We start from the raw sequence: 56,225 nt of genomic DNA on the forward strand, positions 1-56,225 counted from the left end.
TTTAAACTAAACTTTTTGGACAGCCTCTTTTTATATATTAGTTAAATAGAATTAGCTTAGTTCTTTGGGAAACTTTGGATTCGTATTATCACTGTTGTTATGACAAACGATAAGAAAGCAGGTAAAAACCACTCTATTTTATAACTACTTAAGGGCAACAATGTTCTGAATTTAATAATCCATTCTATATTCTGCAAATCGCCGATGATAAAAAGTCCTGATAATACAGCGGTGAGTGTCACTCCTACTATATAAGGAGTATTGCTTTTTACTTGTTTACCAAAGAAAAGTACAAACAGCGTAAGCGCGATGGTGATAGGATATGAAAAATCTAACAAATAACCGGCGTAATGTATGATTTCTTCAACACTTTGAATAGAAAGGACAAAGGATACTATACTACAAATCCATACCCCCCATTTATAAGGAATACGCCCTTTGCTGATATTCTCGAAAATCTCACCCATAGCCGATACAATAGCAATCGCTGAGGTTAGACAAGCAAAAGCTACTGCTACTGAGATAACAATTCCTCCATTGCTACCCAATACATTGTAAGCTATGTGTTTTAGTATATCTATATAACTAACGCCTTCTTCTGAAGGGGAAAGATTAGAGGTTGCACCTAAATATAATAGTCCTCCGTAGATAAACACCAAACAGCCTGCGGATATTATCCCTGAGAGTATGGTAACCTGCTTTTTATCAGCCTCTCTTTGGTACCCTTCACGAACTATAGATGAAATAATTAAGCCTGAGAAAATAACCCCCGCCAGCACATCTAAAGTTAAATACCCTTTCGAAAAACCAAAAGCAAAGGCTTCTCTAAAGGTATAACCATTATCAGCCAACTCTTTAGGGGCATTGAGAGTACCCACAACTATCAAAATTGTAAGCGAAAGAATCAAAAAAGGTGTAAGGATTTTACCTATGATATCCACTATTTTAGCTTTTGAAATAGAAAGCAATAAGGTAATACCAAAGTAGAACACACCAAAGGTAATCTTGTCTATTTGAGGGAAGAAAGGTTGTACAGCTACTTCATAAGTAGTAGAACCCGTTCGTGGCACACAAATGAGAGGCCCTAGCGTAACGATGATAATGAAAACAAGCGCATTGACGAATAATGGGGGAAAACGCTTGCCTAAATCGGTGAAGGTGAGCCCTATGGAGGCTACCATTACCACCGCCAAGAACGATAGCAGTATGTCCGATACAAAGAAACCTGCAAAAGCCACACCACTTAAAGCTCCTATTTTTAATCCTATATAGGGAGGGATAACTAAATTGCCCGCCCCAAAAAACATCGCAAATAGAGCAAAACCAGCTGTTACAACAGTGATAAATTTCTTTTTATCCATAATCATTAGGTTTAATAGTTTATATCGCCACAAAGATACAACTTTCTTTTATTAAAAGAAAATTTTTCTTTATTTTTTCTTTGTTTTCTTTTTTTTTAGCAGTTAATACTACCTATTTGGATATTCATATCTCTTGAAGGAGAAAGAGCTTCCTAAAACCTAATATGGGGATATTTCATAGTAAATGCCTCTACTTTTTGTTGCAACTGGGCTAAAAACTGTTGGTGACTCTCAGTATCGGGATGAAAGGGACGGTGTAATAAGCCTTTCTGGATACTATCTACTTGTTTCATATCTGCTTGAGTGGCAGTTTCTATATAGGTAGCAACCAAACGCTCCCAAATATAATTGATAGCCATTTCCGATGGATGCACCATATCATTGGCGTAGAAACGATAGTCGCGCAATTCGTCTAATAGCAATTCGTAAGCAGGAAAATAAAGGCTCTTGTTGTTGGTGATAAGAGGGTATAGAGCTGAGAAGAGTTGTGATTTACTCACCTGATTTTCAAAGAAGCCGTCTTTGATATGGCGTACAGGAGAAATAGTAAAAATCACATTTATTGAGGGGTTGAGCTGTGTGAGTAGTGTAATAATATGATTGAGACTCTCGGTGATTTCTTCTATTGAGAGCAAGCGTTTAGAAAAGTGTTGAGAGGGCAATTTGTGACAATTTGCTACGATAGTATTGGTGCTGTTGTAGATATATACCCAAGCTGTCCCCAAGGTGATAAAACAAAAGCTCGCCTCTTGCAAGGCTTGTTGCAATTGTATTTGCTGGCTGTTAGCCAAGTGTATTGCCTCTTTGAGTGAGGGGCGGCTCATATCCGAATGAAAGTAGAAACTATGCCACAATTCATCGTGAAGGAAGAAATCTTCAGCGGTATAAGGAGTGTGTGCAATGGTATGTTGCAGAATATACTCAATAGCCTGTGGATGAAAGAGCACTCCAAACGGATTTACTGTAATAGAAAATTTGTAATAAGCGAACTTTTGTGCCATATTCACAGCAAAACACGAGCCTAAACTCACTATAGAGCTATAGTAAGTAATGCTTTTTGTTGCTTTAGAGATAGGCACAATTGTTCTAAAATCCATAGTTATAGTATTAGGAATTACTTTTTTCTAAATTCAACAAAAACTCCTTTCGGCTAAGACCACCTGCATAACCTATGAGCGTACCATTACTGCCAATCACACGGTGGCAAGGTACGATAATAGAGAGGCGATTTTTACTATTGGCATTGGCTACTGCACGAACGCCTTTGGGATTTCCTACAGCAATTGCTTGTTCTTTATAAGTGCGTGTCTCACCATACGGAATGGTTTGCAATACCTTCCACACTTCTTCCTGAAAGGGTGTGCCTACTAAGGTAATGGGTAACGTAAACTCTTTGCGCTCTTTAGCAAAATATTCTTTGAGTTGCTTTTCGAGTTCTAAAAGCAAGGCGTTTTCTTGCTCCATATCTTTAGCTTCCAAGCGCAAAAGTACTTCAGCTTGATCTCGATACCAAGTTGTTTGGTCAAGAAAATCTAATACACAAATAGCTTCATCAGTTGCCATTGCTATCATCACTCCTATTGGGGTGATGATTTTCTTCTTGTATAATTTCAGTATCTTTTTCTTCATTGGTAGCTTCGTTATTAGCATTGTATTCAGTTTCTTCTAAATCTTTAGATTTTTTTCCTAAGCCTATTTTAGGATGTTCTTGAGTTCCTGTTATTTTTATAGGAATACCTATGATTCCCAAAGGAGGTAAACCTAAACGCATTTTAAAGTTCAGTTTTCCGTCGAAACTGGTTTGTCCTTCAATACGTGGGCGGAATCCTGATACCTTAAACTTAAATCGCTCTACAGTGATGAGGTTGTTTTTAATCTCACTTTTGATGTCGATAGTAGAAAGTTTAGAATCTCTTAGTGCATCTGTACCTGTTTTATCACTAATCACATTGAAAAGTTTAAAACCTTTCATTTGTACATCTTTCACCGAAAGTACGCCTCCTCCTTTAAGTGAGGGGTAGATAGGTAACATCTCATCGTTGAGTTTTCCAGCTACTTTATAATCTAAAGAAACAATACCGTGTGCATCTTTAGCCATTGAAGCCATTTCTCTAAAGAGTTTGACCTCTTTATAAGCGCGTTGCACATCAAAGTTTTCAGCTTTGATATCAAAGTTAAAATGAGCGCGTTTAGGGGTTTCATCGCCGTATTTAGCATTGATTTGAGCGGTAACTCCTATAACGTTGAAGTTTACATTTTTCAGGGCTAAAGTACCTCTTTTTAGTTGCGTACTTCCTTTGAGGTTGAGAATGTCAAGCCCTTGAAAAACTACCTTTTTCAGGTTAGCATTTAGGTTAAAGTCAAAAGGTTTAGGTACTATCACTACCCCTTTTTCAGAAGTAACAGTAGGTGTTGGGGTTGTAGTAGTTTCATCTTTTGTTTCTTCTGGTGAGGAAGCAGGGGAAGCATACATAAACTCATCAACATCAATATAGTTAGAGACTACTGAAAAATTACCTCTCAGTATCTGATTTTTAGAGAACAAAAAGTTGATGACATTACTCATTCGTCCGTTCATCAAAAAATCGGATTTACCATAAGTAGCACGGAAATTAGTAAAGCGCATATCATCTTGCTGGAACCTGAAAAGTCCTTGCTGAATAATAAATGGTTTTGGTAAATATTCTGATATTGTTTTGATATTGCGAAGTTCAATGCTACCCTTGTTTTGCAATAAGTGATAACGCCCATTGGTGGCATCACTCTGTGTACCTTTTAGCGATACATCGGCATTGGCATAACCTTCTAATTCCAAGCCTTTTTGTGAGAATACTTTATAAATCTTAGCAATGTTGAGTTCACCTTTTGCTTGGATATCATAGTGAATATCGTCAAAATTTTCCATTGCTAAATTCACTGTAAAAGGCTTATTTTCAAAAAGAAAATTGAGAGGGTTGAGTTGTAACGCTAGTGTTTTCATACTGCCATCAGTATTCTCCACTTTGCCTTTAAAATGTATGTTGGTGATAGGATTGGGGTAATAAGGTGTTTTTACATAACCTTCCGAAAATTCTAAATTACCTTTGGTAATAGGGAATAGCTTTTGTTCTGGGGCATACGTTCCTTTAGATTTTATATCGGCTAAAAGTATTCCTTTTACCTCTAAATCTTTCATATCCAATAAGTGCATTACGTTTGCTACGTTGATGTTTGCACGCACTTTAGCATCAATCACTGGGGGATTGATACCGTTTAAATTCAAGATACCCGAAAAATATTCTTTGCCAATTGTAAAATAGATAGAATCGAGTTTAACCCCTACTTTATTCACATCTAAAGAGGGCAGACTCGTCTCTATGTTTAGGAAGAGATGTTCGGCTGGTGCAGGCACACCTTCATAGCCTACATAGCCGTCTCTCACTTTCATTTTAAAGAAAATATCGGGACTCAGGTTTTGTGAAGCAATATATTTTCCTTTCATTGAAAAGAAAATGTCAGTTTTTCCTTTAAGGGTAGCTTTCTTATGCCATTGGGTAAACTGAGGGGGCAAAGCTGTAAAGAAATCGTTGAGATTGCTATCTTTAGAATTGATTTCGAAATTGAGGTCATAACCATTGCTCAAGAAGTCTAACTTTCCTTTGAAGTCTACGGGTAATTGGTTTATTTTCAAATCGTTTTGCTGAAATATAAATGATAATGAATGCGTGTTGATTTGAGTGATAAGCTCTGCATTTACGTGTTTGTCCTTTAGATAAGTTTCACCACCAAAGATAAAATCTAATGATTGTATTTGGGCTTTGGTGCGCAAATCAAAAATAGATTCTTCTAAACCTCCTTTTCCAAAGTAGTTAAAGCCGTTGGCTTGAATGTAAATACCAGTAGATTTATCGTCATAAATCAATCGAGTATCTTTTAATTCAATGCGTTGTAAATCTACGCGAGCGTCATCATCTCCTTCGTCAGTAGTTTCTTCTGATGATTTGTACACATTATAACTCGCTCCTCCTTGTTTGTCTACTTGGATATGAACAAAAGCATTTTTAAGATAAATCTCCTCTATATCAATTTTTTTAGAGAAGAGCAATTCCTTCACATCTATCCCTAAAGAGAGTCGTTTTACCGATACTAAAGTGTCGTTCTCAAAGGGAGCTGACCCTTTGAGGAGTACATCGTCTAAGTTAAGGGTAAGAGAGGGAAAATGGGTAAAGAAAGTGAGATTTGCCTTAGAGAAGTTCAGTTCACCGTTGAGGTTGTCGTTGGCTAGTTTCTTTATTTTTTCGGTAACATACTCGGGGTAGAGCATTGGGAAAACAATTACAAAGGCTAATAGTAATCCCACTACTATTCCTAAGTATTTCAGCGTTTTAAGTAGATATTTCTTCATTTAGTCGATAAAGCTTCGTATTGCTAATTCATAACTTTTTATTCCCAACCCTACAATCACACCTTTGGCTACTGCTGATAAATAAGAATGATGACGGAAAGTTTCTCGGGCAAAAGTATTGGAGATATGTACCTCTATTACAGGAGTTTTAACAGCTTTGATAGCATCAGCTAAAGCGATAGAAGTGTGGGTATAAGCGCCAGCATTGAGCACTATTCCTTCAAAAGTAAAGCCTATTTCGTGAATTTTATCAATAAGAGCTCCCTCGTGATTGCTTTGGAAGTAGAGCAATTCACATTGAGGGAACTTAGTTTGTAACTCGGCTAATATCGCTTCAAAAGTTTGAGAGCCGTAAATTTCAGGTTCACGAGTTCCTAACAAGTTGAGGTTAGGCCCATTGATAATCATTATTTTTTTCATAAACACATCCTACTCTTCTATTTTGATGCGCCCTATACCTTTTACACTTTTCTTAAATACAGGCGGATTACCTTTTACAGTGATGCCACCTGCGCCTGCTATAGAAGCGTCTACATCTTCAGTTACGTGAGCTGAAATGTTTCCAGCGCCCGCTATACGCAAAGTAGCTTTTTTAGCGATGAGATTTTTAAGGTCTATATCGCCCGCTCCTTTTACTACGGCATTGAGTCGTTCGGCTGTACCTGTTATATCTACATCGCCTGCTCCAGCTACCTGTACATCAAGAGCGGTAGCCTCTACAGTAGCATCGAGGTCGCCACTGCCTTCTATTTTGAGCTGTAACTCACCTACTTTTAGTTTTCCTTGTGTAGAAACATCAACAGCACCTTTTGTTACTATCTTTTTCAAAGAAGTATTAATGGGTACATATACTGTTAATGAAGTTTTTAGTTTGTATTTATTGTCTATACTCACGTAGAGTACCTTATTTGATACACTTGTTTTCAAATACGGAAGTACCTCTTTTTGTCCTTTAATTTTTAAAGCACCACCTTCGCCTTCTGTGAGCACAAGATGATAAGCTCCCGATACTTCGACTGACTCATAAGCAGCTACTTTTCGGTCTTCAGTTTTGATTTCTTTTTCGCCATTAGTATTTTTTTGGCAATACACTACTCCTACTAATAGAGCAGTCATCATAAAAGTCATAATTTTTTTCATAATACATTTAATATTTGTTCTACTTTGTTTAATATCATTTCTACTGAAATGGTTTCTATGGCTTTTTCATAGCCTTTTGGGTATTTTTTTCCATAAACTGAAGTAGGAATGAGCGGATATAGTGTTCTATCGGCTAAAAGGGCATTCTCTTTAGGTTGATCATACGGATAAAAGCCTGCGTAAGGGTGTGTAACTCCCCAAAGAGTAATAGTTGGAATTCCATACATTGCTGATAGGTGCGCATTACCACTGTCCATTCCTATCATTATATCCAAATGAGAAATGAGTTCTAATTCTTGTTTGAACGAGAGCCTACCTACCATATTTTCGGTATTAGGCAACTGAATTTGAGCTACTTTTTGCTCTTCTTCTTTGCCACCTCCAAAGATGTAAATCATACTATTAGGGTAGCGCTGAGAGAGTTTTTCAATCACCTCACACATTTTGTCAAAAGGGTATTGTTTGCTTATAAAGGATGCAAAAGGTGCGACCCCTATGTGCAACTCACTTCCATTTAGCAAATTTTCTACAGGTTCGCTCAGTGGGGTAGGAGGGAGCAAATAGTCGTCGCTCAAATCAATAGGGAAACCTAGGGCATCGAATACATCGGCGTATCGCTGGTACGAAGGTTTTAACGGTTCAAAAACTTTAAATTTATAGCGTGTAAGAGCGTACTTTTCTCTCCTGCCTTTGTTAATCTGTTTAAAAGGTATTTTAGAGCCTTTAAAAAAAAGTTTAAGGATATTAGTGCGTAATACATTATGAATATCAGCCACTCCCTGAATTCCTTTTGCTTTTAGCTCTTTATAGAGCCTATACAAACCCATTAAGCCACTGTGTTTACCGTTGAGTTCAGGGCTAAAAACCTCTACATTAGGTAGATGAGAAAACATTGGAGCAAATAACGGACGTGTGAGGTAGGTAATTTTTACGTCAGGATATTGCTCAGAAAAGGCCGTTACAACAGGTACACTGATGGCTACATCACCCATTGCCGACATTCTAAATACAGCGATATGTTCCATTTTGTTTTGGTATGAATGTTTTTATTATTATCTTTGGCAGCTGAAAAGCTACCATCTCTAACTAAAATCAGTGCAAATGTAGTAAATAATTTTTAATATCAACTAAATATGAGGCATTTATTTTTACTTTTTTTTCTCACGCAGTTTATTTTCGCTCAAAATAGCACGGTTTTTACCTTCGATAAAAGTCTTCGTATAGACTTTAACTTACTCTCTGATGCCCAAAAAACAGAAGTAATTTTTGGTCAGCTAAAGAAAGAACCATATTGGGGAGGTTCACATTCACACCTCATTGCTCCTAATTTGGGGAATTTTCGTCTGCAAGTGTTTGATGGTACTCAATTAGTATTTTCAAAGGGGTTTAATTCTTTAGCTAATGAATGGGCTACTCTTGAAGAAGCAAAAGCTGAAAAACGCCTTTTTGCTCACGCAATGCAATTGCCTTTTCCTACTAAAAAACTCCTTTTGCATCTCGATAAACGCGATAAACAAGGAGTATTTCACACTATTGCTACTAAAGAATTATCTCCAGATGATTATTTTATTATTGAAGAAACACAACCCAGCTACCCTATAAAGCAATTGCTCAACAATGGCAATGCAGCTAAAAAAGTGGATATTGTGATTTTAGCAGAAGGTTATACAGTTACTGAAACTGAAAAATTCTACGCCGATGCACAACGTATGACGGACTATATGTTCACAATTCCCCCTTTTGATAAACTCAAAAAAGATTTTAATGTCTATGCCATTGCAGTGCCCTCTAAAGAAAGTGGTACCGATGTACTAGGAAAACATATTTATAAAAATACAGCATTTAACGCGTCTTTCTATACGTTTAATCAAGAGCGTTATCTTACTACTAATAGTATGCAAGCCATTGCTGATGCTGCCTCAGCTGTGCCTTATGACCAAATTTATGTATTGGTAAATACATCTACTTATGGAGGTGGAGCTTTTTATAATCACCTCAATTTAGCCTCAGCTGATAATGAACTCTCCGAAAAAGTGTACATACACGAATTTGGACACGGTTTTGTGGGCTTAGCTGATGAATATTACTACGATTGGGATCCTACTTTTCAAGAAACTTATGACCCTAAGATAGAGCCTTGGGAAGAAAACATCACTACCTTAGTGAATTTTGAGAGCAAGTGGAAAGATATGGTAAAAAAAGGAACTCCTATTCCTACTCCTCGTATCTCGAAATACAAAAATACCCTCGGTGCTTTTGAAGGCGGAGGGTATACTAGTAAAGGGGTTTATAGTCCTATGCAAGATTGCCGAATGAAATCTAACGATCCGAAGGGTTTTTGCCCTGTATGTGAACGTGCGATTCGCAAAACAGTTGATTTTTACACTAAATAGGATGTTAGCAGCTTGATAAGAAAGCTTCAACTATAGAAGCTGAAATACGTCCTGCTTCCTCTACAAACTCGTTATAGGAAATAGCGTTGCCCTCGCCTGCCTTATCAGATATAGCGCGTAACATCACAAAAGGGATATTTAGCATATAGCAAGTTTGTGCAATGGCAGCAGCTTCCATCTCTACAGCTTTAGCTTTAGGAAAGTTAAGTGAAATTTCATCAAAACGTTTAGGGTCTGAGATAAATGAATCACCACTTACTACTTGTCCGTAATGTAAAATGTACTGATGAGCAGAGGCTACAGATCTTAGTTTTTCATTCCACTGGGCATCAGCTTTGAAAGCAGGAGGCATTTGCGCTTGTTGTCCTATTTCGTAACCGAAAGCTGTTACATCTACATCGTGGTGACGCACTTCGGTAGCTAAGATTAAATCGTGTACAGAAGTATTGTCCAATCCTCCAGCGGTTCCCGTATTGATGATAAGTGAAGGGTGGTAATGCTCTATAAGCAAGGTAGTACCTACTGCGGCACTTACTTTTCCTATCCCTGATAGTAAAATCACTACCTCTTTACCGCAGAGTTTTCCCTCATAAAATACAAAGCGCCCTATTTTTGTTTCTTTACAATTTTCAATGGAAGCTTTTAAGGTGTTGATTTCAAGCTCCATTGCACCAATAATTCCAATCATATCAATTAATAATTAGCAATTTAGAAGGGGACTGTTTGAGTTGTCAAGCAGTCCCCTTCATTTCTATTTTACTTTCAATTAATTTTGTGCTACAGCTACAATAAGAGGTTCTATGTTCTGAGTTTTGTAAGTTTTAACCTCATTGTTTTGATCACTATATACTAATAAAGCTTTAAGTTCAGGGTGTTTAGCTAAGAACTCTTTGCTTTTTTCAAGTCCTATGATCATAAACATAGTAGAGTAAGCATCTGATTCTACAGCTGTTTTAGCAATTACAGTGGCACTGAGCATTTCTCCTGTCATTGGGTGACCAGTAAAAGGATTGATAATGTGCACAAAGCGTTTGCCATTTCCATCAATCCATACTCTACGATAGTTCTCATCAGTAGAAATTGATTCATTATTAAGGTTTAGAATTACTTCTTGGTAATTATTATTTAGTTCGTAAGGATCTTCAGCTTCTACTTTCCAAGGAGTATTGTTCACAATATCCCTACCAAGCACAATGCCTTCACTATCTACTTTTACATAGAAATTCTCAATGCCTTTAGATTTCAAGAAATCCGAAATTACATCAACGGTATAACCTCTTAGTACAGAAGTTAAGTCTAACTGGATAGCTGGACTTTGTTTTTTTACATAATCGTCATTGCTAATGTGAACTTTTTCAAAACCTACATATTTTTTCAAACTGTCGATTTGTTGTTCTGTAGGTAATTTAGAAATAGGTTGGATGGGTTCTTTACCAAACCCCCAAGCCTTCACAAGAATTCCTATAGTTGGATCATAAAATCCTCCACTTTCTTTCCATACTTTCTGTGCAGTGGCAAAAGCATTCTTAAAGTGATCGTTTACTTTAGTAGTTTCAATCCCTTGATTGATTTTTGATACAATAGATTCAGGATTGTAAGAAGAAATAGAGAGATCTACTACTTTTACAAGAGAATCGATACTGTGCTTCAAGTCAGTACTATCGGTAGAGATGTATTTCACGCGATAAGCTACACTACCACCTTTCCCTTCTACTTCATAAAGTTTTGGGGTTTTCTTTGTGTTATCACAAGAAAATAAGAGCAAAGCCCCCAAGCATAATGTTAAAATTTTTCTGTTCATATTTGCATATATTTAAAAATTGATATTTTAGTCTATTAAATTTTATTGTTTCTTTTCTAATTTTTCAAAAGGTTGGGTTTTAAAAGTAAGTTCTTGATTCTTATCGTTGCTATATACTAAAAGTACAGCTAAATTAGGGTGTTTTGCTAAGAAAGCTTTGCTTTTTTCCATTCCCATTACCATAAACATTGTGGCATAACCATCGGCGTACATAGTGGAAGGAGCTACTACAGTAGCACTGAGTACATCACTTTGGGAAGCACGCCCTGTAATGGGGTTGATGGAGTGTACATATTTGCGTCCGTTGCTATCCATCCATACTTTGCGATAATTACCAGAAGTTGCAAGCCCTTGATTTTTAAATTGTATAGTAGTGATTAGCTCTCTTTCATCTAAGGGTTTGATAGGGTTTTCAACACCTATTGTCCATTCTTTATTTTCTAAAGTATTTTTTCCTTTTAAGAACATCTCACCTGCTATTTCTACAATATAGTTTTCAATACCTTTGGAATTAAGAAAGGCAGCTACGACATCGGAGGTATAGCCTTGGGCGATGGCATTGAAATCAAACAATATTTCAGGGTACTCCTTTTTGATATGATTATTATCAGTAAGTTGTACTTTATTAAAGCCTACATACTTTTTAAGTTCTGTTATCTTTTCATCGGTAGGGAGATCTTTATCGGCTATTTTTTGTTTGCCAAATCCCCAAGCATTTACTAATACTCCTACAGTAGGGTCGAACAAACCTTCACTTTCTTGCCATATTTGTTTAGAAGCTTCAAAAACTTTTCTAAAGTGCTCGTCTACTACCACAGTGGTATCTCCGTTGTTGACTTTAGAAATATCAGAATCTGGCTTGTAGGTAGACATAGATTGGTCTATCACCTGTAAAATAGAATCGATAGCGGGCTGTAAGTTTTCATTACTACTACTTATATATTTAATATGATAAGTAGAACCTTGTGCTTCACCTTCTATAAAGTGTAATTTTTCAGTTTGGCAACCTACAAAAAGTAGGGGGATACTCAATAATAAATATTTCATTTTTTTATAAATGCAGGGCAAAGATACAGCTATTTTTTAAATCTGCAAGTATTTTTGCAATTATTTTTTTATATTTTTCTTAACATTTTTAACAACTCTTTAGCAACAAGGGAGTTAAGTGTTGTTATTTTTCTCTCTATTACCTCTTTTTACACAGAGGAATGATTTCATTTGCTACAATGCGGTAGCGTTCAATTTCTTCAGTGGATAATTTAGAAGCATAGTGTATTTCTTCTACCTCAAAACCTATGCCACGGAGTTTGTTAAAATAATCCATTCCGTATATTCTCACGTGGTCGTACTGACCAAAGATACGTGTACGCTCTTCGGGGTCGGTGATACTGTTGTCTTCAAAAGTAACTGCTCGGTTATAGTCTTGTGGTACTTGAAAAATGCCCCAACCACCTTTTTTCATCACGCGATAGAGTTCTCGCATTGCTTGGGTATCATCGGGGATGTGTTCTAACACGTGATTGCAAAATATCACGTCAAAGTTTTCATCTTCGAAAGGGAGGGCACATAAGTCGGCTTTTACATCAGCTAAAGGCGAATAGAGGTCGGTTGTGAGGTAATCGAGGTTAGCTTGCTTTTTAAATCGTTTATAGAAGGCTTGCTCGGGAGCTACGTGTAGTACTTTTAAGGGTTTGGAAAAGAAGTCTGTTTCGCGAGTGAGATAGAGCCATAACAACCTATGGCGTTCTAATGATAGGGTAGAGGGGGAGAGCACATTGGGGCGTGCTTTGCCATAGCCATAGGGTAAGAATTTTCTAAAAGTATATCCGTCAATGGGGTCTTGATATTTTTTACCTCGTAGATAGAAAGATAAAAAGGGGCGCACCCAATAGCTCAATTTGATGAGCCAAGGTCGGGGTACTTTGTTTAATATAGTGGTAATAATTGCCATTAGAAGCTATTTTTTAGTGGAATAGGGTTAGCCCTACACCTTTCATTTCATCAGAATAAACGGGGTAGAGAGCCATTTGTATGGATGATTTTTCTTTACGTTTGAGCAGTTTCGAAGTATAAGGGAAGAGCCAATAAGCTGCTTTTGCACTAAGGATACCTATCCCTGCTCCTCCTAATACATCACCTATCCAGTGGCGGTTGTTGTATAAGCGGAAGGTTGCCACCGTAGTAGCAAAGACATAGCCACTGATACCTACCCACACATTTTCATCTTTATATTCTTGCCATAGGATTTCCATTCCTGTGAAAGCAGTTGCTGTATGCCCTGAAGGGAAGGAGTTGAAAGCACTACTATCAGGGCGTTGTATTTTGGCAGTGTATTTCACTCCGTTTACCAAAGCCCCCATTATAGCATAGGCGGTAGCTCCTATAATCAATCGTTCTTTGACGGTGTGTTTAGCTTTTACGCCTAAGTTGCTAAAAGCAAAAACACTTACAATGGGAGCGTATTGTATATAGTCGTCAATACGTAACTTATGGCCGCCAGAATAATTATAAACGTGGCGCTGTACATAGCGATTTATGTAGGTAGCATTAGAAATTACTCCTAAGGTAATGAGAGAAGCAGGTAAAATTACTTGTTTGAGTTGTGGTTTCTCCGCATCACTGCGCAAAGTGTCGGCTACGATTCCTTGCTCATCCATTACTGATAAACTATCTGTCTGAGCTTTTATAGAGTGAATGAGCAGACAAACAAAAGCTATTGTCAGAAATAATATTTTCATTTTAGGTGTATCAGTAGTTAGTTTATAGAGAAATAGATTAGCAATGCAGTTCCGATTATGATGCGGTAGATGCCCCATACTTTGAAGCCGAATTTTGTGAGGATATGGATAAAGAATTTTACAGCTATCATAGCCACTACAAAAGCTATTACATTACCTATAATAAACAGCCAAAAACTCTCATCGGTTTTCATTATCAACTCGTAACCTTTTTCTTCGGCATTCCCCCATTTCTTCAAGAAAATAGAATATACAGTTACGGCAAGCATTGTAGGGACGGCTAAAAAGAAGGAGAACTCGGCAGCAGCTTTACGTGTGAGTCCTTGGGTCATCCCACCTATGATAGAGGCTGCCGAACGCGAGGTGCCTGGCATCATTGCTAAACATTGCCAAAAGCCAATGGTTATAGCTTTCTTTACACTGATTTGCTTCTCATCGTGAATGGTAGGGTTTTTAAACCAGTTGTCTACAAACAATAACATTATTCCTCCTATGATAAGTGTAATAGCAATGGCTTTTTGGTTACCTAAAACGGCTTCTATTTTGTCGTCGAAGAGTTTGCCAAGTATAAGAGCAGGCACTACGGCACAAGCTAATTTGAAATAGAATTGCCATTGAGTAAAGTTGAAGAACTTACGCCAATATAGCACTACAATTGAGAGAATAGCACCAAATTGTATAGATACCTGAAACATTTTCAAATATTCGTCATCGGGGATACCCATAAGAGATGCTGTAAAGCCCATATGTGCTGTAGATGAGATAGGAAGATACTCGGTGAGACCTTCGATAATGGCAATTATAATTGCTTGTAGTGTGTTCATTATTAGTTATTTTTTACTATTTTATAGAGTTTATCAGATAGTCGCACTCTGAAATTAGTTTTTATAGTGCAAGAATCGCCTTTTTTAGCACGTTCGGCAGGGACATCATTGACCATCATACTGGTAAGCTCAAGCTCTTGCACACCAGTAGAGGGGCCTGTGATGAGGATTTTGTCGCCTATTTTTATATCAAAGGCTTCAATAGCAAATTCAGCGATACCCGTTTTAGGGAAGTAGTGCTTGCCTTGCCCGATATACACTTTTTTTTGGGTAGCGTTAGAACCAGGGTTTTCGCTCCATTCACCCAATTTTTGTCCTAAGTAATAACCTCCCCAGAAGCCACGATTATATACAGTTTTTAGAGTCTCTATCCATCCTTCAAACTTATCTTTAGAATAAGTACCTGCGTAATAGGCATCAATAGCTTCACGATAGGTGCGAATTACAGTAGCTACATATTCTGGGGCGCGTCCACGCCCCTCAATTTTCAATACTTTTGCGCCAGTATCAATTACTTGGTCGAGAAAGTCGATAGTACAGAGGTCTTTAGGTGACATCATATATTCGTTGTCAAGTTCTATTTCAAAACCGCTTTCTTGGTCGATTACGGTGTATTTTTTACGACAATTTTGTTTGCAAGCACCTCTATTAGCTGAAGAATTGTGAGAGTGCAAACTCAAATAACACTTGCCTGATACTGCCATACAAAGTGCCCCGTGCCCAAATATTTCTATTTCTACTAGATTGCCTGAAGGACCTTTGATTTGCTCTTTTTCTATTTGCTCACATATTTTTTTTATTTGTCGCAAACTGAGCTCACGACTCATCACCATCGTATCGGCAAACATAGCGTAGAAACGCACGGTTTCGATATTGGTGATATTGATTTGAGTAGAGATATGCACTTCCATTCCTATTTGGCGGGCGTAGGCTATTACAGCCTGATCCATTGCAATCACAGCAGTAAGCCCTGCTTTTTTTGCTGCATCAAGTAGTGTTTTGATAATAGAAAGATCGTGGTCGTAGATGATAGTGTTGAGGGTGAGGTAGGTGCGGATGCCTTTAGGAGCACAACGGCGAGCAATTTCGTCAAGGTCGGCAATGGTGAAGTTAATGCTTGCTCTTGCACGCATATTGAGTTGGTCTACCCCGAAGTATACTGAGTCGGCACCGTTATCTATTGCTGCTTGTAGTGACTCGAAGTTTCCAGCGGGAGCCATTAGTTCAATTTTTCCTGTATTTGTCATTATTTATAGTGATTGAGGGCGCAAAGGTATGAATAATTTGTCAATTAGCCAATTACAACCCTATAACAACACCTATATTGGGTATAAAACCAGTGCTAAAAATGCTTTTGTCTTTTTTATAGAGCACATTGTAGCTTGCGCCTATTTGCACATACACATTGCCTCCTAAGTTCTGCATATATCCTCCCCCGATATAAAGAGCGTCCTCTTCGGTATTATATTTCATATTGGTAGTTTTGTGTTTTTGAGAGATGAAATAATGCTGATAGCTAGTGCTTATATAGGCTACCCTTCCTATATAGTATGATAAAGCAGGACCTACTGACACTGAAAGGCTACGAAAATACTCACTGTGTTGTAGTGAACCATTTACAATAGCGGCTAATTCTAAATCGTCGGTGATTTTATACCCCACACGTGGTGATATATCTACCCCTAAGCCATAAGAATAGCTAAAGCCTATATTTCCTCCAAAAGTCCAAGGATTAGGGCGGCTGTTTTGATAAGCAGGATCTAAAATGTTTGGGCTTTGAGCCATTGCCAAAGTTGCTACTGAAAAAAGTACTAAAGTTAACAAAAAGTGTTTCATATAGATTATAATTAATTAAGTTTAGAAATTAGGAGAATTTCATCGATTTAGTAGGTGATATTTTGGTAATCACATAGGTAGGGATGAGCAACATTAGTAAGCACAACAACAAGACCCCTATGTTGAGCAATATTACCCATAAGGGAATGAAAGCAATAGGTACTTCGCTTACATAATAGGTTGCTGGGTCTAACTTGATAATACTGTAACGCTGCTGTAACCACAATAGTAAGAAACCTAAAATATTACCCCATAATAAACCTAAACCTATGATATAGGTAGCATTATATAAAAAAATCTTGCGAATACTGCGGTCAGAAGCTCCTAAACTTTTCAGAGTTCCTATCATTGGGGTTTTCTCTAAAATGAGCACGAGAATAGCTGTAATCATATTAAATCCACCTACAACTATCATTATCCCGATGATGAGGTAAATATTAAAATCGAACATACTGAGCCACTCAAAAATAAAAGGAAATCTTTGAATAATTGTTTGTGAATCGAGGAAAGTACCAATTTTGCCGTATACCTGTTTGCCTACTGCCTCAATACGATCAAAATCTTTGATAAAAAGTTCAAAATTGCCTATCTCATCAGCTTTCCATTTGTTGATTTTTTGAATATGACGAATATCAGTGAAGATATACGATGCGTCAAACTCTTGAAAACCACTGTTGTATAAACCTACAATTTTAAAATTGCGTTGGTTAGGAGCTTGAGCAGCTTCGTCTTTTAAGAAGATAGCTTGGCAGTGGTCGCCGAGTTTAAGATGCAGTCTGTTAGCTAAATAGGTGGACATCAGTATCTCATCGGTCAGTTCTTCACTTGATACATTAGGAGTGCGCCCTTCGGTAATAAAATCGCGAATAAGTGACCAATTGTAATCTTGCCCTACACCTTTAGCGAGAATGGATTCGTAAGTATTCTCGGTACGGATAATTCCTCCTTTGGTTGCTACTGCTTGAATATGAGTAACTTCGGGCACTGCTGAAAAATTAGGGTAAAAATCCTGTTGTATGCTAATAGGTTTGGTAGTAACTTGTGAAGCAATTACTGCCGTAATCGAAAATTTGTATGTGACCGTGGAAAACTACTAATTTTTCTCTAATCTTTTGTTGCAAACCAATACCCGTAGCAATAGCGATGAGCATCATCACCATTCCTACAGCAATAGCAGCTATTGCCATTTTGATAATTGGAGAAGAAATTGTACCTTTGTCCCCTTTTGAGAAAATAACTCTTTTTGCTATGAAATATTCAACATTCAAAACAATAATGCCTTTTAGAAGTGCCAAAATTACACTTTTTTTCTTATGTACGTTCATTTCGTGCAAAAATAATGGACAATCGCAAGACTACTCTTCTGTGCAAAAAGCTGAAAAACAGACAAAAGAAGTAGTTGTAGGCGCAAACCGAATGTATCTTTATATTAAGGATTTGCGTGCAAAAAATATAGCTGTAGTCACTAACCAAACAGGAATTGTGAAGACTGAAAAAGGTAATTATGTACATTTAATAGATACCCTATTAAAGAAAAAAATAGACATCAGTAAGGTTTTTGCTCCCGAACACGGATTTAGAGGAGAAGCTGATGCGGGTGAAATGGTAAAAGATGGCAAAGATTCTAAAACGGGCTTACCTATCATTTCACTCTATGGTAAAAATAAAAAGCCTACCCCTGAACAACTGAAAGAGGTAGACCTCGTACTCTTCGATTTACAAGATGTAGGTGTGCGTTTCTATACTTATATTTCTACTTTACACTATGTAATGGAGGCTTGTGCCGAGCAGCATATTCCTATAATAGTGTTAGATCGCCCTAATCCTAATGCACATTATATTGATGGGCCAGTACTGAAACCACAATTTAAGAGTTTTATTGGGATGCACCCTGTGCCTGTGGTCTACGGAATGACTATTGGTGAATACGCTCAGATGATTAATGGTGAAAAGTGGTTGCACGAAGGTGTTACTGCTGATTTAAAGGTGATTCCGTTAGCGAACTATACTCACCAAACACCCTATAGACTACCAGTAAAACCATCGCCCAATCTGCCTAATGATATGTCGATAAACTTATACCCCAGTTTGTGTTTTTTTGAAGGAACTAATGTGAGTATGGGGCGTGGTACTTCTCAGCAGTTTCAAATTTATGGTTCACCTTATTTTGCGAAAAGTACATTTAGTTTTACACCCCACCCTAATGCAGGAGATAAAAATCCAAAGTTTAATGGGAAATTGTGTTATGGTGAAGATTTGAGCAAAACACCTCGCTTAAACCAACTCAATCTTTCTTGGCTTAAAAAAGCTTTTGAACAAAGTAAGGGGGTAAAAATGCCTTTCTTCACATCCTCTTTCAATAGAATAGCAGGTACCGATGCTCTCAAAAAACAAATTATAGAAGGTAAAACTGAAGCTGAAATACGCCAAACCTGGCAAAAAGAGTTAGGAAAATTTAAAGAAGTAAGAAAAAAATACCTGCTATATTAAAAAAAACAAGATAGGGTTTAAGGTGATACTTGTTAATCCTTAAAACCTATCTTCTAATTAACTAATATATTCGTAAGTCTAAAAACGTACGCCTACACCCAGTTGAATTTGTTGGGTAGTGGCTTTCTCTTTAAGGGTATTGCTAATATCAGAAAAGCCCCATACATAACGACCGTAAGCAAAGAGCGGACCTAAATTTACTTCGGCACCAGCAACTAACGAGAAGTCGGTATCTTTGAAAAGTTTTTTACCATTTTCCCAAGTGCTATCATCTTTATTAGCAAGAAAACTAAATTGCGGACCTGCGTGCAATGAAATCAACCCACTAGGATTGTATTTAAAGAGTAAAGGTACGCCTACATAGTTCAAAGTCTTTTCTTTATCAAACTTTTCATCCCACACTGATTGATAACTATCACGGAACTTTGTATTAGTTTGGCTAAATAGAATCTCGCCTTGTAGCCCCCATTTGTCATTGAAGTCATATTCTACAAAGCCGCCCAATTGGTATCCCAATTTGAAGCCTTTACTTATAGGCAACACCATCCAATTTTCCTAAGTTAGCACCTGCTTTAGCTCCTAAGTGAAACTCTTGGGCATAAGCAGTAGTGGTGAGTAGCATTATAGCAATAAAAGCTGTTAATTTAGTGATTGTTTTTTTCATACGCTTAATTATTGTTTAATGTTTCGCTGTGATTATCCCAAATAGCGTGCCAAAAAATAAAATAGCAAATTAGCAAATTTGGAAATTAATAAATTATATACTACTTTTGTGGCTTGAAAATATTAAAGTTACCACACCAATGATTATACACCATTTAGGCGAAGAGCCCTCTGTATTAAACCGATTTATCGCCCAGTTGCGCGACGTAAATATCCAAAAAGACCGTATGCGTTTTCGTAAAAATTTAGAACGTATAGGCGAAGTATTGTGTTATGAAATGAGTAAATTTCTACATTACAAAACTGAGGTAATTACTACCCCATTAGGTGAAAAAAAAGTACAATTACCCAAAGATGAGATTGTAATTTGCTCTATTTTGCGTGCCGGTTTGGCATTGCATCAAGGCTTGATGAACTATTTTGACAATGCAGATAATGCTTTTATATCGGCTTATCGCAAACACACTTCCGAAACCGATTTTGATATAATGGTAGAATATCTTGCCTCTCCTTCTTTAGATGGTAAAATACTTTTCTTAGCCGACCCGATGCTGGCTACAGGTCGTTCGTTTGCCAATGTGTTCAACGCTTTGAAGCCTTTAGGAACTCCTAAAGAAATACACTTATTTGCTGTAATTGGGGCACAACAAGGGATAGAATATTTAGAAGATAAATTTCCTGAAACCACTCACTTGTGGATTGCTACTATCGACCCACTCCTCAACGATCACGGTTATATAGTGCCTGGCTTAGGTGATGCAGGCGATTTAGCTTTTGGTAATAAAATGGAGTAAGAGTATTGTAGCAGGCAGAGATAATAGTATCCATAGTACAGTTTCCTTTAGCCACCATAGTCGTATTTTTTCGATATACAATGCAAAAAGTATGGCTATGGGGGCAAAAATATAAATCACTTCTTTTGATAAAAATGCTACAAGCAAACCTACCCATAAAAATTGTACTACCACTATTGAGCTAATGCTGTGATAAGTACTTCTGAAATAATACACTACTATTGATACTAAAAATAACAATCCTAAACTCATTAAAGCAATTGTTGTGGCAATAGGGTAGGAGGGAAGTTGTAATAATCGCATTATATCGGTAGTTACTAAGTTGTAATAACTATCAAAAGAAAAAGGTATTTGTAATATTATAAGTATAGCCCCTCCTAATAAAGCAATTACTAAAAGAGCTAAGAGGGGGATAAACCAATAACGGCGCTTCTCAGCCCCATAGAACAATAGCGAAGTCCATACATTTAGTATGAATACCAATGCCCAAGGATATAGCAAACTCGCACAGATAATGAGTGGGGAGGTATCCAATAACTTTTGAGGAATCCCCTCTCCAGTTTTTAAGGTAAGTACTCTCCACAGAGCTATGATGATCAGTAAGTTAGCTCCTACTAATTTTATATTGTCAAAAAGAGTAGGAAAGAGCACTATTAAAATACTGAAGAAGGCGATAGAATAACTGTTTTTAGTTTCGGTGAGTTCATTCCATCTATCTATTTGGTGCAGTAATATTAAGGAAAATAGAAGTAGTGTAAGGTTGATAGACAAAAATAAAAGATGTGCCCCAACCTCTAAAGGCTGTTGTAATATCTGAAATTGATATAGCCCATCGCCTATCAAAAGTGCTAATAGTACTATGATAAAGGTGATGGGCTTTGTATTTTCAAAGTATTTTGAGAGCATTTAGTTATTGCGGATTTTTAACGAATATTTACCAGAGGTTCCCGATACAGTAACATTGTAGTTGAGTAGAGGATAAGGTTTAGCAATATTTCCTAAAACAAAAGGATTACCTGTAGTTAGACTGTAAACTGTATGGCAACAAGAGCATCTTACATAAGTATAATCGTGGAGTTCATAATTAGCTTCTTCAGTAGGGGTTTTAACGCTGTATAACCTGCTGTAGCAGCCGTCTAAAGAGTGATTAGGACAAGCAGCTTCCCAAGCTAAATAACGTCCTTCACCATAACAAGTAACAAAAATGCCTCTGAGCCCTTGTTGAGAAATAAAAGCACTATTACCAATACTTTGGAGTCGATATCTTAGCATATCAAGTTCTGTAACATCAAGATTAATAGGCACCTCACCCAAGTAAGGATTGCGTGCACGTCGTTCTTTTTCACAACCCCACAATCCTATAAAAAGTATTATAATAATTATAAATTTTCTCATCATCTGTAACCTATTACTTAATTTATTTGTTATTTAAAACCTATATCCCACCCCTACAGAAAGTGTCCTATTTTTGAAATTGTAATCAGGACTGATACCTGTGCGAGTGAGACTAGTTTCGTCTGACTCAAAAATACTGGTGAGCCCTTGTACCCAGCGTGCTTCAAAAAACCACCCAGAGTCGGTCATATAACCAATGCCTACAGTCATTGCTCCATCGATAATGTCTAATGCATCGTCTTTTACACGTGTTACAGGGTCGGTACCTGCATCAAAGTAAAAGTTAGGTTTGTCGATACGATATTCTAACTGAGGTCCTATGTGCAAGTTGATACCTTTTCCTACATTGAAGCGCGCCATCACAGGTAAAGAGATATAATCTAAACTCAGTTTAGCTTTGCCATAAGTATTGGAGGTGATATTTGCTCCACGTCGGTTGTAAATACCTTCTACTTGTAGAGAGAACAAATTAGAGAGCGGGAACTCTAATGTAATTCCTGCAAAATAACCGTGATAAGGTTTAAAGCTAGCACTGTCACTCACGTTGCCTTTTAGGGTAGCGTAGTTGTACCCAGCTTTGAGTCCTATATATTGAGCTTCTATACTATAAGAAGCTAATAAACATATTGATAATAATACTATTTTCTTCATTGTTATTATATTTTTTTAGTAGTTATAATCTTTACAGGACAAGCCTTTTGAGCTTTTTCACAATCTTCAAAAATGCTATCGTCATAACTTTTGAGTGTAAAAAAACCTTTTTTCTCGGTAGAGCGTAATAGTACACTTTTGCCGTCCTTTTTAGACATTTGGAACTGCTCTGGTGCCATCTCTACACAATAGTTACATCCTATGCACTTTTCGCGCTGTAGAGTTACAATCACCATAGCCTTATGCATTTTTTTTTGTATTTTCTTCTTCGTTAGGTTTTACTAAAATGGCATATATTTCAATAGCAAAGCCTAATAGCACCAAAGCAGGGGCTAAGTGAATGCGTCTGAAATTAAAAATCGATGTATCAAATACTGCGGGGTTGTCGCTTCCGCCACCGCTCATCAGTATAAAACCAATAGCGATTACCGCTAATCCTATTCCCATTATGAGATAGTTTTTCTTTCCGAATATAGAAGTTGAATGATGTTTCATATCTGTTGTTTATTTAATAGTAGAGATCGTTTGTGTTTAAGTTTAAGAATCGTTGAGTAGCAAAATAAGTGCTCAACCAACTGATGAGAATTCCCATAGCGAAAATTCCTATAAAAACGATACATAATATCGTGTTGTCTAATAATATAGAAAACTCAGGGTATGATTTTACAATTGCTAAGAGTGCCCCGTAGAATAGCAGTATAGCGAGAAAAGCGCTCAAAATACCCAAGCGTACATTAGTGCGGATAAACGGGCGACGTATAAAACTACGGGTGGCACCTACCAATTGCATTGTTTTGATAATAAAACGTTTAGAGTAGATAGATAGGCGAATAGAAGCATTGATGAGTAGTACCGATACAAAGGTGAAGAGTGCGCTAAATACTAAAGTAATAAGTCCTATTCTATTTACGTTCTCGTGAATGAGAGCGACGAGGGATTGATCGTATACTACTTCCGATACAAAAGAGTTTTGTTCTAATTCACGTTTTATTTCAGCCATTTTATCGGGTTCAGCATAATCGGCTTTTAAGCTCAAGTCGATAACATTTTGTAAGGGGTTTGTACCAATGAAGCTCACAAAATCTTCGCCTATGTCCTTGCTAAAGGTTTCAGCAGCTTCATCTTTGGAGATAAATCGCAATGATTTTACAAATGAAGCTACTGAGAGTGTTTTTTGTAATTGAGCGATATCGGCACTTTTAGCTTCGTCTTTAATGAGGATAGTAACAGTTACTTGTTCTTTGAAGTGATTGGCTAACTTTTTAGTACTGAACACTAAAAAACCAAAGAATCCCAATAGGAAGAGTACTAAGGTAATGCTCACTATTACCGAAAAATAGGAAGTGAGTAATCGTCGTTTGTTAAAAGAATCAATAGACCGAGCCATTCTTGTTTTTTCTATTTATAAACTAAAAATCAGGCAAAAGTATAATATTTTTTTGAAATAGCAAAAAAAAACTAATTTGCTAGTTTTCTAATTTTTAAAATTTACTAATTATTTTGTATCTTTGCCTTAAATTTCTGCTCTATGAATCTAAAAAATATACTTATAATTGCTTTTTTAGGGCTTTTTGCTTTACCTTCATTGGCTCAAACCCTTACTGTAACAGGGAGAGTAGTAGATGAAGAGCACATCCCTATGTTTGGAGCTTCGGTGTGGGTAAAAGGCACTAAACGTGGAGCTATAGCCGATTTTGATGGGAATTTTAGTATAGAAGTGTCTGTAGGTGAAGTGTTAGAATTTTCTTTTTTAGGTTATGAAAAGATAGAACGCACTATCAAAGAAGATACTAAAAAAATTAATATTACTCTCAAAGAGGAAGAGACTGAAACGCTTTGTGATATTCCAGGGGCTCCACGATTGATGTTTCCAGCGGCACCTGGTGTTCGCGAATATTGGGAAAACTTGCCTTATCAAGGACAAAATATATATTCAAGAGATTATCGAGAGCTACCTACGGTTCAATTGACTGATGTTTTGGAAGGACGCGCCTTGAGTTTCAACGCAAGTACAAGTACAATCCGAGGAGGGAAGGTGCTTTATGTAGTTGATGGTATTCCTATAAGCCAAAATGCTGATGATATTGCGTATCTAACCCCACAAAATATACAACAAATAGAAGTGTTGCCTGGTGCCTCGGCAGCTGCCTTGTACGGAGGTGAGGCATCTAATGGAGCTGTGGTAATTACTACTAAAATAAGAAAAAACTGGGAAGCAAAACGTAATTTTTCATCGGCTACGGGCGTTTATAGCAACGGAAAAACAATTGCACAAAATGCAATTAGTTTATATATGGGTAATAATGATGAGCATCAAACCTATCTATCAGCTACTTCCTTGCAATCAGGGCGAGAAAATCAATTTTCACCTTATGAACGCTATCAACTCTTTGCTCGCCATAATAGTTATATTGGTAGAACGGGGTTGAATTTAGATCTTTCAGGGGGGTATTCTCACCAAAATCAACAAACATTAGTAGCTCCTGAAAATTTCTATGCTTTTTCAGGAGCACTAACTTATAGAAATTGGAGTGATTTTAATGTAGGGACTCATTTTAGGTTAGACAATCGTTCTTTGCCTTCTGAAAAACTTTCTTATTATACCGATGTGTTGCTCAATTATCTATGCTATTTAGATTATGGTTTTTTACTCCATTCTCATTTAGGAACTTCTTATGAAAGAGATAAAACAGCTGTTTTTGGGCTTACTTCTTTAGAATATGATGAGAAAGCCTATCTATATTTTTCGGCAAGGCGTGATTTTCCTACAGTAAGCTCAGCGAACGCCTTGTATTGGCGACCTACGATAGGAGCTTCAGTGTTACCACATCACATCTTTAAAAAATTACAAAAGAAGAGAAATAAAAAACTCACTAATAGCAAATTGCGTGGGGCCTACACTTGGGGAGCAGATACTTCTTACGAAATAGGTTTTGAAACCGAATGGTGGGGTAGTTTCTTTTGTGATGCTACCCTATATTGCACTTCATTAGAAGATACTTCCTTACTCAACAATCGCTTACAAACTGAAGGAGCAGAAATGAGAATAGGAGGGGTATACTACTACAAACAATATACTTGGCGCAACAAGTTCATCACTTCATTTAACGAAAAAGAAATAGGAACATCTTGGCGTTTGGGGTGGCAAACCTATATGAGTGATAATAATTGGCAACTTATAGCTCTGCTCACTTCCGACACTACACAATTACACTTACAAGAACTTTCGCTTAGTTACAATTTAAGAGGTTTGCTTGATGTTGCCTATTTTCTCAATGTGTCGCTCTACCATTCTGCTCCTCCTTCTACACCCAAAAACACAGGTTTGATGCTCAAAATTCATTTTTAAACGTTAAAAAAATATAAAAATTTTGTATTTTTAACTAAGAAGTATTATTTTTGCGGGGTATATTTATAAATATATCGCTATGAAACAGAAAATACAACTTCTTTTAACCTTGTTGCTCCTAACTTCAGGAGCCCTCCAAGCTCAAATGAAAACTATTACAGGGGAAGTTTTCGATGAGAACAATGAGCCTCTACCATCAGTTGAAGTAATTATTAAAAACACAAATTCATCAAAAAATTCTAAAAGTGTTTCTACAGATATCGATGGTAAGTTTGAACTCAAAGCTAGAGTAGGTGATATACTTGAGTTTAGTTTTTTAGGCTATGAAACCCAAAGAAGAAAAGTAGAGGGTAAAAATAAAACTATCAATTTTAGGGTGGTTTTAAAAGAGGAAAAAATAGGCCTTTGTATCCTCCCTTTTATTACTATTCCTCCAAAAACTATGGCTTTGGGGATCCAAAAAGTCCCATATCGTTTAACCTATCTACAACAAGCTGTATCAAGCAAAGACCTCACTCAAGTCAAGCAAGCAAATTTTGTAAATAGCCTTGATGGTAGGGTTGCGGGTTTGCATATCCAGCGCAGTGCGACGGGTATCGGTGGGGCTACTAAAGCTACTATGCGCGGGGCTCGCTCGCTTTTTGGCGATAACAATGTGCTTTATGTGGTGGATGGAATGCCTATAGCCAACCAAGCTGAAAGAGGGTTTGGGGGCAATGGCAGAGATACCAGCGAAGGTATATCCGACCTTAATCCTGAGGACATTGCAGAGGTCGTAGTACTACAAGGGGCACAAGCCACTGCCCTCTATGGAGCATCGGCTGCTAATGGGGTACTGCTTATTCGCACTAAGAAGGCTAATGACAATCAACTCAATATTAACTTGTCTTCCTCAGTAGAATTTGTAAATAAACTAACAAAACCTGAGTTCCAAGAAACCTATGGCAATGAGTTAGGACAATACACTTCTCTCTCTACTCGAGCCTTACCTAAGGGTACTAATTTCAATATCAACGATTTTTATAGAACAGGTCACATATACCAAAATTCACTAAATGTTTCAGGTGGATTTAATTTTGAAGGTGGCAATAATAAAACGTATGCTTCAGTAGCATCTTTGCAGTCAGGAGGGATAGTGCCTAATAGCGTATACAACCGTTATAATGCTTATTTGCAAAATAGCACTTCTCTGTTAAAGAAGAAGTTGAACATAGATCTTTCAGGTAACTATATCCGTCAGTATGAGCGCAATCAGGTTGCTTCGGGCATCGCTTTCAACCCTATAGTAGGTTTATATCTATATCCAAGAGGTGAACAATTTGCTCAAGAACGTTATTTTGAGCGTTATGATGCTGTAGCAGGTTATGATAAACAGTATTGGATAGCGGGATCAGGGACTCCTGATACTCCTGCTAATTTAGGAGAAAATATCCAAAATCCTTATTGGATTGCCTATCGCAATTTGCGTCCTGCTACTAAAAATCGCTATATGTTTTCAGCTAAAGCAAACTACAAAATTATGGATAATTTAGAAGTGGCAGCTCGTTTTCGTATGGATAATACTTCTTCTACTATGGACGACAAGCGTTATGCTACCACACTTCCTGCTTATGCGGCTGCCAACGGTTACTATGCTCATTGGAAAGAAACCTTTAAACAACAATATGCCGATGTTATCGTTCATTATAATAAAACGGTTTTAGGTTTGTATTTAGACGCTCATATAGGAGCTTCTTATGAAGGGTATGACACTCAAGTAGATGGTTATAGAGGAAATCTGACAAATGTAAACAATTTCACTCAAAGCAATATTGCAGCTCCTACGGCGATTTTTCACCCGTTATGGGGAAAAAGAAGCAATACTGCTTTCTTTGCAATGGCTGAAATAGATTGGAAAAATAAATTATACCTCACTCTCTCAGGTCGCGCTGATAAACCATCCGATTTTCCTTACACAAGCGAAAGTACAGTCTTCAGTCCGTCAATAGGATTAGCAATACCGTTATATAATTTTGTAAATATAAATAAAGATATATTGAAAGATGCCAAATTGCGTGGAGGTTACAGCCAAGTAGCCGCCCCTATGAGCTATGCGGGGTTAGGCGTTGCCGAAACTTCTCGTGCTTGGATAGGTGATTCGTATACTTTACCTAACTACCCTGCTGATTTACAATTAGAACGTACCACCTCTTACGAAGTAGGTTTAGATACCCGATGGTTTAACAATCTTTCATTGAATGCTACATTCTATCACACCCGTACTAACAATCAATTAGTTCCCATTTTGTGGCAACAAGCGGGAGAGGTACAAAATCAAGGAGTAGAAGTAGCACTTGGATACACTTATAACAGAGCATTGAAAGGTGAAACTCAAATCATTGCTTCTACTAATAAAAATAAGATACTGAGCCTACCTCGTGAGATTACCAATGGTATGTACACCTTGCGTGAAGGAGGTGAAATAGGCGATATATACGATGCTAATGGCAATAAATTAGGCTCTACAAACCCTGATTGGCTCTTAGGCTGGAAAGGAAAATTGAGCTATAAGAATTTTGATTTAAATTTCTTGTTCAAAGCGCGTTTAGGTGGAATAGTTCTTTCAGAAACGGAACGTTATTTTGATCGTTATGGGGTTTCTAAAGCCTCTGCAGCTAATCGTGGTGCTAACTATGTTCTTTTTGTAGCTAATAGAACTGCTACCGATTATCAGTATTCGGCTACTAATATTCGCTTGCAAGAAGCTGCTCTTACCTATCATTTTAGAGAAGGTTTTATTGTGAAAGGGTTGAAAGATCTCAGTGTGTCGTTAGTAGGTAGCAACCTGCTAATGCTCTATAACAAAGCACCATTCGACCCCGAAATAGTGCCTTCAGTAGGTACTTATGGCAGCGGTTATGATAAATTTATGTTGCCTTCCGTAAGAAGTTACGGATTAAATGTAAAAATGCAATTCTAAAATTCTATAATGATGAAAAAAATATTTTTAATACTCAGCTTGCTCTCAATAGTAGCTTGTAAAGATGAAACTACCGAAAAAATTGCTCATCCTAATATTGACCAAAAGGTTTATTTTGTAGGCAATAAATCGCAAGAGGTATTTGTGCAAGAATACCAAGAAAACAACTTAGAAAACGTAAAAGCTCAACTCATCTATCCGGCTGAGAAAAACCTATTTGCAGATCTCCTTACAGGGGATGCGCAATATCTCGCTGATTATAATGAACGCTATGGCGTAAATTATAAATTGTTGCCTGCTGATAAATACAAAGTTGATGAAATTATTGTCTTTGGCAAAGGTGAAAGAGAAACTCCTATAACAATTACCATAAAGAATCTCATTTTTAACAATGATGAAGTGTATGCTCTCCCATTGCAAATTGTGAATAGAAAAAGCATACAAGCAATTGATGGGCAAGAACATTTGCTGTTGGTGATTCGTCCTAACATATATAGGAAAGTGTTCAAAATGGGCACAACTTCGGTAACTTCCTACCGAAATTCTTTCTTCAAGTAATGTTTTTGAGCAGTGGAGTTTTGAAACTACAGTGTATGTGGAAAGTCTTACTGGTGAAGTACCTATCATAGGGCTCAATAAAAATACAGCAAATCCATTAGAAATAGCGTTTAAAAACGGACAATTACAAGTGCGACTCAATACCGTTACCGCTCTCGAAATTCCTACAACAGCTTTCGCTCCTCAAGTAAACAAATGGTATGCTCTATCGTTTACTTATGATGGCAACACTTTACGTGCTTTTGTAAATGGCAAAACTGTCGCTACCCAATTGTTACAAGGAGGAGCTGTACAACTTAGAAATCTCTATATAGCAGGTAGTAACCAGCGCTTGAGAGAGTTACGCTTTTGGCGAAGAGCTCTTACTCAACAAGAACTTAAAGCTAACCTATGGCATACTTTACCTACTAACAAAGATTTACAACTTTATTTGCCTCTCAACGGCAAAAAAATAGATTTTAATACCAAAGAGGTAACCGACGACGAAACAGGGCTCTGGGATTGGTCGTCTTATGGAATGCCTATAATCAGCCTGCCCTCAGGAGCTTCTTTTGATAGTGCTACTGGCAATGGTTATAGATTTCCACCAGAAAATTGACAATGAAACTGAACAAACATCACCTCTTACTTTTGCTTTTTCTATTAGGAGCAACTTTACACGCCCAAGTGAAAAATATCACTGGGCGTGTGATAGATGCAAAAGAAAGAAATCCAATTTCTTTTGTTCCAATAGTTGTAAAAACTTCTCCTCCTACAGAACCTCCACAAGTGGTGATGACAGATTTAGACGGTAAATTTCAGCTCCAAGCAAAAGAAGGTGATGTACTTGAAATTGCCTTTATGGGATATGAAAAACAATACAAAAAAATAGAAGGTAAAGCTAAGAAAAAACACTTTAAAATTGTTTTAGAAGAAGAAAGTGTGGGAACAGTTTGTTATGGACCTATGAGCATACTTTTCTACACTTCATTAGAACGAAGGAAAGAGGAAGAAACATTTACTTACCCGCAACAATCTATAGGAGGTCAAGAACTCACTGAAGTAAAACAGATGAATTTTCTCAATAGTCTTGAAGGTAGGATTGCAGGGGTACTACTACAACGCGATGCTTTAGAGATAAGAGGAGGTAACAAAGTGCGTTATATAGTAGATGGAGTACCTATAGACAATCCTTCCGATCTCAACCCTGAGGATATAAGGAGTCTTACTGTTTTGCCAGGTACTCAAGCTGCGGCTATTTATGGAGCATCAGCAGCTAATGGAGTAGTACTTATTCGCACTAAAAAATCTATAAGTAAGAAACTGAATGTCAATTTCTCTTCATCAGCCGAGTTGTTAAAACCACTTTCTTCAGAAGATATTTATAGAACGGGATATGTATACCAAAATGCAGTGAGTTTTTCAGGAGGACAAAACTTTAAGAAAGGAGCAAAAAATAGAATATATGCTTCTTTAGCTTCTTTAGAATCAACAAGTATTGTGCCTAACGACTCCTATAATCGCTATAATAGCTATTTACACAATGCAACTTCTTTGTTGAATGATAAATTGAACATAGATCTTTCAGCTAATTATATCCATCAGTATGAGCGCACTCCAAGCGGTTATCACAATCAATACACTGAAATGAAAGACCGCTATATGTTTTTAGCTAAGGCAAATTATGTAGTAGGTAGAGGTTTATCCTTCACTGGGCATTTTCGTATGGATAACAATCTTATTACAGCACACTCCACTTATAAACAACAATACGCTGATATCATCTTAGACTATCATAAAAAAATCTTACCTAAATTCAATTTAGAAACACATTTAGGAGCGTTGTACGATGAGAGTAACACCCAAGCTGCTTTTGCAATTACCGAAGTAGATTGGCAATCTAAAGTGCTTCTTACTCTTTCAGGACGTACTGAAAAATATTTAAATCATATTTATGACAATAATAAACTCCTATTCACTCCCTCAGTAAGTATAGCAATGCTCTTACATCAATTTTTAGATATGAATGAAAGAACATTAGGTTATGCTAAATTGCGTGCTGGTTATACCCCAATAACAGACCCTTACGATTGGCAGTCAGAACGCTCTATGTGTTATGAGATAGGTTTAGATAGCAAATGGTTGTTTGATTGTCTCTCTGCTGGGGTTACTTTTTATCGCAATCAAATCAATAAACAAGGTGTAGAACTTGTTTTAGGCTACATTAGCGAAAAACCCAATCCTTACCCTAAAACTCCAGGATTCTATTGGGAGACCCAACTTGTTGCAGCTACCTATCCTCATACACAATTAGGTTGGCGCGGAAAAATGAACTATAATGATTTTGATTTAAATTTCTTGTTTAAAACCCGCTCAGGTAAGAAAGTGTGCTTGCAAGAAGCCGCCCTTACTTATCATTTTAAGGGAAAATTTGAGATGAAAGGCTTGAATGACCTTAGTATGTCGTTAATAGCTACTTATGATATTGATAGCCCAAAATATACCTCACTACCACTTGTAAGAAGCTATGGTTTGAGCGTAAGAATGCAATTCTGAAAATTTGTTAATTTGCTAATTCAAATTTTACTCCTCTGAGTTCTTCAATCTGTTGTAACAAGTGATGAATGATTTCCAACCCTGCCATATTCACTTCAAGGTCGTAATGCCAATTTGTAAAGCGTTCAAAATCCGAAAGTTGGTCATAATGAAGGTAAGTAGTGTTGTTGATGACCTCCGTTTGTATGAGCCCGCTGGAGGCTAAATCGTCGAAAAAAGTGACTTCTATATTGTACAAACGAACGATGTCTTCTCTTGATATTCTCTCTTCCATAACTATGAATTTTTAAGTTGTTCAAATAATTCTTTTTGTTTCTCAGTGAGGTGCTTAGGCAACTGCACTTGGTAAGTAACAAAGAGGTCGCCAAAGCTGTCTTTTTCTTTATATACGGGGAATCCTTTACCTTTGAGTCGCACCGTAGTACCGTTTTGGGTTTCAGGGGCTACTTTCATTTTTACCTTGCCACTTAAAGTATCTATTTGCACCTCTCCGCCTAACATAGCAGTGTAGAGGTCAATATTTACGGTTGTTTTCAGGTCGTTACCATTGCGTTCAAATTGAGCGTCGGGTTCTATGTGGAAAGTAATGTACAAATCGCCATTAGGACCTCCGTTATAGCCCTCTTGTCCGTGACCTTTGAGTTTGATTTGTAAACCTTCATATACTCCTGCTGGCACAGTAATACGTATGTTTTTGCCATTTACTGTAAAGGTGCGTTGCTGAGTGGTAGCCACTTCGCGCAAAGGGAGGGACATATCGGCATAGAGGTCTTGCCCCTTGAATTTACCTGAAGCGCTACTATAACCTCTGCCAAAGCCACCTGCACGTCCGCCAAACATATCTTTAAAGAAATCGGAATAATCTTCATTAGAGTAATTGCCTCCGCTAAAGCCTTCAAAACCTTCAAAACCTCCGAACCCGCCAAAGCCTCCACCGCGAGCGCGTTGCTGTTGTTGAGCTTTTTCGTACTCCTCGCCATATTGCCAATGTTCTCCGTACTTGTCGTATTTAGCACGGTTTTCAGGATTACTGAGCACCTCATTAGCCTCGTTAATTTCTTTGAATTTTTGCTCTGCCGTCTTGTCGTTAGGGTTCATATCAGGGTGATATTTGCGCGCTAATTTGCGGTAAGCTTTCTTTATTTCTTCTTGAGTAGCAGTTTTTTCTACTCCTAATGTTTTATAGTAATCAATCATATTTACTAAAATTAATGTACGCAAAAGTAATACTTTTTTTTCAATAGTGATACATAGTTCACAATTATTTTGTAATTTTGCCCCCTGAAAGAAAACTAAGTACCATTTTGTGAACACATCATATTTTAAACAATCGTTTTTTATTGTTTTGCTGGCTACGCTCATCTTTATAGGCTTTAAGGAGTTTTTGCCAGCACGCATATTTCCTGAAGTCAAAGCAATGGATAATGTAGTGGTAGATAGCTTAATGTTAGAAGCTATATCGGGTAAGGAAATCGATAAAGTGCTCAGTCAGGCAAACGATTCAATGGCTACTGCTAAGAGATTGAAAAAATCCGATGAGTATCTCTTTGCTTTTTTTAAAAAATTATACGAACTCGAAACTACTAAAAAAGGAAAGATAAGAATAGGCTACTACGGCGATTCAATGACCGATGGTGACTTAATCGTACAGGATTTAAGAGCCCTCTTTCAAGATGCTTTTGGCGGACAAGGAATTGGATTTTTGCCCATCGCTTCCGAGTCAGCTAAATCTCGCGGAAGTGTATGGCATTCTTATTCTAATACTTGGAAAACACAGTCGTATGTGAATGTAAAACGCCCCAAACGTCCTTTTGGAGTGTGCGGACAAGTGTTTTTTACTCAAGGCAATGGCACTTGGGTGCAGTATAAATCATCTAACCAAAAACATATCAGTCAACTATATGCCCCTGTACTCTATTATGGTTCATCGGGCAACAAGGAAGCTAAAGTTGAAATTACCTATAATGATACTGTGAAGGTGGTAAAATCGCTAACTACCGATAAACTACTGAATGCCCTACCTCTCACCGAAGGTCATAACACCAAAGCAGTACGCATTACTTTTTACAAATCGGATAGTATTCCTATTTATGGAGTAAGCTCAGGAGAACGACAAGGAGTGTATGTTGATAACTTTTCAAGTCGTGGTAATTCAGGTTTACCTATTTCCCTTTTCAATGTAGATTTGATGAACCGATTTGATGACGCACTTGGTGGATATGACCTCATCGTGTTGCACTTTGGTGCTAATGTGCTCAACTATGGCACTTTAGATTATTCGTGGTACGAAAGGGGAATGACCAAAGTAGTAAATCAAATACGCGCTTGTTTTCCTAATACCTCTATTCTTATCATCTCAACCGCCGATAAATCAACTAAGGTGAATATGGAAATGCAAACTGATAAAGCGGTAGTACCTTTAGCAAATGCGCAACACAAATACGCGCGTAATACTCATTCTGGTTTTATCAATTTGTACGAATTGATGGGAGGAAAAGGTTCTATGAAACAATGGGTAGAAGCCAATCCTTCACTTGCAAGCAAGGATTATACTCACTTCAATGCAAGAGGAGCTAAAAAGGTTGCTCATTTGTTGTATAATAAATTGATGGAGGAATATGAACATTACAAAGACCCACATAACAGTCAGAAAGCCGATGTTTTTGGTGAAAAAATAAAAGAAATACAAGAAGTGCGACCAACCACAACAACCACTGCTACTGCCACTACTGCGACAGCTACACGTACTGTACAGCCCGCGGCACCAGCACGACAACAACCGGAACGACAACAACCAGCACATCCTGTACAACAAGCACCAGCAGCACAACATAAAGATTCAGTAAAACCTAAAAGCTCCGATTTGTACGAGCTGTAATACTAAAAAAACACTAATAACACACTAAAAAGACACAATTATAATGAAAAAGAAACAATTGGTAAAGAAAATCATAATGGGGAGCTGTATGCTATTGGGAGTAACACTCTATTTAAGAGCTAACTATACCTCAGCAGAAAATGTTTTCCCCCCTTTGGCTGCCAAAGATACTCTCTCAGTTTATGCCAAAAACAATGCCCCGAAAGAGTACAACAATATGTACAACACTTCGGTGCTAACTCCTTTTTTTGAAAAATTGGCTACTTTAGAAAAATCTAAAAACCGCAAACTGAATATCGTCCACATAGGCGACTCACACATCCAAGCCGATGTGATGCCCAATGTGATGAGACAGCGTTTGCAAGAAAGTTTTGGCAATGCAGGATTAGGCTTGGTCTTTCCATACTCTCTTATCCGTACTAACGGTGGGCACAATGTGAGTTTTACTTCTAATATCTCTTGGGAAGCTCAGAAAAATACATCTTCACCATTGGCAGGAATCACAGGCTATGCCCTTTCTACCGATAAGAAAAATTTTGTGATAGAACTAAACCTAAAAAATAAAGATTACGCTTTTAATACCCTTAAAATTATCACCCCTAAAAACCAACGTCAGTTTGAGTTGGCAACCAATGTAGGCAAGGTTACCGCTCCTTTAAAGCCTTCAGTTCCTAAGATGATTTCACATAAGGTAACTCAAGGCGAAACCCTCTATGGCATTGCTAAACAATACCACACTACGGTAGCTCTATTGCAGAAAAACAATCATTTGAAAGGGAGTAATATCCGTATAGGACAGGTGTTACACATCGCTTCTGCTAAAGGAATTGCAGGTACTGTACCTGCTCCCGCCCCTGCAACTAAAGTGGATATGAGCAATGCAACTATCCTCAAGGCCAATTCGCTTTACAACTACTATGCTTACGACAATCTGAATGTTTCTGATAAAATATACTTAACCCCTAATACCGAAAGCAGTTCGTTTACGCTTAATGGCATAGTACTCGAAAATGACCAAAAAGGGATTATTTATCATACAATAGGCGTAAATGGAGCCCATTTTTCCGATTACAACAAATCCGATTTGTTCTTTGAACAGATAAGTGCTCTCGAACCCGATTTGATAGTGATTTCCTTAGGTACTAATGAAGCTTATGGTAGACTTGCCCCCGAAAGATACGATGCCGAGGTGATGAAATTTATTAATACTATACGCACTCAGTACGGCAACTGCCCTATCATACTCACAACTCCTCCTCCTTTTTTGTATAGAAGAAAAAGTACCACCTCATTGTGCGTAGAATACGCCGATACACTGATAGACAACGCTGTAAAGGATAATTATAGCGTGTTCGACCTTTATCGTGCCTTAGGTGGTAATGAAGCAATGAGTAGATTTATACAACAAAAACTTATCGCCGGTGATCGCGTACATTATACCAGAGATGGTTACTTAGAACAAGGTGAGCTTTTCTTCGATGCTTTTATGAGTAATTACTTAAACTACAAAAAACAATCCAAACACTCTTTAAAACCCATTTTAAATTGAATACAGCAGCATTAGCCCAGTGGTTTACCGATAATTTTAGCTTCACAACTGAACAAGTAAAACAATGGTTTACCTATAACCCCAATCACCCTCTACTATTTAATAGCAGTCTGTTTTTGGGGCTATTTTTGGTGTTTTATTTAGTGTATATCATCACTAAAAAACACGTCCATTTCCGTACGGTATATGTTACCTTATTTTCACTGTTTTTTTATTACAAAGCAGGTGGTAATTACTTTGTACTACTAATACTCTCTTCCGTATTAGACTATTTTTTTGCTGGACAGATTTACAAAGCCCAAAAACCTGCTGCTCGAAAATTCTTCTTGGCGGTGAGTATGATAACCAATTTGGGGATATTGTTCTATTTTAAATATACGAACTTCCTTATCGATAGTTTTAACGCTATTTTCCAAAGCAATTTTGCATTGATGGATATCATATTGCCAGTGGGTATCTCATTCTATACTTTCCAAACGATGAGTTACACAATTGATGTATATCGCCGTGAGATAGAACCTGCTAAGAGCTTTTTAGACTTTGCTTTCTTCGTGTGTTTTTTCCCTCAGTTGGTAGCAGGACCTATTGTAAGAGCAAAAGATTTTATTCCGCAAATATACAAAAAGCTCACTCTCACTAAAGAAGAAACCTCATTGGCTCTTTTTCTTATCATAGGAGGATTGCTCAAAAAAGCTGTGATTTCCGATTATATTTCATTAAACTTTGTAGATAGGGTATTCGAGGCTCCCAATAGTTATACTCCTTTTGAAAACTTAATGGCAGTCTACGGCTATTCATTGCAAATTTATTGTGATTTTTCAGGTTATTCGGATATGGCAATAGGCTTAGCCTTACTGATGGGCTTTACGTTGCCTATAAACTTCCGTACGCCTTATCAATCTAAAAATATTACCGAATTTTGGCGACGTTGGCATATCTCACTTTCAACGTGGTTAAAAGACTATTTGTATTTCTCGGTAGGAGGAAACAGACGAGGTACTTTCTGGGGTTACTTTTTCCCTACTTTATTTTTTGGGGCTACACTATTTTGGGCAGTAAAAATGTACGACACCACTCCTATACCGCTTTATATTACAGCAGGGGCGATAATAGTATTTGTATTAGCTATTGTAGTAGCTAAAGATAGAAAAAAATCAGTACGTAGCCATTTCAACCAAATGACAACAATGCTCTTAGGAGGATTATGGCACGGGGCTAATTTGCGTTTTATCATTTGGGGAGCTCTTCACGGACTTGCCTTGGCTGTGCATAAAACTTTTATGGACTTTTTCCCTGCTAAAAAAGAAGATGAGAAGAAAGGTTTCTTCAGTAGCACTGCCAATGTAATATTTGTGATAATTACCTTTCACTTTGTGGCTTTCTGTTGGATATTTTTCAGAGCAAAAGACTTTGATATAGCCCTTACAGTGATGAATAATATTGCCGAACTACAATTCGATTGGCACAAATGGCAAACTATTATTGAGGGGTATAGAAATGTATTCCTACTAATGGCAATAGGCTTTGTATGGCATTTCTTCCCTCAAAATATGAACGATCAACTGAAGAATTTCTTTGGTAGTATGCCTATACTTTTCAAAGCAGTGATAGTGGCGCTCACTTTCTGGGTAGTGTATGCTACTGCTTCCAGCGGGGCACAACCTTTTATATACTTCCAGTTTTAAGGGTGAAAAATAAAAAAAGGCTTCGCTAACTTGTAGCAAAGCCTTTTTTCATTTTTCACTTCTCATTTCCATAGCTATCAAACTCCTTCATAGGAATTTTCTTTCCATCGAAGTTGATATTTTTAAGTTCATTAGCTATGTCACTACCTTTGCCTACGATGATGATTCTGAAGTTTTTTAATAGAAAATAACTATTAGCAACTCTCTGTACGTCTTCTTTGGTTACTGCATTAATCTTGGCGATATAGTTCTTGTAAAAATCTTCGGGTAGGTTGCGCACTTTTATATTGATAGCGTAATTGGCAATCGTCTGCGGACGCTCAGTAGCTAATACAAACTGACCTAAATACTGTGCTTTAGCTTGCGCTAACTTCTCTTCACTCACTATAGTAGTTTGTATGCGTTTTACTTCTTTGAGTATCTCAACAATGGCAGGAGCTGTTACGGCATTGCCTACTTTGGTCTTGATGCTGAAACTGCCTTTTGTCCATTTATCAGTTTTAAAAGTAGAAAAAGCACCATAAGTATAGCCGTGTTCTTCACGCAAATTCATATTGATATAACTACCAAAATCTCCACCTAAAATACTATTGGCTACTAATAGAGGGAAGTAATCAGGGTGAGACATCTTGAGGTCAATGAGGTTTGTAACTTGTATTTCCGATTGTACCGCGCTGGGCAAATCTATAAAGTTGATTTGTGTTTCACTTACATTCTTAGGGATATATAAAGCAGGAGTTTCTTCTGAATAAGGTTGCCAATCGGCGAAATGTTCGTTTACTAAAGTAATTACCTCTTCGGGATTTACATCTCCTGTTACTACTAAATAGGCATTGTTAGGCACAAAACGCTTGCGGTAATAGTTGGTTACATCGTCTAAGGTGAGGGCAGCAATCTGGGCTTCAGTAATGTATTCGCCGTAAGGGTGAGCCGTACTGTAGCGCAAGGTTTGCCGTACGCGTTTCATAATCACTTCAGCATTACTTTCGTTGGCGCGGATACTTTGGATAATGCGCGCTTTTTCTTTTTCCATATCCTCCTCAGTGAAGTTAGGGTGCAGGGCAGCATCGGCAATGAGTGCTAATACTCGCGGAAAATATTTAGAGAGTACTTGAGCGTATGCACCATTAGGAGCGATAGAGAGTGTTGCAGCGAGATAGTCTATTTCCTCGTTGAAATCGTCTTTATTGATAGAGGTAGAGCCATTGCCCGCCATTAGTGAAATAAGGTCGGAAATTCCCTTTTTTTCTTTTTCTAATTCTGGACATTCGTCTAAAGAGAGACGGATACCTACTTGAGGGAGTTGGTGGTTTTCTACTATCAATAGCGTAAGTCCGTTCGGAAGACTATGTGTAATAGGAGTTCCTAAATTGATAATAGGAGCAGCTCCTGGGGTAGGTTGTATAGAGCGGTCTATATGTGTCATTTTTGTTTACTTATTGAACTGAAGGTAAATAATTGAGGTCTAAACGTTGTTTTTTGTCTAAATACTTGCGAGCAGCCTCTCTAATATCTTCACGAGTAATAGCGCGGTAGTGGTCTATTGCTTTGTTGATGAGGTTCGTATCTTTGTAGAAAGTATAGTTATCTGCCAAAGAGAGTGTAATTCCTTCCATATTGCTGTTTTGAGCCACAAAGTTAGCCTCTATTTGGTTTTGTAACTTTTCATATTCTCGTTCACTGATGAGTTCAGTTTGTAGTCTTTCAATTTCCTCATCCATTTCTTGTGCTAAAGTTTCTAAACTCACCCCATCCATAGGGAGTGCTCCCATTATATAAACGCCATAATCTTCTTGAGCATCCGAAAATGCTAATACCTGTAAAGCAGTTTGATGTTCGTCAATCATTTTTTTGTAGAGGCGAGCACTTTTGCCATCGGTAAGGATATTAGAAAGCAAGTCGATAGTAAACGAATCTTTGTCCGTCATTGCAGGAGTGCGATAGGCATATAGTTTCAGTGGGATTTGGATATTAGGGTCATATTCAGTTACCTCAATAGTTTCAGTGATAGGAACTTCTTCTATTTTGTTGCGTTGTATCACATTACCCGTATTAGGAATCGTTGCGAAGTATTGCTCTATCCATTCTTTGGTAGTTGGTGCATCAAAATCACCAGCTACTACTAATACAGCATTATTAGGATTGTAGAATTTCTTTTTGAAAGCAATGAATTCTTCTAAGCTGGCAGCGTCTAAATGCTCTACTTCGCCAATTACCGTACCTGAATAGGGGTGTTTTTTAAAAAGATAAGGATTGATAGCTGAACGATACATTATTCTACCGTAAGGAGCGTTGTCTATACGTTGGTTTTTCTCTTCTTTTACTACTGAATTTTGAGTACTTACTCCAATCTCATTAATAACAGGGTGGAGCATACGTTCAGCTTCCATCCACAAGCCTAATTGCAGGTTGTTAGAAGGGAAGACTTCATAATAATAAGTTTTGTCCTGCGTAGTAAAAGCATTGTTGTGTCCGCCATTAGCCGATACAATATCAAACCATTTGCCACGTGCGATATTTTGAGAACCTTCAAAGAGGAGGTGTTCAAAAAAGTGAGCAAAGCCAGTGCGAGTAGGGTCTTCGTCTTTAGCACCTACGTGGTACATTACCCCTATAGTTACTACGGGGGCAGCGTTGTTAGGGTGAAGAATCACGTGTAACCCATTAGGGAGGTCGTATTCTTCAAAAATAAGAGATTGAGCCATAGTTAATTTGTCAATGAGTTAATCAGAAAAAAACTTTGCTAAAGCCTTTATAGCCTTAGCAAAGTTACAATCAATATGAAAAAAGTCTCTGTTATAGATTAGCGTTGATAAGTTCTTTTACCTTAGCTTCAGAAGGACGAGGAGCATTGATGCTAATAAGTTTTCCGTCTTTGCTTACCAAGATAAAACGTGGAATACCTGTAAGGTCATAGTTTTCAGCAAAATCAGGTGACATTTGTACATTCTTGTGCAATTGTACACCAGTTAATTTTTCAGTGGTTACTGCATTTTTCCAAGCCTCTTTATCATCATCAACAGAAAGACTTACGAAAGTGATATCTTTATCTTTGTACTCTTCTTGTAGTGCTTTGAGTGCAGGTATTTCTTTACGGCAAGGTAAGCACCAAGTAGCCCAAATATCAATATAAAGTAATTTACCTTTGAGGCTTTCAGAAGTAACAGTATTGCCTTGTATATCTTGAGCTTCAAAAGCAGGAAAAGGATTGCCGTCTTTTAGGCGTTCGAGGTTAGCCAAGCGTTTGTTAATTTCTGCAACACCTTCAGCATCTTTCACATTAGCCTTTACTATTTCAGTGAGTTTTTTGTTGTTTTCTGGAGTATTTGCTACAGAAATACCACTAATAAGTGAGCGTGAAAGGCTTTTTTTGATGTTTTCAGATTTGAGAGTTTCAAAGTGTTTGATGACTTTATCCCAAGGATTTTCATTCTCTTTGGCACTTTGGTATTTTTCGTAGAAGTTGCTTATAACTAAAGCTTTGTAATAGGCATAGACATCAAAGTCTTGAGAAAGATCATAGTTGATACGTCCTAATTCATCGGCTATTTCTTTAGGTAGTTTAACTTTTTCACCTGTAAGTTCTTGGTGAGCGCCCTCGTAAAGGCTTTTCATATAAAGCAATTCATAATTGATGGCTTTAGCTTCCGTAGTTACGAATTTTTTAGAGAGTTCTTTTTCGCCATTGAGAAGGTTCAGGTATTGTTGCCCTATTGCTATGATACTCTTTTTGAAGTCTTCAGGTTTTTGAGCGAAAGTTTTTTCCAATCCGTTTTGCACTTGAAAGTAAAGAGCGTTTTTCTTTTGTAAATAGTTGTTGATATCTACATTAGCTCCAGTGAAAGTGGCTGCAATAGGATTGCTGTTGAGGTTGATATTCACAGCTGTTTCTTTTCCTTTTTCCAAATAAACAGGCACTTGAACACCGTACATAGGGTTACCAATAGTGTAATAGAAGTAGTTAGTATCTACTTTCAAAGTATCGCGGAAAGTCCCGTCTTGATTGATATGTAAATCGGACTTGAAATCACCTCCTGTAATTTTGAGAGGCAGACCGTTATAGCTATCAATTTTACCAGATAGCACGATGTAATCAGCTCGTTCACCACAAGCTACAAAGCCTAAAGAGGCTAACGACAAAATAAATAGTTTTTTCATTGCGATTTGATGAAATAAATTAATTAGGTTGCGAAAGTACGAAGTTTTTTTTGAATAGCAAAATATTTTTTAAATTAAGAGTTTGAAAATTTGTTCATTAACTAATTAGTTTGTACTTTTGCAATTGAGAATTAACCTAAATTTAAAAATTAGGTTTTATAACTAAAAAACATACTATAAAAATTATTTAAAAAGAAATGAGAAAAAAATTTTTAAGCGTTAGCACTTTCGTGCTTTTATCAGTTTCGGCTGTTGCACAAGTAAAGGACATTAGTTTTGCTGTAGCACCTACTGCTGACTATGTGTGGTTACCAAAGAAAACAGCTGTAACTAATGGCTTTATGGCGGGAGGTATGTAGGTTTTGGTTTTGGTAGAAATTTAGAACTATTAGGTTCTTATAAGTATTCAATAGGGCTGAAATCAACTCTTGATGGTTATGATGCTCCTGCTGCTATTAGCAATGTATTTGAAGCTAAAGATGTATCTATATATCGCTGGGGTGGAGAGCTAAAAGGCAATATCCCAATGGCTTATTCTTTTCAGCCTTATGTTACTTTAGGTTCAGGTGTACAAACTATCAAAGCTAATGATTTGAGTCAAAACCAAGTGTATTTTGGTTTAGGGATAGGCTCTAAATTTAATTTCGCCCGCCGTCTTACTTTGAATGTAGAAGCTAAAGCTACTCACTTTTCATTAGACTCTAGAAATATACTTTATAAACCAACAGAAGTTAATACATCGGCTTACAATAGTTGGATAAACAATAATGTAGAAGATAAAAGTCATTTGGCGTGGAGTGTAGGAGCAGGCTTAGAACTTTACTTAGGAGGTCGTAATCCTAATGAATTAACCGAGTTAGATCAGGTATATACGAGTTTAAAGGGTTTTAAAGTAGTGATAGAACCTACTTTCGGTTACTTAAACTTCAGCGATGACAGCAATTTGCGTGATGCCTACTTTGGAGGTTTGGCATTGGGGGTAGATTTCACTGAGTACATAGGTGTTAGAGGTTACTATCACCGTGCTATGAAAGATGAGAAATTCTCTGCTGATTTTGATAAACTATCAATATATGGGGGAGATTTCTTAGCCCGATTAAATGTAGCCAAAGGAGTAGTTCCTTATTTGCAAATAGGTGTAGGCTATATGAAAGTAGGCGATGACTATGTAGGCAAAGTAGCCAGCAATACCAATACCTCAGGTATTTTTGCCAAAGGAGGTGTAGGATTAGCAATACCCTTAGGAAAGCGTGTCGAACTTTTTGGAATAGCCAATTTAATGTATACTACTCGTAATGAGAATGTATCTTCAGCCTTGAGTTCAGTACATAAATTGCAAAGCAATGTATTTTATAACGCTGGGGTAAGAATTAAGTTGGCTAAATCAGTAGAAAAAGAATTGTATGAACAAGAATTAGGTGCAGCTGAAGCGGCTACAGTTTGGGTTGCTACCCCTACAACTACAACAAATGTTGCATCTACTGTTTCTCCTGAAAAACGAAACTTAGCTTACTACAACAGCCAGATAACTGCTGCTGAAAAACAACTACAAATGGCTTACCAAAATGGTGATACTGCAAATGCTAACCGTTTGTTAAAAGAAAAACAACAGTGGGAAAATCTTAGAAACACCTATGTAGCTGAGCGTTTGCCTTATCCTGCCTCAGAGCAAGTGCGTTTAGTGCGTATGACTCCTGAAGAACTACAACAGCTAATAAACGATGTAGTAAAACGCATTAGAGAAGGAGAAGTAAAAAGTCCTGAACAACGTATCGACCGATTGGAAAAACTTCTTTTGGAAATGCAAGATTCAAAAGGTGAAATTCAAGAAGAGAAAATAGAAATACCTGCATCAAAATAACTATGAAGTATATCTATTACATTATAGGGGGGCTATTATTGTGTGTACATAGTATGTATGCACAAGTAGCCCCTAATAAAACAAAAACAGAGATAGTAATGACGGTAGATGAACTGCAATACTTATTAGAACAAATAGGGAGAGCAGAGCTCACTAATCTCAGAGATGAGGAGTTGGACAGTATGCTATCGGCTGTAAAATATAAACAAAAAGAGATGCCTTACACTTCGGCAGTATCTGAAGAAAGTAAATTTGCTACCAAAAGTTCAACAGTAGCAGTAGGAACAGCAAGTAATACTGCAGTAGCACGTACAGCAACTAATACTACTGCAATGCGTACAGCTACCAACACTGCTATCGCGCGTAACACTGCAATACCTCGCACCGCAAGTACTACAACAGCCTCTCGTGTAATGCCTCGCACAACAGTAGCTCCTATGGCAGTATCTCAAACGGGAAGTAGTACTACCGCTATTGCACAACAGGTTGCGCAATTATCAAAAAGTGTAGATCAGTTACGCAAGCAGCAACAATTGCTTTTAGCTGCTTTGGGTGCTAATACGGGAGTAGGAATAGCTACCAAAAATGCACGTGTAGCAACAGTTACACCTACAACAGCATCTCAAACTCCTATAGTAGTCCAAAATGTGACAGCTACAGGAGTATCTAAGCAAATTTCGGCTGAAAGACGAAGTGAATTGGAGCAATTATTAGCCGCGTATGGACATAAAAAAGCTGTGCTTTATTTTGCCAATAACAAGTCTGTGCCCTTAAGTTACGACCCTATTACTATAGATGAGATGGTAACAATGCTAAAAACACATCCTGAGTTATCAATACTTTTAGAAGGGTACGCAAGTGAGGTAGGAAGTGTTGCATATAACAATGTATTGTCGATGCAACGTGCTGTAAATGTAGCTCAAATATTAAAAGCTAAAGGAATAAGTAGCGAACGTATACTAACTGCTTTTAAAGGAATAGACCCACAGGTTACACCTGCCGAAGCACGACGTGTAGAGCTAAGAGTTGTTATCCATAGCTATTAATTGTTAATTGTCAATTTTTTCTTATCTTTGCCCCCTAAAATAAATAATAATAATGTTTCATAAAGAAGGTTTTAAGATTATTCTCGTAACGCTATTTATAGTGATAGGAGTATCGCTAATAGCGCATTATTTCGTTGATATACTATGGCTTAAAAAGTCCATTCAGGTAGTAGCACTCCTATTTTTGGTAGCTATTTTGCAGTTTTTTAGAAATCCTAAACGCATAACACCTCGAAATGACCAACACATCATAGCCCCTGTAGATGGCAAGGTGGTGGTGATAGAAGAAGTGTTTGAAAAAGAGTATTTCAAAGATAAACGCTTGCAGGTATCCATCTTTATGTCGCCTATCAATGTGCACGTAACACGTTATGCTTTAGGGGGTAAAATTACTTATAGTGAGTATCACCCAGGTAAATACTTAGTAGCGTGGCATCCGAAGGCTTCAGAAGAAAACGAACGTACTACTGTAGTGGTTGATAATCCTGTATTTGGTGAAGTGTTATACCGACAAATAGCAGGAGCCTTGGCTAAACGTATTGTAAATTACGCTAAAGTAGGCGATACCGCTGTACAAGGAGAAGACGCTGGATTTATTAAATTTGGGTCACGTGTAGATGTGTATTTGCCTTTGGGAACTAAAGTAAAAGTAAAGTTGGGCGACAAGGTAAAAGGAGGCGTACAAGTAATTGCTGAAAAATAGAACTATATTATTATGAAAAAATATTTCTTCTCAATAGCTCTCATAATAACTTCTTATATTTCGGCACAAACAGATAGTCTTGCAGTTGCCACTACTAAGGATACTCTCAGTATAGTGGCAGTAGGTGATGTGATGATAGGTTCAGGATTTCCTGAAGGATATCTCCCAAAAGATGATGCTGTAGAGAGCTTTAAATACGTAAAACCTTATTTAAAAGGAGATATTGTATTCGGCAATTTAGAAGGAGCGATTCTTGATACAGGTACTTCTGATAAATGTAAAAACTCAGCTGAAGGAACTTGTTATGCTTTTAGGATGCCTAACCGTTATGGCAAAATTATCAAAGAGGCAGGTTTTAACCTGATGAGTACTGCGAATAACCACGCTAATGACTTTGGTGAGAAAGGGCGACACAATACAGCTAAAATATTAGATGAAGTGGGTATATATCACGCAGGCCCCGTAGAAAATAAATCGGTTATCTTTGAGAAAGATGGAGTGAAATACGGTTTTTGTGCTTTCTCGCCTAATAGCAATATGTTATCGGTGAACAATATCGACCAAGCTACTGATTTAGTAAAGGAATTACGCTCGCAAGTAGATATTGTGATCGTATCGTTTCATGGAGGGGCTGAAGGCTCTAAAAGTACCCGTGTACCACGTGCCAATGAGATCTTTTTTGGTGAAAATAGAGGAAATGTCTATAAATTTGCGCACTCAGTAATCGATGCAGGTGCTGATATTGTATTGGGGCACGGTCCTCACGTAACACGTGCTGTAGAAGTGTACAACGGTAAGTTTATTGCTTATAGTATGGGAAATTTCAACACCTACGGACGATTTAGCTTGCAAGGCCCTAATGGAATTGCCCCTTTGCTAAATATTAAAATCAATCGCAAAGGCGACTTTCTGTATGCCGATGTACTCTCTGTAAAGCAAACTAAAGCCAATGGATTGTTACTCGACGATGATTGTAAGGTATTTGAAGAGATGAAACGCCTTACCAAACTCGATTTTCCTGAAACTCCTTTGCACTTTGAAAACGACAAAATACAACTAAAAACTATAACTAACTAACTAACTCCTACTAACTCCTAACCCCTAACGACTAATAACTAAAAACTAAGTAATATAAATGGGAAGAGCATTTGAATTTAGAAAAGCCCGTAAATTTAAACGTTGGGCTGCAATGGCAAAGACATTTACCCGCATAGGGAAAGACATCGTAATGGCAGTAAAAGAAGGCGGACCTCACCCTGAAACTAACTCACGCTTGCGTGCCGTAATACAGAATGCCAAAGCCGCCAATATGCCCAAAGAAAATATTGAGCGCGCTATTAAAAAAGCAAGTGAAAAAGATACTGCTAACTATAAAGAAGTACTCTTTGAAGGCTATGCCCCTCACGGTATTGCTTTGCTTATCGAAACTGCAACCGACAACAATAACCGCACTGTAGCGAATATCCGCAGTTACTTCAACAAGTGTAATGGTACTTTAGGTACCTCAGGTTCTGTAGAATTTATGTTCGACCACACTTGTAACTTCCGTATCAATGCTACAGGTATAGACCCTGAAGAGTTGGAACTCGAAATGATAGATTTTGGAGCTGAAGAAGTGTTTGTAGATGAAGATGGTATCCTTATCTATGCTCCTTTTGAGAGTTTTGGAGCTATCCAAAAAGAGTTGGAAAGCCGAGGTATTGAAATCTTATCCTCAGGATTTGAGCGTATTCCACAAGTAACCAAAGAACTCACCCCTGAAGAACAGGCTGATGTAGAGAAACTTTTGGAAAAAATCGAAGAAGACGAGGATGTCCAAAATGTATATCACACTATGAAAGAAAGTGAGGAGTAACAATGAGTTTAACCTCTAAATTTGGCATTCCCACCCTTTTACTGTACTTAGGGGTGGGAATGCTTGCTTATAAAGCCCTTTTCACAGAATAAAAAACTTTTTTAAAACCCAACATAATGAAATCCATTATCATCGACCCTTATTATACCCTAATTATTGCTACTCTTGTATTGCTGGTAGGACGCTTATTAGTAACAAAAATAAAAATCTTGCGTGATTTCAATATCCCTGAACCCGTAGCAGGCGGACTCTTGGCGGCTGTTATCATCTATCTGTTGTATATCAAATACGAGATTTCATTGGACTTCAATACAAACCTACAAGACGCTTTTATGCTCTTTTTCTTCTCTTCTATTGGGCTTAGTGCTGATTTCTCCCGACTAAAAGCTGGTGGTAAAGGACTTATCATTTTCTTAGGAGTAGTAGCACTGTTTATTGTGGTACAAAACTCGGTAGGGGTAGGTCTGGCAAGCGCATTAGGGCAAAAACCTATTATGGGCTTGATTACAGGTTCTATCACGCTTACAGGCGGACACGGCACAGCAGGGGCGTGGGGCAAGATATTAGAAACTAAATATAATATTGAAGGGGCTACGAGTCTCGGTATGGCTTCAGCTACTTTTGGGTTGATACTCGGCGGACTCATAGGAGGTCCTGTAGCGCGTAAATTGGTGAACAATTTAGGAAGAAAACCTGTAGAAAAACAAAATGATAACACTGTTGATGCTGTAGTAGAAGTATTTGAAAATGCGGGTAAACAGCGTTTGATTACTTCAAAATCGGCAATAGAAACAATGGCGCTGTTTGCCGCTTGTCTGTCGTTTTCGGCTATAATGGTATCTCCTACGGTAACGGCTTGGTTGCCTGAAAAACTTACTATTCCACAATTTGTATGGGCTTTATTCTTTGGGGTATTCTTGCGTAATATTCTTACTAATGCCTTCAAAGTGAATATGTTCGATCGTGCTATAGATGTATTTGGGAATGCCTCATTAAGTCTGTTTTTAGGAATTGCTCTAATTAACTTAAAACTTTGGCAACTGTTTGACATAGCATTACCGATGTTTATCATCTTAGCGGTACAAACTTTTGTGATGTGCACGTATGCCTATTTTGTTACTTTCCGCTTGATGGGAGCTAATTACGATGCAGCGGTACTCTGTGCAGGACATTGTGGTTTTGGTTTAGGAGCTACCCCTACGGCAGTAGCTAATATGCAGTCGGTTACCGAGCGTTTTGGACCTTCACACAAAGCCTTTTTAATTGTACCAATGGTAGGAGCGTTCTTTATAGATTTTATTAACGCCTTTATCTTGACTACTTTTATAGGTTTCTTACAATAGTTATTAATGGAAAAATTGATAGATTATACAGAAACATCTATTCCAAGAGGAACAATATTTAAATGTAAAGGAGTATATCCTTATGAAGAAGTTGTGTATTTTTTATTGTGTGAATTAGGTGATAGTTACGGTTTAATGGTAATTTCGGGTTATAAAGCAGGATTAGTTTATGTGCGTTTCCCTAAAGAATCTATACCAGAAGGTTACAAATTCGGACTAAGAGCAGATTGGCTAAAGGAAAATTGGCAAAAATGGGGCTATATAGATTGCCAACTAAAAGATGTTTATATCTGCGAGAATACCGAAATGTTTTCTCTATTATAGTAAATCAGAATTGGTTTACAAATTTTGCATCACTACACTTTGCCAAAGTCTGAAACTTTGGCAAAGTTGATTACTCTGAAAATCAATTACTTTTAGAGTATGTTACGTAGGAAAACCTATGGTTGTAAACGCCCTTAAAAGTAAGCTTATTTATTCACAATCTGTTTGTAGAATAAAGAGAATGAAAAATTTACTTTTTTAATGTAAAACTATTTCAAGACACAACAACTATCCTCTATCCCCCTAATCTCTATTCCCTAACTCCTAAAAAAATTAATGTTTTTTTAACTATTATTTTTTCGTTACAATTATCTTTCGTACTTTTACGCCCTAAATTTAACTAATTATAATATTTGTATGGATAAAATGATGTTATATTTACCGTTAGTCCTTGCTATTCTTGGACTTATCTTTATGATTGCGAAAGCTTCGTGGGTGAACAAACAAACCACAGGCAACGATCGAATGCAAAGTATTTCCAAAAGTATCAAAGAAGGGGCAATGGCATTCCTCAATGCTGAGTACCGCATTTTAGGTATTTTTGTGATTATTGCTTCTATTGCTCTGTTTATTGTTTCTCGTATGGTAGAAACTTCTCACTGGCTTATTGTAGTAGCTTTTGTGTGTGGAGCTTTCTTCTCTGCCTTAGCGGGAAATATCGGGATGCGTATCGCTACCAATGCTAACGTACGCACTACCGAAGCAGCTCGCACTAGCTTGCCAAAAGCTTTAAAAGTATCCTTTGGTGGTGGTACTGTAATGGGATTAGGAGTAGCAGGTTTGGCTGTATTGGGCTTGAGCTTGTTCTTCATCCTTTTTGTAAGCACTTTTGTAGGAGGAGGCAAACCTTTCTACGACGAAATGACTCTCGTACTCGAAGCCTTAGCAGGTTTCTCACTCGGTGCTGAGTCCATTGCGCTCTTTGCTCGTGTGGGTGGTGGTATTTACACCAAAGCTGCCGACGTAGGAGCTGACCTTGTAGGTAAAGTAGAAGCTGGTATCCCTGAAGATGACCCTCGTAACCCTGCTACTATTGCCGATAACGTAGGTGATAATGTAGGTGACGTGGCTGGTATGGGTGCTGACTTGTTTGGTTCGTATGTGGCTACTGTACTCGCTTCAATGGTATTGGGTAACTATGTGATTAAAGATATAGCAACTGCCAATGGTGGTGCTTTTACCGATGCTTTCGGTGGTTTAGGACCTATCTTATTGCCGTTAGTAATTGCTGGTGTAGGTATCATTGCTTCAATTATTGGTACTTTCTGTGTAGGTATCAAAAACAACGATGCTAAAGAAAAACAAGTACAAAGTTCACTAAATACAGGTAACTATGTAGCTTTAGCACTTACTTTAGTAGCTTGCTATTTCCTTATCAAATATATGTTACCAGAAACTATCCAAATGAGTTTCTTTGGTGAAGGCGTAAAAGAAATCGCAAGTATCAATGTATTCTACGCAACTATCGTAGGTTTGGCAGTAGGCTTGCTCATTTCAGCTATTACTGAACACTTTACCGCCTTGGGTAAAAAACCGGTATTGAATATCGTTCGCAATTCATCTACAGGAGCTGCTACCAATATTATTGCAGGTTTGGCTACTGGTATGAAATCTACCTTTGGTTCTGTATTGCTTTTTGCTGTAGCTATTTGGGGTTCTTACTCTTTAGCTGGTTTCTATGGTGTAGCGATTGCCGCATCAGCAATGATGGCAACTACAGCTATGCAATTGGCTATCGATGCTTTTGGTCCTATTGCCGATAACGCTGGTGGTGTAGCCGAAATGAGTGAATTGCCAAAAGAAGTGCGCCAACGTACTGATATTTTAGACTCAGTAGGTAATACTACTGCAGCTGTAGGTAAAGGCTTTGCGATTGCTTCTGCAGCTCTTACTGCCTTAGCATTGTTTGCAGCTTATGTTACCTTTACAGGTATCAATGGTATTAACATCTTCAAAGCAGATGTATTAGCTGCCTTGTTTATTGGAGGTATGATTCCCGTAATCTTCTCAGCTTTAGCTATGCAATCAGTAGGGAAAGCTGCTATGGATATGGTGAATGAAGTACGTCGCCAATTCCGCGAAATCCCTGGTATTATGGAAGGTAAAGGTACTCCAGAGTATGGCAGATGTGTAGATATTTCTACCAAAGCTGCTTTGCGCGAAATGATGTTACCTGGTGCTATTACAATCATCACTCCTATTATCATCGGTTTTGTGATGGGTGCTGAAGCTCTTGGCGCTTATATGGCTGGTGTAGCTGTATCAGGAGTTGTATGGGCTATCTTCCAAAATAATGCTGGTGGTGCTTGGGATAACGCTAAGAAATCATTTGAAGCAGGTGTTGAAATCAACGGACAAATGACTTACAAAGGTTCTGACGCTCATAAAGCTGCCGTTACTGGTGATACTGTAGGTGACCCATTCAAAGATACTTCAGGCCCTTCAATGAATATCCTTATCAAACTCACTTGCTTGGTAGGTTTGGTAATCGCTCCTATCTTGGGTGGACATACCGCTGATGCTTCAGGTACTCCTATAGAAGCTCAAATTCGTCAAGGTGAAGGTGAGGGAGTGATGCCTGTGGAAGAAGTAGTAGTTATTGAAGAAGGTAAGCTTAACGCCGATGGTGACTTCGAGTACAATGTAGGTGATTTATTCCAATTGAGCCTTTTTGACAATACAATGTTAGAAGTTGGAAAGAACTCATCTGAAGCACACCTCGTGAAATTGATAGAAGATAAAAACCTTACTACTCCAGAACAATTCAAAGATAACTGGATTACTTTGGATAGAACTTACTTCAAAACAGGTAGCGATGAACTTACTGAAGGTTCTGAACAACAATTAAAGAACATTGTAGCTATTTTGAAAGCTTATCCTAAAGCTGCTATTCGTTTAGGAGGTTATACTGATAATACGGGTAGTGTTGAAGGTAACAAAAAACTTTCAGAAAGACGTGCTAATTCAGTGTTAAACAAATTGGTAGCATTGGGTGCTAACAAAGCTCAATTGAGTGCTCAAGGTTATGGTGCAGAACACCCTCTTTGTCCTGCTAACGATACTCCTGAGTGCAAAGCTAAAAACAGACGTATCGACATACGTTTGACTGCTAAATAACAGTATTTTAGTTATTATATAACCTCAAAAGGGGTGTTTGAGGAACTTCTTCCTCGAACACCCTTTTTATAATCACCTAAAAACTATGAAATTACCTTTATTTTCAGCAGCTATATTGCTCACTGCTTTGGTAGCCTGCAACGACTCAAAGACTTCAAAAATGACAGAGAATACAGATAACAATCCGCTATTGGTAGAAAGCACTTTACCTTATGGAGCTCCCGACTTCTCAAAAATTAAAGATGAGCATTACCGTCCCGCCTTGCTCAAAGGAATGGCTTTGCAAAACGAACGTATTGCAGCTATAGCTAATAGCAACGAAGCGCCTACTTTTGAGAATACAATTATCGCTTTAGAAAAAAGTGGAGTAGAGTTAGAGCGTGCTTCAGCGGTATTCAATGCCTTAACTGAGGCAAATACTAATGATACCTTAAAAGTATTGCAAAAAGAACTATCGCCTAAGTTTGCCGAGCACGCCGATGGCATTCACCTGAACGAAAAACTCTTTGCGCGTATCAAGGCCTTATACGATAAACGTGAGAGCTTGAAATTAGATGCTGAATCGCTTAAATTGTTAGAAAATTACTACGAAGATTTTGTAGTAGCAGGTGCTAACCTATCAGCTACTGATAAAGAAACCCTAAAGAAATATAACAGCGAGTTAGCTTCTTTAGAAACTGATTTTAACCAAACGCTTTTAGAAGGTTCATTGGCAGCTGCTCAAACTATCAATGGTCAGAAAGTAGCGATTGTGAATACTACTCAGCAACCGCTCCTTAGTGAATTAGCCGACCGCAACGCTCGTAAACAATTGTTTGAAGCAAGCTGGAATCGTACCGATGGGGGAGCTCATAATACCAATGATATCCTAAAACGCATTGCTCTACTGCGTGCTAAAAAAGCCGAACTCTTGGGCTTTAAAAACTATGCCGAATGGAGCTTGCAACGCACTATGGCTAAAACTCCTGCTGCTATTGCTCAATTCTTTAAAGATTTAGTGCCTGCTTCAGTAGGTAAAGCCAAAGCTGAAGCTAAAGAAATACAAGCACAAATCGCCAAAACGGGAGGTAATTTTACTTTAGAACCTTACGATTGGAACTTCTATGCTGAGCAAGTTCGCAAAGCTAAATACGACCTTGATGAGAACGAAATCAAACCTTATTTCGAATTGAAAAATGCTCTTGAAAATGGTGTATTCTATGCAGCTACCAAACTTTATGGCATTACCTTTAAAGAACGCAAAGATATACCCGTATATCACCCCGATGTATTAGTGTATGAGCTTTTTGAAGAAGACGGTACGCCATTAGGACTCTTCTATGGTGATTTCTTTGCTCGTGAAAGCAAACGTGGTGGTGCGTGGATGAGCAACTTTGTAAACCAATCGAAGTTATTAGGCACTAAACCAGTTATTTATAATGTGTGCAATTATGTGAAACCTGCCGAAGGTAAACCTGCTTTGCTTACTTACGACGAACTTACTACGCTCTTCCACGAGTTTGGTCACGCATTGCACGGTTTCTTTGCTAACCAACAGTATGCAAGTTTATCAGGAACAGCAGTGGCACGCGATTTTGTGGAGTTTCCTTCGCAATTCAATGAGCATTGGGCTTTGTATCCTGAGGTACTTAAAAACTATGCAGTACATTACGAGACTAAACAACCTATTCCACAAGCACTTATTGATAAGATAAAAAAAGCGAGTACCTTCAATGAGGGCTATGCCTTTACTGAAGTTTTGGCTGCTGCCAATTTAGACTTGCAATGGCATACTATTCCTTCAGATACTATCATCAATAATGTAAGTGATTTTGAGAAGAAAGCCCTTGAAAAAACAGGCTTATGGTTGAAAGAAGTACCCCCAAGATACCGTTCGTCTTACTTTGCTCATATTTTTGGCGGAGGCTATGGAGCAGGCTATTACTCTTACCAATGGACAGAAATGCTTTGCCACGATGCCTACCAATGGTTTGAAGAAAACGGCGGACTCACTCGTGCTAATGGACAACGTTTTAGAGATTTGATACTCTCCAAAGGAAATACAATGGATTACGAAAAAATGTATTTAGCCTTCAGAGGGAAAGCTCCTGCTATTGAGCCACTACTCAAAGCACGTGGGTTGAAGTAACAAAAAGGATATGCTATGCTTAACAAAGAAACTTTACTACAGAAGTGGCAGGCGTTACCTCCAAACAACTTGATGCGCGATTGGCAAATGGAAATTGCTGAAGTAACCGAAGATAGTGTTACTATAACAATGCCTGTTACCGATAAAGTTACTCAGGTAGATGGGGTGTTACACGGAGGGGCTACTTTAGCTTTAGCTGAAACAGCAGGCAGCATAGGGGCGTACTTACTTTACCGCAATGATGATGAACAAATTCGAGGTATTGAACTCAGTGCTAATCACTTGAGAGCGGGTAGAGTAGGGGATACCCTTTACGCCAAGGCTGTATGTGTGAATGCAGGACGTACGCTCCAACTTTGGGAAATAAAAGTAACAAATCAGGAGGAAAAATTGATTTCTTATTGCAAATTCACCACGATTAGAATTACCCCTAATATTTAGAACAATGGCTGATTTTATTAAATTATACAACGAAAATCCCAACGAAAAGGATATTGCTAAGGTAGTGGAAGTGCTTCGCCACGGCGGACTTATTATCTATCCTACTGATACCGTTTACGGTTTGGGCTGTGATATTACCAATACCAAAGCCCTTGAGAAAATTGCTCGCATCAAAGGAGTAAAACTCGAAAAAGCAAACTTTTCATTTGTATGCTCCGATTTAAAAAATCTATCTGACTATGTAAAACAGATAGATACGAGCACTTTCAAACTGTTGAAACGCGCTTTACCAGGTCCTTATACCTTTATTATGCAAGGGAATAACAATCTTCCTAAGGATTTTAAAAAGAAGAAAACCGTAGGGATACGTGTCCCCGATAACACTATTGCGCGTACTATTGTAGAAAAGTTAGGTAACCCTATAGTTTCTACCTCTATCTACGACGACGATGATGTGATTGAGTACACCACCGATCCAGAGCTTATCTTCGAGAAATGGCAAAACCGCGTGGATATCGTTATTGATGGTGGTTATGGTGATAATGTAGCCTCCACCGTCATCGACCTCTCAGGAGACACTCCTGTTGTGCTGCGAGAAGGCAAAGGAGACATCGATATTATGTATTAAAAACAATAGACTTTGTCAAAGTCCTTGGACTTTGACAAAGTCTATTCTTATTACTTCATTGCCCAAGCAAGCAAATCAGTTAGGAAAGTGGCTCTTTTTGCAGACTGAGCTAATTCAGGTGGTAAAGTTGCCTCTTCTTTTATTCCTTCATTATAACGGAACTGCCAACGATAAACTTGAAAAATAGTAGGATTAGTATCTTGTGGATAATCAAAAATAGGTTGATAATTTCCATTTTTATCAAGCCAACCAAAATTATAACCATTTCTTTTAAAGAAGTCTGAAATCTCTTTACCCATTACTCTTCTAGTAATCACATAAAGCAAGAAAAGTTGTTCTTTACGAGATGATACTTGTTTTAAGTTTTCGTTATTAGCCTCATAAATTCTAAGTACTTCTTTCTTTTCATAGTTGATTAAAAACTCCTCTAAAGGTAAATTACTTTGAGTATATAATAATGCTATACCAAAAATAGCGCGATGTTTTTTATACTCAGCATATTCCCAGTACACACGCCATTCATTTTCCTTATAAATAGCACTAATGAGCAAATCTCCCCAAATATTTAGAAACATACACTACTGTCTCTTAAAATTTTGTTAAATAACGTGAGTTCGGCGTAAGTAATTATTTAACAA

Annotated in this window: 50 protein-coding genes and 2 pseudogenes; 23 read left to right on the forward strand and 29 right to left on the reverse strand. The window is 37.7% G+C overall.

Translation table 11 applies throughout. The features are described from left to right. Positions 1-56: 56 nt before the first annotated feature. The 7 genes from brnQ to HMPREF9073_RS11740 form a co-directional block, all read right to left on the reverse strand. A complete protein-coding gene (gene brnQ / locus HMPREF9073_RS11710) occupies positions 57-1,361 on the reverse strand; it encodes a branched-chain amino acid transport system II carrier protein (protein ID WP_034555890.1) in 1,305 nt (434 codons plus the stop codon). Between the two features lie 152 nt (positions 1,362-1,513). Continuing rightward, the gene (locus tag HMPREF9073_RS11715; RefSeq protein WP_009413991.1) at positions 1,514-2,458 is read right to left on the reverse strand and encodes a GSCFA domain-containing protein; all 945 of its coding nucleotides are present in this window, start codon (positions 2,456-2,458) and stop codon (positions 1,514-1,516) included. 10 nt (positions 2,459-2,468) lie between these two features. After that, positions 2,469-2,933 carry a methylated-DNA--[protein]-cysteine S-methyltransferase gene (locus tag HMPREF9073_RS11720; protein ID WP_009413992.1) on the reverse strand — a complete coding sequence of 155 codons (465 nt, stop codon included), beginning with the start codon at positions 2,931-2,933 and terminating at the stop codon, positions 2,469-2,471. Continuing rightward, positions 2,914-5,745 (reverse strand): AsmA family protein, encoded by a 2,832-nt coding sequence (locus HMPREF9073_RS11725; protein ID WP_009413993.1) that lies wholly within the window; start codon positions 5,743-5,745, stop codon positions 2,914-2,916. Before HMPREF9073_RS11725 ends, HMPREF9073_RS11720 begins: the two co-directional genes overlap by 20 nt. Further along, complete coding sequence (aroQ, locus tag HMPREF9073_RS11730) at positions 5,746-6,165, reverse strand: type II 3-dehydroquinate dehydratase (RefSeq protein WP_009413994.1); 420 nt, start codon at positions 6,163-6,165, stop codon at positions 5,746-5,748. Positions 6,166-6,174: 9 nt separating this feature from the next. Beyond that, positions 6,175-6,885, reverse strand: a complete 711-nt coding sequence (locus HMPREF9073_RS11735) for a head GIN domain-containing protein (protein ID WP_009413995.1) — start codon at positions 6,883-6,885, stop codon at positions 6,175-6,177. Continuing rightward, positions 6,882-7,910, reverse strand: coding sequence for a glycosyltransferase family 9 protein (locus HMPREF9073_RS11740; protein WP_009413996.1), 1,029 nt, complete (start codon positions 7,908-7,910; stop codon positions 6,882-6,884). The genes HMPREF9073_RS11735 and HMPREF9073_RS11740 overlap by 4 nt, the downstream gene beginning before the upstream one ends. A 108-nt stretch (positions 7,911-8,018) precedes the next feature. Here HMPREF9073_RS11740 and HMPREF9073_RS11745 point away from each other — a divergent pair, with 108 nt between their 5' ends. Further along, a complete protein-coding gene (locus HMPREF9073_RS11745) occupies positions 8,019-9,278 on the forward strand; it encodes a M64 family metallopeptidase (RefSeq protein WP_009413997.1) in 1,260 nt (419 codons plus the stop codon). Positions 9,279-9,282: 4 nt separating this feature from the next. Here the strand turns inward: HMPREF9073_RS11745 and HMPREF9073_RS11750 are convergent, their stop codons facing one another. The 9 genes and pseudogenes from HMPREF9073_RS11750 to HMPREF9073_RS11790 form a co-directional block, all read right to left on the reverse strand. After that, on the reverse strand, positions 9,283-9,966 hold the full coding sequence (locus tag HMPREF9073_RS11750; RefSeq protein ID WP_009413998.1) for a 5'-methylthioadenosine/adenosylhomocysteine nucleosidase: 684 nt from the start codon (positions 9,964-9,966) through the stop codon (positions 9,283-9,285). Between the two features lie 78 nt (positions 9,967-10,044). After that, positions 10,045-11,079, reverse strand: coding sequence for an FAD:protein FMN transferase (locus tag HMPREF9073_RS11755; protein WP_009413999.1), 1,035 nt, complete (start codon positions 11,077-11,079; stop codon positions 10,045-10,047). Positions 11,080-11,121: 42 nt separating this feature from the next. Further along, positions 11,122-12,126 carry an FAD:protein FMN transferase gene (locus tag HMPREF9073_RS11760; RefSeq protein WP_009414000.1) on the reverse strand — a complete coding sequence of 335 codons (1,005 nt, stop codon included), beginning with the start codon at positions 12,124-12,126 and terminating at the stop codon, positions 11,122-11,124. Positions 12,127-12,265: 139 nt separating this feature from the next. Then, the gene (locus tag HMPREF9073_RS11765) at positions 12,266-13,030 is read right to left on the reverse strand and encodes a class I SAM-dependent methyltransferase (protein WP_009414001.1); all 765 of its coding nucleotides are present in this window, start codon (positions 13,028-13,030) and stop codon (positions 12,266-12,268) included. Positions 13,031-13,043: 13 nt separating this feature from the next. Next, the gene (locus HMPREF9073_RS11770; protein WP_009414002.1) at positions 13,044-13,817 is read right to left on the reverse strand and encodes a phosphatase PAP2 family protein; all 774 of its coding nucleotides are present in this window, start codon (positions 13,815-13,817) and stop codon (positions 13,044-13,046) included. Between the two features lie 17 nt (positions 13,818-13,834). Continuing rightward, positions 13,835-14,641, reverse strand: coding sequence for an undecaprenyl-diphosphate phosphatase (locus HMPREF9073_RS11775; RefSeq protein WP_009414003.1), 807 nt, complete (start codon positions 14,639-14,641; stop codon positions 13,835-13,837). A gap of 2 nt (positions 14,642-14,643) precedes the next feature. After that, positions 14,644-15,888, reverse strand: coding sequence for a peptidase U32 family protein (locus HMPREF9073_RS11780; protein ID WP_009414004.1), 1,245 nt, complete (start codon positions 15,886-15,888; stop codon positions 14,644-14,646). Positions 15,889-15,940: 52 nt separating this feature from the next. Then, positions 15,941-16,477 carry a hypothetical protein gene (locus tag HMPREF9073_RS11785; RefSeq protein WP_009414005.1) on the reverse strand — a complete coding sequence of 179 codons (537 nt, stop codon included), beginning with the start codon at positions 16,475-16,477 and terminating at the stop codon, positions 15,941-15,943. A 28-nt stretch (positions 16,478-16,505) separates the two neighbouring features. Next, a pseudogene (locus tag HMPREF9073_RS11790) lies at positions 16,506-17,664 on the reverse strand (ABC transporter permease). Between the two features lie 61 nt (positions 17,665-17,725). Here HMPREF9073_RS11790 and HMPREF9073_RS11795 point away from each other — a divergent pair. Then, the gene (locus HMPREF9073_RS11795) at positions 17,726-18,967 is read left to right on the forward strand and encodes an exo-beta-N-acetylmuramidase NamZ domain-containing protein (protein ID WP_369699439.1); all 1,242 of its coding nucleotides are present in this window, start codon (positions 17,726-17,728) and stop codon (positions 18,965-18,967) included. A gap of 78 nt (positions 18,968-19,045) precedes the next feature. Here the strand turns inward: HMPREF9073_RS11795 and HMPREF9073_RS11800 are convergent. Beyond that, positions 19,046-19,631, reverse strand: a pseudogene (locus HMPREF9073_RS11800) (porin family protein). A gap of 139 nt (positions 19,632-19,770) precedes the next feature. Here HMPREF9073_RS11800 and upp point away from each other — a divergent pair. Further along, positions 19,771-20,424 (forward strand): uracil phosphoribosyltransferase, encoded by a 654-nt coding sequence (upp, locus tag HMPREF9073_RS11805; RefSeq protein ID WP_009414011.1) that lies wholly within the window; start codon positions 19,771-19,773, stop codon positions 20,422-20,424. Here the strand turns inward: upp and HMPREF9073_RS11810 are convergent. Genes HMPREF9073_RS11810 through HMPREF9073_RS11835 form a run of 6 tightly spaced genes read right to left on the reverse strand, consistent with a single transcriptional unit; the run spans position 20,398 to position 23,857 of the window. Beyond that, complete coding sequence (locus HMPREF9073_RS11810) at positions 20,398-21,330, reverse strand: hypothetical protein (RefSeq protein ID WP_009414012.1); 933 nt, start codon at positions 21,328-21,330, stop codon at positions 20,398-20,400. The genes upp and HMPREF9073_RS11810 overlap by 27 nt on opposite strands. Beyond that, positions 21,331-21,819 carry a hypothetical protein gene (locus tag HMPREF9073_RS11815; RefSeq protein ID WP_225883633.1) on the reverse strand — a complete coding sequence of 163 codons (489 nt, stop codon included), beginning with the start codon at positions 21,817-21,819 and terminating at the stop codon, positions 21,331-21,333. Positions 21,820-21,852: 33 nt separating this feature from the next. Continuing rightward, entirely contained in the window at positions 21,853-22,470 is a 618-nt protein-coding gene (locus HMPREF9073_RS11820; RefSeq protein WP_009414014.1) for a porin family protein, read from the reverse strand. 5 nt (positions 22,471-22,475) lie between these two features. Continuing rightward, positions 22,476-22,706 carry a ferredoxin gene (locus HMPREF9073_RS11825; protein WP_002680813.1) on the reverse strand — a complete coding sequence of 77 codons (231 nt, stop codon included), beginning with the start codon at positions 22,704-22,706 and terminating at the stop codon, positions 22,476-22,478. 4 nt (positions 22,707-22,710) lie between these two features. Beyond that, the gene (locus HMPREF9073_RS11830; RefSeq protein WP_009414016.1) at positions 22,711-22,965 is read right to left on the reverse strand and encodes a DUF3098 domain-containing protein; all 255 of its coding nucleotides are present in this window, start codon (positions 22,963-22,965) and stop codon (positions 22,711-22,713) included. Positions 22,966-22,978: 13 nt separating this feature from the next. Further along, positions 22,979-23,857: an ABC transporter permease gene (locus HMPREF9073_RS11835; protein ID WP_034555892.1), complete on the reverse strand. Its 879-nt coding sequence runs from the start codon at positions 23,855-23,857 to the stop codon at positions 22,979-22,981. A 141-nt stretch (positions 23,858-23,998) separates the two neighbouring features. On the opposite strand from HMPREF9073_RS11835, the gene HMPREF9073_RS11840 reads away from it, so the two are divergent. The 5 genes from HMPREF9073_RS11840 to HMPREF9073_RS11855 all read left to right on the forward strand — a co-directional run bounded on the left by HMPREF9073_RS11840 (position 23,999) and on the right by HMPREF9073_RS11855 (position 31,871). Beyond that, positions 23,999-25,819: a carboxypeptidase-like regulatory domain-containing protein gene (locus HMPREF9073_RS11840; protein WP_009414018.1), complete on the forward strand. Its 1,821-nt coding sequence runs from the start codon at positions 23,999-24,001 to the stop codon at positions 25,817-25,819. 79 nt (positions 25,820-25,898) lie between these two features. Then, a complete protein-coding gene (locus HMPREF9073_RS11845; RefSeq protein ID WP_009414019.1) occupies positions 25,899-28,778 on the forward strand; it encodes a SusC/RagA family TonB-linked outer membrane protein in 2,880 nt (959 codons plus the stop codon). Positions 28,779-28,790: 12 nt separating this feature from the next. Further along, positions 28,791-29,336 (forward strand): DUF1735 domain-containing protein, encoded by a 546-nt coding sequence (locus HMPREF9073_RS16410; RefSeq protein WP_232212959.1) that lies wholly within the window; start codon positions 28,791-28,793, stop codon positions 29,334-29,336. 37 nt (positions 29,337-29,373) lie between these two features. After that, positions 29,374-29,934, forward strand: coding sequence for a LamG-like jellyroll fold domain-containing protein (locus HMPREF9073_RS16415; RefSeq protein ID WP_009414021.1), 561 nt, complete (start codon positions 29,374-29,376; stop codon positions 29,932-29,934). A 2-nt stretch (positions 29,935-29,936) separates the two neighbouring features. Next, positions 29,937-31,871, forward strand: a complete 1,935-nt coding sequence (locus HMPREF9073_RS11855; RefSeq protein ID WP_009414022.1) for a carboxypeptidase-like regulatory domain-containing protein — start codon at positions 29,937-29,939, stop codon at positions 31,869-31,871. A 7-nt stretch (positions 31,872-31,878) separates the two neighbouring features. Here the strand turns inward: HMPREF9073_RS11855 and HMPREF9073_RS11860 are convergent, their stop codons facing one another. Both HMPREF9073_RS11860 and HMPREF9073_RS11865 read right to left on the reverse strand, forming a co-directional pair. Then, complete coding sequence (locus HMPREF9073_RS11860) at positions 31,879-32,145, reverse strand: chaperone modulator CbpM (protein WP_009414023.1); 267 nt, start codon at positions 32,143-32,145, stop codon at positions 31,879-31,881. 2 nt (positions 32,146-32,147) lie between these two features. Beyond that, a complete protein-coding gene (locus HMPREF9073_RS11865; RefSeq protein ID WP_034555894.1) occupies positions 32,148-33,068 on the reverse strand; it encodes a DnaJ C-terminal domain-containing protein in 921 nt (306 codons plus the stop codon). Between the two features lie 109 nt (positions 33,069-33,177). On the opposite strand from HMPREF9073_RS11865, the gene HMPREF9073_RS11870 reads away from it, so the two are divergent. From HMPREF9073_RS11870 to HMPREF9073_RS11880, 3 genes are read left to right on the forward strand one after another with little or no spacing between them, the layout of a single operon-like run. Next, complete coding sequence (locus tag HMPREF9073_RS11870) at positions 33,178-34,749, forward strand: GDSL-type esterase/lipase family protein (protein WP_034555896.1); 1,572 nt, start codon at positions 33,178-33,180, stop codon at positions 34,747-34,749. 43 nt (positions 34,750-34,792) lie between these two features. Beyond that, entirely contained in the window at positions 34,793-36,298 is a 1,506-nt protein-coding gene (locus tag HMPREF9073_RS11875; RefSeq protein ID WP_009414026.1) for a LysM peptidoglycan-binding domain-containing protein, read from the forward strand. After that, complete coding sequence (locus tag HMPREF9073_RS11880; RefSeq protein WP_009414027.1) at positions 36,295-37,983, forward strand: MBOAT family protein; 1,689 nt, start codon at positions 36,295-36,297, stop codon at positions 37,981-37,983. Before HMPREF9073_RS11875 ends, HMPREF9073_RS11880 begins: the two co-directional genes overlap by 4 nt. A 55-nt stretch (positions 37,984-38,038) precedes the next feature. On the opposite strand, the gene HMPREF9073_RS11885 is transcribed toward HMPREF9073_RS11880, so the two are convergent. The 3 genes from HMPREF9073_RS11885 to HMPREF9073_RS11895 form a co-directional block, all read right to left on the reverse strand. Further along, entirely contained in the window at positions 38,039-39,409 is a 1,371-nt protein-coding gene (locus tag HMPREF9073_RS11885; RefSeq protein ID WP_009414028.1) for a pitrilysin family protein, read from the reverse strand. A 10-nt stretch (positions 39,410-39,419) separates the two neighbouring features. After that, complete coding sequence (locus HMPREF9073_RS11890) at positions 39,420-40,688, reverse strand: pitrilysin family protein (protein WP_009414029.1); 1,269 nt, start codon at positions 40,686-40,688, stop codon at positions 39,420-39,422. A gap of 91 nt (positions 40,689-40,779) precedes the next feature. Beyond that, on the reverse strand, positions 40,780-42,141 hold the full coding sequence (locus tag HMPREF9073_RS11895; protein ID WP_009414030.1) for a TlpA disulfide reductase family protein: 1,362 nt from the start codon (positions 42,139-42,141) through the stop codon (positions 40,780-40,782). 197 nt (positions 42,142-42,338) lie between these two features. Here HMPREF9073_RS11895 and HMPREF9073_RS16420 point away from each other — a divergent pair, with 197 nt between their 5' ends. From HMPREF9073_RS16420 to HMPREF9073_RS11950, 12 genes are all read left to right on the forward strand, one after another. Beyond that, positions 42,339-42,500 carry a hypothetical protein gene (locus HMPREF9073_RS16420; RefSeq protein ID WP_009414031.1) on the forward strand — a complete coding sequence of 54 codons (162 nt, stop codon included), beginning with the start codon at positions 42,339-42,341 and terminating at the stop codon, positions 42,498-42,500. Between the two features lie 167 nt (positions 42,501-42,667). Further along, on the forward strand, positions 42,668-44,002 hold the full coding sequence (locus HMPREF9073_RS11900) for an outer membrane beta-barrel protein (protein ID WP_009414032.1): 1,335 nt from the start codon (positions 42,668-42,670) through the stop codon (positions 44,000-44,002). 2 nt (positions 44,003-44,004) lie between these two features. Further along, positions 44,005-45,048 (forward strand): OmpA family protein, encoded by a 1,044-nt coding sequence (locus HMPREF9073_RS11905; protein ID WP_034555897.1) that lies wholly within the window; start codon positions 44,005-44,007, stop codon positions 45,046-45,048. 52 nt (positions 45,049-45,100) lie between these two features. Next, entirely contained in the window at positions 45,101-45,751 is a 651-nt protein-coding gene (locus HMPREF9073_RS11910; RefSeq protein WP_009414034.1) for a phosphatidylserine decarboxylase family protein, read from the forward strand. A 12-nt stretch (positions 45,752-45,763) separates the two neighbouring features. Beyond that, positions 45,764-46,828 (forward strand): CapA family protein, encoded by a 1,065-nt coding sequence (locus HMPREF9073_RS11915; RefSeq protein ID WP_009414035.1) that lies wholly within the window; start codon positions 45,764-45,766, stop codon positions 46,826-46,828. A gap of 58 nt (positions 46,829-46,886) precedes the next feature. Beyond that, positions 46,887-47,606 (forward strand): YebC/PmpR family DNA-binding transcriptional regulator, encoded by a 720-nt coding sequence (locus tag HMPREF9073_RS11920; RefSeq protein ID WP_009414036.1) that lies wholly within the window; start codon positions 46,887-46,889, stop codon positions 47,604-47,606. A gap of 116 nt (positions 47,607-47,722) precedes the next feature. Beyond that, positions 47,723-48,949, forward strand: coding sequence for a sodium/glutamate symporter (gltS, locus tag HMPREF9073_RS11925; RefSeq protein ID WP_009414037.1), 1,227 nt, complete (start codon positions 47,723-47,725; stop codon positions 48,947-48,949). A 6-nt stretch (positions 48,950-48,955) separates the two neighbouring features. After that, complete coding sequence (gene imm45 / locus HMPREF9073_RS11930) at positions 48,956-49,273, forward strand: Imm45 family immunity protein (protein WP_009414038.1); 318 nt, start codon at positions 48,956-48,958, stop codon at positions 49,271-49,273. Between the two features lie 357 nt (positions 49,274-49,630). After that, entirely contained in the window at positions 49,631-52,390 is a 2,760-nt protein-coding gene (locus HMPREF9073_RS11935) for a sodium-translocating pyrophosphatase (protein ID WP_009414039.1), read from the forward strand. An 85-nt stretch (positions 52,391-52,475) separates the two neighbouring features. After that, the gene (locus HMPREF9073_RS11940; RefSeq protein WP_009414040.1) at positions 52,476-54,518 is read left to right on the forward strand and encodes a M3 family metallopeptidase; all 2,043 of its coding nucleotides are present in this window, start codon (positions 52,476-52,478) and stop codon (positions 54,516-54,518) included. A 15-nt stretch (positions 54,519-54,533) separates the two neighbouring features. Then, positions 54,534-54,959 carry a PaaI family thioesterase gene (locus HMPREF9073_RS11945; RefSeq protein ID WP_009414041.1) on the forward strand — a complete coding sequence of 142 codons (426 nt, stop codon included), beginning with the start codon at positions 54,534-54,536 and terminating at the stop codon, positions 54,957-54,959. A gap of 4 nt (positions 54,960-54,963) precedes the next feature. After that, a complete protein-coding gene (locus HMPREF9073_RS11950) occupies positions 54,964-55,587 on the forward strand; it encodes an L-threonylcarbamoyladenylate synthase (protein ID WP_009414042.1) in 624 nt (207 codons plus the stop codon). A gap of 50 nt (positions 55,588-55,637) precedes the next feature. Here HMPREF9073_RS11950 and HMPREF9073_RS11955 read toward each other — a convergent pair whose 3' ends face one another. Continuing rightward, positions 55,638-56,162, reverse strand: a complete 525-nt coding sequence (locus HMPREF9073_RS11955; RefSeq protein ID WP_009414043.1) for a hypothetical protein — start codon at positions 56,160-56,162, stop codon at positions 55,638-55,640. Positions 56,163-56,225: the final 63 nt, after the last annotated feature.

The sequence above is a fragment of the Capnocytophaga sp. oral taxon 326 str. F0382 genome, from assembly GCF_000318295.1.
In the GTDB taxonomy this organism is placed as follows: domain Bacteria; phylum Bacteroidota; class Bacteroidia; order Flavobacteriales; family Flavobacteriaceae; genus Capnocytophaga; species Capnocytophaga periodontitidis.

Coding starts and splice junctions, on each gene's coding strand:
- HMPREF9073_RS16420 (WP_009414031.1), top strand. CDS start 42,339: ATGAGAAAAAAATTTTTAAGCGTTAGCACTTTCGTGCTTTTATCAGTT.
- HMPREF9073_RS11715 (WP_009413991.1), bottom strand. CDS start 2,458: ATGGATTTTAGAACAATTGTGCCTATCTCTAAAGCAACAAAAAGCATT.
- HMPREF9073_RS11940 (WP_009414040.1), top strand. CDS start 52,476: ATGAAATTACCTTTATTTTCAGCAGCTATATTGCTCACTGCTTTGGTA.
- HMPREF9073_RS11735 (WP_009413995.1), bottom strand. CDS start 6,885: ATGAAAAAAATTATGACTTTTATGATGACTGCTCTATTAGTAGGAGTA.
- upp (WP_009414011.1), top strand. CDS start 19,771: ATGATTATACACCATTTAGGCGAAGAGCCCTCTGTATTAAACCGATTT.
- HMPREF9073_RS11845 (WP_009414019.1), top strand. CDS start 25,899: ATGAAACAGAAAATACAACTTCTTTTAACCTTGTTGCTCCTAACTTCA.
- HMPREF9073_RS11725 (WP_009413993.1), bottom strand. CDS start 5,745: ATGAAGAAATATCTACTTAAAACGCTGAAATACTTAGGAATAGTAGTG.
- HMPREF9073_RS11740 (WP_009413996.1), bottom strand. CDS start 7,910: ATGGAACATATCGCTGTATTTAGAATGTCGGCAATGGGTGATGTAGCC.
- HMPREF9073_RS11755 (WP_009413999.1), bottom strand. CDS start 11,079: ATGAACAGAAAAATTTTAACATTATGCTTGGGGGCTTTGCTCTTATTT.
- HMPREF9073_RS11745 (WP_009413997.1), top strand. CDS start 8,019: ATGAGGCATTTATTTTTACTTTTTTTTCTCACGCAGTTTATTTTCGCT.
- HMPREF9073_RS11775 (WP_009414003.1), bottom strand. CDS start 14,641: ATGAACACACTACAAGCAATTATAATTGCCATTATCGAAGGTCTCACC.
- HMPREF9073_RS11910 (WP_009414034.1), top strand. CDS start 45,101: ATGTTTCATAAAGAAGGTTTTAAGATTATTCTCGTAACGCTATTTATA.
- HMPREF9073_RS11855 (WP_009414022.1), top strand. CDS start 29,937: ATGAAACTGAACAAACATCACCTCTTACTTTTGCTTTTTCTATTAGGA.
- HMPREF9073_RS11840 (WP_009414018.1), top strand. CDS start 23,999: ATGAATCTAAAAAATATACTTATAATTGCTTTTTTAGGGCTTTTTGCT.
- HMPREF9073_RS11770 (WP_009414002.1), bottom strand. CDS start 13,817: ATGAAAATATTATTTCTGACAATAGCTTTTGTTTGTCTGCTCATTCAC.
- HMPREF9073_RS16410 (WP_232212959.1), top strand. CDS start 28,791: ATGAAAAAAATATTTTTAATACTCAGCTTGCTCTCAATAGTAGCTTGT.
- HMPREF9073_RS11835 (WP_034555892.1), bottom strand. CDS start 23,857: ATGGCTCGGTCTATTGATTCTTTTAACAAACGACGATTACTCACTTCC.
- HMPREF9073_RS11820 (WP_009414014.1), bottom strand. CDS start 22,470: ATGAAGAAAATAGTATTATTATCAATATGTTTATTAGCTTCTTATAGT.
- HMPREF9073_RS11815 (WP_225883633.1), bottom strand. CDS start 21,819: ATGAGAAAATTTATAATTATTATAATACTTTTTATAGGATTGTGGGGT.
- HMPREF9073_RS11950 (WP_009414042.1), top strand. CDS start 54,964: ATGGCTGATTTTATTAAATTATACAACGAAAATCCCAACGAAAAGGAT.
- gltS (WP_009414037.1), top strand. CDS start 47,723: ATGAAATCCATTATCATCGACCCTTATTATACCCTAATTATTGCTACT.
- HMPREF9073_RS11915 (WP_009414035.1), top strand. CDS start 45,764: ATGAAAAAATATTTCTTCTCAATAGCTCTCATAATAACTTCTTATATT.
- HMPREF9073_RS11890 (WP_009414029.1), bottom strand. CDS start 40,688: ATGGCTCAATCTCTTATTTTTGAAGAATACGACCTCCCTAATGGGTTA.
- HMPREF9073_RS11895 (WP_009414030.1), bottom strand. CDS start 42,141: ATGAAAAAACTATTTATTTTGTCGTTAGCCTCTTTAGGCTTTGTAGCT.
- aroQ (WP_009413994.1), bottom strand. CDS start 6,165: ATGAAAAAAATAATGATTATCAATGGGCCTAACCTCAACTTGTTAGGA.
- HMPREF9073_RS11905 (WP_034555897.1), top strand. CDS start 44,005: ATGAAGTATATCTATTACATTATAGGGGGGCTATTATTGTGTGTACAT.
- HMPREF9073_RS11720 (WP_009413992.1), bottom strand. CDS start 2,933: ATGATAGCAATGGCAACTGATGAAGCTATTTGTGTATTAGATTTTCTT.
- HMPREF9073_RS11875 (WP_009414026.1), top strand. CDS start 34,793: ATGAAAAAGAAACAATTGGTAAAGAAAATCATAATGGGGAGCTGTATG.
- HMPREF9073_RS11860 (WP_009414023.1), bottom strand. CDS start 32,145: ATGGAAGAGAGAATATCAAGAGAAGACATCGTTCGTTTGTACAATATA.
- HMPREF9073_RS11920 (WP_009414036.1), top strand. CDS start 46,887: ATGGGAAGAGCATTTGAATTTAGAAAAGCCCGTAAATTTAAACGTTGG.
- HMPREF9073_RS11795 (WP_369699439.1), top strand. CDS start 17,726: ATGAAATATTCAACATTCAAAACAATAATGCCTTTTAGAAGTGCCAAA.
- HMPREF9073_RS11825 (WP_002680813.1), bottom strand. CDS start 22,706: ATGGTGATTGTAACTCTACAGCGCGAAAAGTGCATAGGATGTAACTAT.
- HMPREF9073_RS11945 (WP_009414041.1), top strand. CDS start 54,534: ATGCTTAACAAAGAAACTTTACTACAGAAGTGGCAGGCGTTACCTCCA.
- HMPREF9073_RS11785 (WP_009414005.1), bottom strand. CDS start 16,477: ATGAAACACTTTTTGTTAACTTTAGTACTTTTTTCAGTAGCAACTTTG.
- HMPREF9073_RS11780 (WP_009414004.1), bottom strand. CDS start 15,888: ATGACAAATACAGGAAAAATTGAACTAATGGCTCCCGCTGGAAACTTC.
- HMPREF9073_RS11935 (WP_009414039.1), top strand. CDS start 49,631: ATGGATAAAATGATGTTATATTTACCGTTAGTCCTTGCTATTCTTGGA.
- HMPREF9073_RS11810 (WP_009414012.1), bottom strand. CDS start 21,330: ATGCTCTCAAAATACTTTGAAAATACAAAGCCCATCACCTTTATCATA.
- HMPREF9073_RS11830 (WP_009414016.1), bottom strand. CDS start 22,965: ATGAAACATCATTCAACTTCTATATTCGGAAAGAAAAACTATCTCATA.
- HMPREF9073_RS11765 (WP_009414001.1), bottom strand. CDS start 13,030: ATGGCAATTATTACCACTATATTAAACAAAGTACCCCGACCTTGGCTC.
- brnQ (WP_034555890.1), bottom strand. CDS start 1,361: ATGGATAAAAAGAAATTTATCACTGTTGTAACAGCTGGTTTTGCTCTA.
- HMPREF9073_RS11750 (WP_009413998.1), bottom strand. CDS start 9,966: ATGATTGGAATTATTGGTGCAATGGAGCTTGAAATCAACACCTTAAAA.
- HMPREF9073_RS11885 (WP_009414028.1), bottom strand. CDS start 39,409: ATGACACATATAGACCGCTCTATACAACCTACCCCAGGAGCTGCTCCT.
- imm45 (WP_009414038.1), top strand. CDS start 48,956: ATGGAAAAATTGATAGATTATACAGAAACATCTATTCCAAGAGGAACA.
- HMPREF9073_RS11900 (WP_009414032.1), top strand. CDS start 42,668: ATGGCTTATTCTTTTCAGCCTTATGTTACTTTAGGTTCAGGTGTACAA.
- HMPREF9073_RS11955 (WP_009414043.1), bottom strand. CDS start 56,162: ATGTTTCTAAATATTTGGGGAGATTTGCTCATTAGTGCTATTTATAAG.
- HMPREF9073_RS11865 (WP_034555894.1), bottom strand. CDS start 33,068: ATGATTGATTACTATAAAACATTAGGAGTAGAAAAAACTGCTACTCAA.
- HMPREF9073_RS11760 (WP_009414000.1), bottom strand. CDS start 12,126: ATGAAATATTTATTATTGAGTATCCCCCTACTTTTTGTAGGTTGCCAA.